This window comes from Marinobacter sp. Arc7-DN-1, from assembly GCF_003441595.1.
GTDB classification, from domain to species: Bacteria; Pseudomonadota; Gammaproteobacteria; order Pseudomonadales; family Oleiphilaceae; genus Marinobacter; species Marinobacter metalliresistant.
In genome coordinates, this window is the sequence record NZ_CP031848.1 from 3675736 (window position 1) to 3733406 (window position 57671).

A 57671-nucleotide genomic window follows, 5' to 3' on the forward strand; every position below is an offset into this window, starting at 1 on the left:
CTGCAGCGGTTTTGGGTGGCAGCTCCGGCCTCTGGCCGTTAAAATGGCTGGTAATTGCGCGTATTTCACCGCTCATCGGCAAAAAGGTTGTACAACCACGAAATGGCACTGGTAACGCTGGGAATCAATCATCGCACGGCCCCTGTTGAATTGCGGGAGCGGGTGGCGTTTACGCCCGAGCGCATGGCGGAGGCGTTTGCGGAACTCCGGGCGACCTCCGGTGCCAGCGAGGCGGCCATCCTTTCCACCTGCAACCGCACCGAACTTTACCTGGCTGGTGATGACGATTGCGCCCCCATGGTACTTCGCTGGCTGGCCGGGTTTCATGATCTGGACGCCGCCGAGCTTGAAGAAGTGCTGTATGTGCATCGTGACGGCGACGCGGTACGGCATATGATGCGTGTGGCGGCCGGCCTTGACTCCATGGTGCTGGGCGAGCCGCAGATTCTCGGGCAGCTCAAGGATGCCTACTCCCTGGCCCGGGAGAACGGCGCCAGTGGTTCCTTCCTCTCCCGGTTGTTCGAGCACACCTTTTCTGTGGCAAAGCGCGTGCGTACCCAGACGGCCATTGGCGAGAACCCCGTTTCTGTGGCCTATGCGGCCGTGAGCATGGCTCACCATATCTTTGCGGACATGTCCCACAACAAGGCGTTGCTGATTGGCGCCGGCAAGACCATTGAGCTGGTGGCCCGCCACCTTGCGGATGCCGGAGTGAAAGATTTCCTGGTGGCCAACCGTACCTTGGAGCGGGCGCAGGCGCTGGCTGAATCCCGTGGCGGCAAGGGGATTGTCCTCTCCGAAATTCCGGACCACCTGGCCGATGTTGACATTATTATTTCTTCCACCGCGAGTCCGCTGCCGATCCTTGGCAAGGGCGCTGTTGAGCGTGCCCTGAAGAAGCGCAAGCACCGTCCCTATTTCATGGTGGATATTGCGGTGCCCCGGGATATCGAACCGGAAGTGGCCTCGCTGGCAGACGTCTATTTGTATACCGTCGATGACCTGCGCCAGGTCATCGAAGAAAACATCCGTTCCCGTGAGGGCGCTGCCCGGGAAGCGGAGAATCTGGTGGCTGCAGGGGTTCAGGATTTTCTGAACCAGCTGAGGGCACTGGATGCGGTGTCTACCCTCAAGCAGTTCCGTCAGCGCGCTGAAATACTGCGCGATGCCGAGACCGAAAAAGCCCTGCGCGCCCTGCGCAACGGAACAGACCCCGAGACCGTGCTGCGCAGCATGGCACGGGGGCTTACCAACAAACTCCTGCATGAACCTTCTGTTCAGGTTCGCAAGGCCACGACAGAAGGTCGGACCGAGGTGACAGAGTGGCTGCGTGAGTTGCACCAGCTGGATGCACTGGACGCGGACGCGACGACTACCCCGGAAAAACTATGAAGCCATCGATCCAGTCCCGCCTCGAGCAGCTTACAGAACGTTTCGAGGAAGTCAGCGCGTTGCTCAGCGATTCCTCCACCATCTCGCAGCAGGACAAATTCCGGGAGCTTTCCCGGGAGTTTGCCGAGATTGAGCCTGTTGTTCATTGCTTCCAGGCCTGGCAAGAGTCGCTCGATGATATCGAGGCTGCCAGAGAGCTGGCGAAAGATGGCGACGCAGACATGCGGGAGATGGCCGAGGAAGAGCTGAAACTCGCGCAGCAGAAAAACCAGGAGCTGGACGAGGAACTCCAGCGCCTGATGTTGCCGAAAGACCCCAATGACGGAAAGAACGTGTTCCTTGAGATCCGCGCTGGCACCGGCGGAGATGAGGCGGCCATTTTTGCCGGGGATCTGTTTAAAATGTATCTGCGCTATGCCGAGCGTCGCCGCTGGCAGGTTGAAGTGCTGAACGAGAGTGAGGGCGAGCACGGCGGGTACAAGGAACTGATTGCCCGGGTCGCCGGCGACGGAGTCTACGGTGCCCTCAAGTTTGAGTCCGGTGCTCACCGGGTGCAGCGGGTGCCGGAAACGGAATCACAGGGCCGTATCCATACCTCGGCCTGCACGGTGGCGGTAATGCCAGAGGCCGATGAGGCCGAGGCCATCCAGATCAACAAAACGGATCTGCGGGTGGACACCTTCCGCTCGTCAGGCGCGGGTGGTCAGCACGTGAACAAGACCGACTCTGCCATCCGGATAACCCACCTGCCCACCGGCATTGTGGTGGAGTGCCAGGAAGAGCGTTCGCAGCACAAAAACCGGGCCAAGGCCATGAGTCTGCTGGCATCCCGGCTGCAGAATGCGGAGACTGAGCGACAGCAAAAGACCATGGCTGAAACCCGCAAAAGCCTTGTTGGCAGCGGGGACCGCTCAGAGCGTATCCGTACCTACAACTTCCCTCAGGGCCGGGTAACGGACCACCGGATTAATCTGACGCTCTACAAACTCGATGAAGTGATTGCCGGTGATCTGGATGCGGTGATTGTGCCGTTGCAGCAGGAGCACCAGGCGGAACTGCTCGCCTCCCTCGCCGATGACCAGTAAACCCTCACTGACCTGTGAAGCACTTATAAATCAGGCTGCTGATCGCATCAACAGTGATTCTCCAAGGCTGGATGCCGAGCTGCTGTTAAGCCACATCACCGGGCTTGGCCGGACCAGCTTCCGGGCCTGGCCGGAGCGCGAAGTCACTGAATCACAAGCTGAGACATTCGAAGCGCTGGTGGCAGAGCGCGTTGCCGGCACGCCGGTGGCCTACCTGCTGGGACACCAGGAGTTCTGGTCGCTGCCACTGAAAGTAAGTGCTTCCACCCTGATTCCCCGGCCGGATACCGAATGCCTGGTGGAGACCGCCCTGGGTTTACCGTTACCGGAACAGGCCCGGGTTCTGGATCTTGGTACCGGTACGGGCGCCATTGCATTGGCTCTGGCCAGTGAACACCCGGGCTGGCGGATAACGGCGTGCGATGAGGTGGACGAGGCGGTGGAGCTGGCACGGGAAAATAGCAGATTGCTGGCTTTGCCGGTTTCGGTGGTTAACAGTTCCTGGTTCTCGCAGCTGGAGCCCGCCCGTTTTGACCTGATTGTCTCCAATCCACCCTATATACCGGGCAGCGACCCTCATCTGGGTGAAGGCGATGTGCGTTTCGAGCCGGCCTCGGCTCTGGTTTCTGGTACTGATGGTCTGGATGATCTCCGGTTGATTGTGACACAGTCGCCGGACTGGCTGGTTGAAGGTGGCTGGTTGTTGGTGGAGCATGGTTTTGATCAGGCCGGGCCGGTGGCGGCGCTGTTCCGTGATCGGGGCTTCGCCGAGGTGCGAGGCCTGCAGGACTATGGCCGCCGGGACCGGATGACCCTGGGGAAATGGCGTTCGGCTGCCGGGGCGAACGGCTCCGCTTCCAACAACGGAGATGCAGATGCTCAGTGACGACGAACTATTGCGCTACAGCCGGCAAATCCTGATGCCGCGGTTCGATATTGCCGGCCAGGAAAGGCTGAAATCCGCCCGGGTGCTGGTGGTCGGCGCAGGCGGCCTGGGGTGCCCGGTTGGCCTCTACCTGGGCGCAGCCGGTGTGGGGCAGCTCAGCCTGGTGGATGATGACAACATCGAGCTGGCCAATCTCCAGCGCCAGATCGGTTTTGAGCAGAACCAGCTGGGCGAATCCAAGGCGGAAAGCCTGGCTGGCCGTATTCGCCGGATCAATCCGCTGGTGTCGGTGACTGCCCTGAATCAGCGCCTGGAGGGCGAGGAGCTGGCCAGGCAGGTTGAGGAAACGAGCCTGGTGGTGGACTGCAGCGATAACTTCAGCACCCGTTTTGCTCTCAATCGGGCCTGTGTGGCGGCGAAGGTGCCTCTGATTTCGGGTGCGGCCATTCGCGGTGAAGGGCAGCTTTCGGTGTTTGACAGCCGTCAGCAGAGCAGTCCCTGTTATCACTGCCTGTATCCGGAGCAGGGCAATGAGGATCTGACCTGTTCGGAGGCAGGGGTGATTGCGCCATTGGTGGGGATGATCGGTTCAGCCCAGGCCATGGAAGCCATCAAGGTGATATCTGGTGTGGGTACGCCTCTGGTTGGCCGGCTGTTGATTCTGGATGCCTGGGAGATGCAGTGGCGGGAAATGAAGCTGGTTCGGGATCCTTCCTGCCCTGTTTGCTCGGAGTAGCTCTGTGAGTTGAGCTGGCAGTCCAACTCTCGGGCTGCAGGGTCGGGGACGGCCTTCCCAAAACACGCTCCTTGCGGCACGTCCCTGTGACGCTTGGGCTCCGCCATCCATGGCTCCGCACAGTTTTGGGAAGGCCGTCCCCGACCCTGCGTCATAGCTCTGCACTCTGCGGCGGTCCGCCTCGTTGTTTTTTTAGTTCTTCAGTGCCTGAAACCTGGCGATTGCTTCTTTCCTGCTTTCTTTCAGATCAACGATCTGCCTCGGATACCCTTTCGGAATAACACCACTTTTCGCGCCCGGATCATGAATCCGTTTGTTGTCCAGTTTGGCCAGTTCAGGAATCCATTGGCGGATGAATTCGCCGTTGGGGTCGAAGCGTTCGCTTTGGGTGACCGGGTTGAAGATGCGGAAGTAGGGCGCGGCGTCGGTGCCGGTGGAGGCGCTCCATTGCCAGCCGCCGTTGTTGGAGGCCAGGAATCCGTCTGCCAGCCGGGACATGAAGTAGGCCTCGCCCAGGCGCCAGTCGATGAACAGGTTTTTGGTGAGGTACATGGCGGTGATCATGCGCAGGCGGTTGTGCATCCAGCCGGTGTGGTTGAGCTGGCGCATGGCGGCGTCGACGATAGGCACGCCGGTGTTGCCGGTTTTCCAGGCGTCGAAGTTGCCGCCGGGGTGATTCCAGGCCAGGGCTTCGGTTTCCGGTTTGAAGGCGCGGTGCATGCTGATCCGGGGGTAGTGGTACAGGATGTTGATGTAGAAATCCCGCCAGGCGATTTCGTTGATCCAGGTAACCAGGCCTTCCTGGTTGCCGCCCATGCCCTGGGCCTGTTTTGCGGCCAGCAGGCATTGGCGGCCCGAAAGCACGCCGTTTGCCAGGTAAGGGGAGAGCTGGCTGGTTCCTTCGATGGCGGGGAAGTCCCGTTCGGCTTTGTAGTTGCCGCCGCGTTCCTGCAGAAACCGTTCGAGCTGGTCGTGGGCGGCGTCTTCGCCGGTTGGCACCAGTGGCTTCGGCGCGTTCCGGAACGCTTCCGGAATGGTGTCGATTTTTTCAGGCTGCACTGAATTGCCCCGGGCTTTCGGAGCCGGGAACAAACCTGGGTGGGTTTCGTCGATCCAGCTGCGCCAGCGCCTTGAGAAGGGGGTAAACACCGAGTAGGGCTCGTTTTGCTGGGTGAGGATCTCGCCCACCGGTGCAACGGTCTGGTCACGGTATTTGCACACGCGGATGTTCAGGTCATCAAAGCGGTGCTTGATGGCCTTGTCCCGCTTACGCTCGTTAACGCCGTACTCTTCGTTAAAGTGCAGCGTTTTAATGCCGTGTTCAGCGCAGTGGCTTTCCAGTTTACGGATGCTGTCTTCAAAGCGTTCGGCCTGGATAAAGGCGAGCGGTATGCCCAGTCTGGCCAGTTCCCCGGAGAGGGCATTGGTGTGGGCTATCACAAACTGCACGCGAGCCGGTGACCAGTTGTGTTCCTGCCACTGGCCCGGGGTGAGAATAAAGCAGGCGCGCACGTGTTCGGCGCCCTTGCAGGCCGCCGTGAGAGCCGGGTTGTCGGCAACCCGGAGATCGTTTCTGAACCAGACCAGTTGTGTCATCCGTAGTCCATAGTCGTCTGAGGAATTGGTGTAGGGGTAATTACAGCCCGGTGTTTCAATAAAATCACTGACTTGGATATTCGCCCGGGGTGGCGGATTGGATTATAGTAAAGTCACCTTTGCCTACGATTTCGCCTGCACTTCAGGCTGCAGCGTTTCAGGGAGTTTTGTGCCGGGAATGGAGAATAACACTGAAGGCCGCCGGGACGGCGTCTGGGCCCAGCCATACTCTCTGGCCTCCGGGCAGACCCAGTATCACCAGCTGGGCCACATTCGTTTGTGGGTTACCTTGCTGGACCTGGAATGGCAGATCCGTTCTGAAGCGCTGGAGCTGGATGCCGATCCCGCCAGCTGGACGGAAACCATTGGTCACACCCTGCCGGCAGCTACGGTCCCCGTGCAACGGTTTATCCGGGAGGATGAGTCGTCGACGGTCACGTTTGTGCCGGCCGTCGCCAACCGGCCTACCGTGATACGTCCCTACCAGCCCCTTACGATTCCAGCGGGCGGGCGCTGCACGATTTATGTGGGGACGCCTGTCTGGATGAAGGTTTGTGTGGGTGAAAACCAATCCCTGTTAACGGAAATCCCCCTCGCACTTCCCTCCCTGACCTGGGTGGGGAAGAACACCATGGAGGGAGAGCTCTGTTATTCCTCAACGAGTTTCGCGCGGCTCGTGCTGGAAGCTGTCCCCAAACGACCCTGGCGGGCGGTGACTCCGGTTACCCTGATCAACCGGCGCTCCGAACCTCTATTGCTCGAACGCTTCAGTCTGCCCACCCCGTTGCTTTCGCTGCATCGGAACGAGCGTGGGCAGCTCTGGACGCCCGGGGTAATGGTGGAGGTGGAGACGGATATGAATTCCGCCAGTCTGCATGTCGATGAGTCAGTGTTGGCAGCTGCGGGAACCTGCCGGCCCGTGGCGGACGCCAGGGAAAAACTGACCCGTGGTCGCCTGGTGCGGGCTTTCGATCGGGTGTTTGGTTAAAACGGATCTGACGGAGTTGATGCTTTGCTAGAGGCAATTGAAACAGGCGTTTTGAAAGTGTTCACCGACATCGCCTGGGGCCAGTGGCTCAGTTCCGCCTTTTTGTTGGTGCTCGGGCTCTTTCTCGCCTCGCTGGCCGCCCGAAGCGTTTCCAGATTTATGGCGCAGCGGTCCTCCCGCCACCACACCGTGATGGTGCGGCGGCTGGTGTTTTACGTCATCGTTGTCGTGTTCAGTATCGCGGCGCTGAGGGAAGCCGGTTTCTCTCTGGATGTAGTGCTGGGCGCCGCCGGTATACTCACCGTGGCCATCGGTTTTGCGTCACAGACCTCTGCGTCCAACATGATCAGCGGTCTGTTTCTGCTGGTTGAGAAGCCCTTTGAAATTGGTGACTTTATTGAAGTGGATGCCACCTTGGGTGAAGTCATTGGTATCGATATGCTCAGCGTGAAACTGCGCACCCCGGACAACCTGTATGTGCGTATTCCCAACGAAACCCTGATCAAGACCCGGGTGGTCAACCGTTCCCGGTTCCCGATCCGTCGGCTCGACCTGACCGTCGGGATTGCCTACGCTGAAGATGTGGAGCGAGTGGAGGCACTGCTTTTGGCGCTGGCTGAGAAAGACCCGCACTGCCTTGAGGAGCCCAAGCCTTTTACGCTCGTGACGGCGTTTGGTCCGTCTTCCGTGGATCTGCAGTTTTCCTTCTGGGTTCCAAAGGAAAAGGTGCTCGAAGGCCGGGGTGGCATGATGGTGGCGATCAAGAAAGCGCTGGACCGTGAAGGCATTGAAATTCCGTTCCCCCATACCAGCGTTTATGCGGGTAGCCATTCGGAGCCCTTCCGTGTTCAGCTGTTGGGGCCGGAAAAAAACACAGAAAAGGATCTCCTGGATGCCGAGAAAGACCGCTGAAGTCATCAAAACCGTTGCCGCGACACCCGCCGAGAATAAGATCAGCCTCGGCTGGCGAGAGTGGGTGGCTTTACCGGACCTGGATATCGGCCGTATCAAGGCGAAGATTGATACCGGTGCCCGAACGTCCTGCCTTCATACATTCCGCACCGAGCCATACACCGAAAACGGTGAGCGGCGGGTGCGCTTCTGGGTGCACCCAGTACAGAACGATCTGCACCATGTTGTGGCGTGCGATGCCAGAGTCCTGGATGAACGAAATGTCTCTGATTCGGGAGGGCACAAGGAGATGCGCCTGGTGATTGAAACCACGCTGGTTGTCGGTAGTCAGAGCTGGCCTATTGAAATGACATTGACCAACCGTGATTCCATGCGGTTCCGGATGCTGCTGGGCCGGACCGCCATGGCCGGGCGCTCAGAGATCTATCCCGAAGCTTCCTATCTTGCCGGTGAGCCGGCCCCTAAGGACTGAAAAATGAAAATTGCAGTATTGTCGCGAAACCGCCACCTCTACTCGACCCGCCGCCTGGTTGAGGAAGGCATTAACCGTGGCCATGAAGTAAAGGTTATTGACTGCCTTCACTGCTCCATGAATATCACCTCAGCCAAGCCGCAGATCCACTACCACGAAGAAGTGCTCGAGGATTTCGATGTGGTGGTCCCCCGGATCGGTGCATCGGTTACCTTCTACGGCACGGCGGTATTGCGCCAGTTCGAGATGATGGGGGTATTTCCGGTCAACGAATCTGTTGCCATCACCCGTTCCCGGGATAAGTTGCGCTCGCTGCAGTTACTGGCCCGCAAAGGTGTCGGGATGCCGGTGACCGGTTTTGCCAACAAACCCGACAACGTACCGGAGCTCCTGAAAATGGTGGGGGGCGCGCCGGTGGTCATCAAGCTGCTGCAGGGAACCCAGGGCATTGGCGTGGTTCTGGCAGAAACCCGGAAGGCGGCGGAAAGCGTTATCGAAGCCTTTATGGGGCTGAAGGCCGACATTCTGGTGCAGGAGTTCATCAAGGAAGCCGGTGGTGCCGATATCCGGTGTTTTGTGATTGGTGACAAGGTAATAGCCGCCATGAAGCGACAGGGCGCGGAGGGGGAGTTCCGGTCCAACCTGCATCGGGGAGGCAGTGCCTCTCTGGTGCGGATAACGCCGGAAGAACGCCGGACAGCCATTACCGCGGCGAAGTCCATGGGCCTGAATGTGGCCGGTGTCGATCTGCTGCGTTCCAGTCGTGGTCCATTGGTGATGGAAGTGAATTCATCCCCCGGCCTTGAAGGCATTGAGAATGCCACAGGCAAAAATGTGGCGGGTATGATCATCAGTTGGACCGAGAAGAACCAGCAACCCTGGAAAACCCGGACCAAGGGGAGAGGCTAGAACATGGCCCGTGCGCCTTTTGAAATTGCCGGTACCCAGATCAAGGCCGGCACCCGGCAGACCGTTGAAGTGCCGGTGGCCAAACTCTACACCCACACGCCGCTGCATATTCCGGTGGAAGTGGTACATGGTCGCCGGGGTGGGCCCGTTCTGATGGTGTGTGGTGCCATTCACGGGGACGAAATCAACGGTGTGGAGATTGTCCGCCGCGTGCTGACCAATTCCGCCCTGCGGCATCTGCGAGGCACCCTGGTGGCGGTGCCCATCGTCAATATTTTCGGGTTCGTGCAACGCACCCGTTACCTGCCGGACAGGAGAGACCTGAACCGGTGTTTCCCCGGCAGTGAAACCGGTTCCCTGGGTGGTCGTATTGCGTATTTGCTGCGCACGCAGATCATGGAAAAGGTTACTCACATCATTGACCTCCATACCGGTGCCATCCATCGGTTCAACCTGCCGCAGATCCGGGCGGAACTGAAAAACCCGGAGACCACCCGCATGGCGGAGGCCTTTGGCGCACCGATCATTATCAACGCCGGCTTGCGGGACGGCAGCCTCCGTGCCTACGCCGATTCCCAGGATATTCCGGTGGTCACCTTCGAAGGTGGTGAAGCCCTGCGGTTCGACGATGTGGTGATTTCAAGCGGCGTAAAAGGTGTGATCCGGGTGATGCGGGAACTGGAAATGATTCCCGCCAAGAAGGGCCCGAAGGCGCCGAGAAAGCGCTCGGAAACCGCGGCCAACTCTCAATGGGTGCGAACGGACACAGACGGTATCATGCGCCCGGTGGCAAGCCTGGGCCAGAAGGTACGCAAAGGCCAGAAACTGGCCATGGTGGCGGACCCGTTCGGAGAGTCCGAAACCGCCGTGCTCTCGCCCTGTTCCGGCATCGTTATCTGCGTCAATAACCTGCCGCTGGTGAACGAAGGCGAGGCCATCTACCACATTGCCCGGTTCGATGAACTCAGTGAGGCGGAAAAGGCCATGGATTATTTCCGCAGTAGCTACGAGGGAGATGTGGGCGACGATGTGATTCCCGTTCATCCCTGGGACGACCGACAGAGATAATCACGAGGTTCGCTATGATCTGGGATCAGACCTTCATTGAACTGGCACCGCTACCTCGCGGGTTTCACCTGGTAACCAATGAGATCATTGCCCAGGCGCCGGAGCTCACCAACTGTGAAGTTGGGCTGCTGCATCTGTTTATCCAGCACACCTCCGCGTCCCTGGCGGTGAACGAGAACGCCGATCCGGATGTACGGGGCGACCTGGAGCGCCACTTCAACGTGATGGTGCCGGAGAATGCGCCATACTATGAGCATGTGATGGAGGGGCCGGACGATATGCCGGCCCACATCAAGAGCATCCTCATCGGCCCGTCCCTGATGCTGCCTGTAAACCATGGCCGCCTTGCCCTGGGTACCTGGCAGGGGGTTTACCTGTGCGAGCACCGGGACCGGGCCGGAAGCCGGCGCATTGTGGCAACGCTTCAGGGGCGCTGGTAATCGTTACTTAATTGTAGATAGGTGAGGGTACGGAAGGGTAAGCCCGATAAACATGGAGAAACACTTTTTCGGTAAGCACTGAAATCTCTTCATCTTCGTAGTCATCGACAGGAAGTCCGGTTCTATCATCGTAGAGAAAATCAAAAATTTGTTGTTTGACGGCATCGCGGGTCGATTCTTTTTGCCGCCAGTTGGCAATCTTTAATCTTTCTGATTTCAGGGTATCGAGTAACGACGCCGCTACTTTCTTGATTCTGGAAATATCCTTCTTTGGCAGATCCGGCTTGCTCAACAGATCAAACAGAGCCAAAGACTCCTCATCCAAACCCTCGCGTACGGCCCGCTTTTCTTCCTCTGACAGTTCTCTGTCCAGTTTCAATAGAGCTTCGAAGGTATTTTCGATGACAACCTGGTCTTTCTCCTGGTTGTACTCTTTCACTAGCTCTTCGTAATGCCGCTGATAATTCGTCCGCAGGGGATTTTGCATCATCAGTCGCGCCAGCTTCTTCTCAACAGCATGTTTTAAAGATTGCACTGTTGTATTTTTCTGGGTGGAGCGGGCGAATTCTTGGCGCAAACGCTCAAAGTCGATCTGACTGATATCATATAACCGCTTCTCTTCGTTATCGGACTTGGTCACGTCCTCCCGGGTGCCAATATGGGCATCAACTATCCCATAAAGGTCTTTCATTACCTCTGAAATATCGGCTTTTTCCTTGTCAGCCTGCAGGCTCTTATAAAGAACGTTGATGGCATCACGGGTATCCCGGTAGGTGTTGATGCCGGGCACGTTAATGCAGGCTTTGAACTTGTTGAACACTTGCCGGGCCAACACTTCGAACCGTTTGCGGGTTTCGTCGTTCTGGTTGATGACTTCCTTGGCCTCGGCGATGGTGGCGTTCTTCCCGAATCCCGTTTCTGTCACAATCCGGTCAAGCTCAAAGCCCCGCTGGCGGAAGAACTCGACGACAAAACTGATGGATTCGTTCAGGCTCTCCAGAAGTTCCGCATTAGGTTTTGCCGGTTCCTGCTCGTCCTGCTTGCCATCATGGCCTTCATCTCCAGTGCCGGCGAAGGTGGCCAGTGCGTTACGCAGGTTTTTCAGGATGCCGCAGTAATCAACAATCAAGCCGTTATTCTTGCCCTCGGCAACGCGGTTTGCGCGGGCAATGGCTTGCATCAGGGTGTGGGCTTTTAATGGCTTGTCCAGATACAACGTTGCTAGAGTAGGCACGTCAAAGCCTGTCAGCCACATGGCGCAGACAATGGCCACGCGGAACGGGTGCTCCGGTGACTTGAATGCCTCCTCCATACCAAGCCGCGAGCCGTCATCCAGGGCAAAGCCGGTTTTCATCAACTGACGATGGGGTTTGATGTCGAGCCCCCATTTCTCGAACTTGGCAACTTCTCCCTGTTCCTCGGAGACCACAACCGCAATCAGAGTTTCTTTCATCCATGCCAACTGGCGTTCGCGCCAGGCCAGATCCTGTTCGTCCGTTGCTTCTTTCAATGACTTTTCTTTGGCTCGGATTTCTTCCTGCCAGTAGAAAACAATGAGTTTGTGCATCCGCACGCAGGTTATCTTGTCGATGCACACGAACATGGCTTTGCCGGTTTCCCAGCCATTGGCGTAATGCGTTACAAAATCCCTGGCAATCTGATCAAGCCGGCTGCTGGCGGTGATGATGTGGTAGTCCCGTTTGAGCTCCCGTTCCAGGCGCTGCTGAACGTCCAGATCGTCAATCTCGAGCTCATCCAGTTTTTCTGCAATCTTCTCATTCAGGCCTTTCGGGTCTGCCACGCTGTGCCGGTTGCCGTCGTCGTCCGTGAACAGCAATTCCTCACCCCGGGCATCGTAATACAGAGGCACTGTAGCTTTATCTTCCACCGCCCGCTGGAAATCATAGGTGGAGATATAGTCACCAAAGACTTTCTTGGTGATCTCGTCGTCCTTGAACAACGGTGTGCCGGTGAAACCGATGAAGCTGGCATTGGGAAGGGCGTTCCGCATATTCAGGGACAGGATGCCGTACTGGGTCCGGTGTGCTTCATCGGTCACCACGATAATGTCATCGCGGCCGGAGTAGGGGTTCTCCGGGTCCACCTTCTGGTTAAACTTCTGGATCAACGTGAACATGAAGGCTTTTTGTTGCCCGATCAGCGCTTTCAGGTCCTTCCCGTTTTCGGCTCGGCAGGGGTCTCTGTCGTTGTCGACCAAACCACACCCAGCAAAGGTTTTGTAGATCTGAGTGTCGAGATCTTCCCGGTCGGTCAGCACCACGAAGGTGTAGTTGCCGCCGAGTTTCCGGTGAACCATCTGGGCGAAGAACACAATGGAGTAGGACTTGCCGGACCCCTGCGTGTGCCAGAACACACCCAGTTTTCCCGAACGTTCCTGCCGGTGTTTTACCGCTTCGATGGCTCGGGTTACCCCAAGGTACTGATGGTTCCGGGCGACAATCTTTACCAGCCGGCCTGAACTTTGGTCGAACAGGGTAAAGTTCTCGAAAATGTCCATCAGATTGTGTCGGGTGCAGGTGCCCTTCAGCAGGGTTTCCATATCAACGACACCGGCATCATCTTCTTTCAGGCGCTTCCAGTCGTTGAAGTGCTCGAATTTGCTTGAAACCGAGCCAACCCTTGCATCAATGCCGTTGCCCAGAACGATAAAAGCGTTGTGGTAAAACAGATGGGGCACCGTGTCTTTGTAATCGGCCAGATTTTGCTCATAGGCCGCACGGATGTCTTTGTGGACGTTTTTTACTTCCATGAATAGCAGGGGAATGCCGTTCACAAACCCGACCAGGTCCGCCCTGCGGCGGTAAATATCACCCTTTACCCAGAACTCGCGCACCAGCAGAAAGTGGTTGTTGGTGTAGTCGTTGAAGTCGAACAGTCTCAGCCGTTTCTTTACCCGTTCACCTTTGTCGTTCAGAAAGCTCACCTCAACGCCGTTCTTTTGCAGGGCGTATTTCTCCCGGTTTACCGCCAGAATGTTGGCTGTTGCCGGGATCTCGGTCACGATTCGCAGGGCTTCCTGATAGGCCACCTGCGGCAATCCGGGGTTAAGTTCGACCAGCTTTTCCCCCAGATAGCGGGTTAGCACCACCTCACGTTCAGAGGTACGGCCAAGGTCGCCTTCCTTACCCAGGCGCTCATGCATGCCCATGACGGATTCATTCCACTGGAGTTCATTCAACAGATAATCGGCTGTCACTTCCTGAACCAGGGTTTCTTCAGTCATGGCCATAACAACGGCATCCTTAACTACTCGGCCTTAATGAATTGATAGCGTACCGGGCGACTCAGCTTATTGACCTGACCCTCATCAACCGCCCGCTTCAGCCACTCATTGACCTGGGTCTTGTGCAGCCCCGTGTTTTCCGTAAGGGTTTCCGCTGTAACCGGTTCTTCGGCCAGGCGGCCCAGTTCCCTCAGGAAAAGCTGGTAGAAGTCTGCAGGCTCCACGCTTACAGAAGATTCTTCTTTGTCGGTTGAAAAATCCGCAGCCTCTTCTCTGGCGGCAAACAAAGGCGGTTGTTGCTGGTCAGCAAACAGATCAGTACCTTCTTTGACCTGTTGACCATTAACGCTGCTGCTCTCCCACAGGTCTCTGACGGAAAGCTTGTCCAGGTTGCGTTCACACCAATACCCGCCCTGATTTACCAGGTCCGCATTGGCGGCGGCAGGGTCATCAGTTGGTTTTACCCAGAGCGGCACCCAACCGTGTTTCAGGTTTTCCTGAGCGCCGTTGAGGGTGCCGCCTTTTTTACCGGAGTGAACCACTAGAGAACTGTCGGCCAGGCAATAAATGTATTTGTTTCTTGCCATGGCGTTGCCGGCGCTGAAACCTGCTTCCGGATAGAATGGGGAAACCAGAACAAGATTGCCGTCCATCAAGCCTTTACGCCATTTTGCGCTGGTGGCTGCCTTCAGCAGGCTGTCTGCCATGACACCAATCACCGGGCCGCTCTGGTCGATAGCCCCAAGCATTGCGGTTTCATCCACGCCGCGAGCACCGCCAGACACAATGGCGATACCCTCTGAGGCAGCCTTGGCACCGACCCGCTGGGTAAACTGTAGATCCTCTTCATTGGCACTGCGGGAACCGACAACCGCAAGGCCGCCGCTATTGAGAAGCGCTTTGTTACCACAGCCGAACAGCACTGGAGGTGAGTCGGTTTTGAGCCTTTGTTTCAGACGCACGGGGTATTCTTTGTCTGAGCGGGTAACCACCCAAAGGCCAGCTCGTTGCCACTTCTCGACCGCCAACGCCAGGCTGTGCCCGCGGTTGAGCAAACTGACAATCCGGTCATGGGTGATTTTGGCATCATGCCAGCTCTTCAACAGGGCTAGCGGGTCGGACTTAAGCAAATCGGCGGGGGTGCTGTTGTGGTCTCTCAGCCAGAGCGCAAACCGACCCCACTCCTTGTTGGTCAGCGGCCGCGCCTGTTCCGACGCCGCTTTGGAGAAGTAGCTGGTCAGCAATAAGGTGGCCTGTGCGGTATGGGATAGATTCATGAGTCTTTTACCGAAGAAGAAGCCAGTGCGACCGGATAAACAACGCCGCTGCCCGATTGTTGTAGCAAAGCTGCGATGACGGTGAGCGTCCAGCCTGAATCAACAATATCATCTACAAGAAGAACCGGCGTATTTGGTATGCCTTCGGCTATCGCAAAGGCGCCATCCAGGTTACGGCACTGATGAAAGCGATTCTGTTGCCCCTTTTGGGGTTGGTTATCCTTGATCTTGGCGACCGAATCCACGAACGGCAAGTTCAGCTTTGTGGCCAGGCGGCGGGCGAAATCCGGCACCAGCTCCGGATGATTGCGCGAGGGTACACAACAAACCCATTCCGGAGCAGGATTGGGCTGCCAGCGCTGGAGGATCACTTCTGCCAGAGCATCCACCAGCTCATCGCTGAATCGCCCGGCGTGTTTCTGGTCCGCAACCATGCGGCCCCAGCCGGCGTCACCCCAGCGGGACAGCACGCGGCCTTCCTGAGCTCTCAGTTCCTGAGGCAGGTTGCCTTTGAAACCATATTCCGCAAAGGCATTGGCCGCGACCTGGGCTTTGGGCGCAATGACCATTTCGGCGTGTTTCAGGAACGTTGCCGCCTGATGTGCGAGTGCCGGGTCAATCGGCTGGTTGATCACCGGTGCCCCAAGGCAGGAGGCGCACTTTCCACAAGGCGTGGTGTCGTTGTCATCCAGTGCGTGGCGCAGAAAGGCCATCTTGCAGCCGGTTTCTTCCAGGTAGTCCTGTACCTCGGTCCATTCCTGTTCCCGCTGATGGGTCAGATGGTCGATCCGGGCCTGATTCATGGCAAAGGGCACCGCGGTTCTGCGCCATTGGCTGCCCATTTTGACGACCGGTGCCGGGTTCTCAACACTCAGTAACTTGAGCACTTTCTCGATCTGCCCGTGGCGCAGGTTGGTCTGTTCCTCGATACTACGAATCGATAGTCCGTCGCTTTGTGCCAACACCTGCAGAATTTCATGCACATGAGCCTGGGAAGGGAAGGCGGAATCCCGGAAGAACTCGTGAATATCGCCATCCTCGGTACCGGACATCAGCACCCCAAAGGCACGGTCTATGCCTCGGCCGGCACGCCCTACCTGCTGGTAGTAAGCCACAATCGAACCCGGGGCCTGATAGTGAATCACGAAACCGAGGTCCGGCTTGTCGTAACCCATTCCCAATGCGGTCGTGGCAACCATAACCTTGAGGTTATTGTTCAGCAGCTGTGTTTCCAGGTGCTGGCGATAGCTGTTGCTGTTTTCGAACCCTTCCGCCTCAATACTGCCATGATAGGCCTTTGCATCTATGCCCTGGGCATTCAGCCATTGGGCGACCTGCTCGGCATCCCGCACGGTCAGCGTGTAAACGATGCCGGTTTCGGCCAAAATCGGGATCACCTGGGCCAGCCACGCCAGGCGTGAAGCCTGGTCTGGCAGAACCAGCGTTTGCAGCGCGAGGCTTTCCCGGGTCAGCGGCCCCCGTTGAATCTTTATATCGCCCAGTTGGGTCTGAATGTCGGCAACCACGCGATTGTTGGCCGTTGCCGTGGTACCCAGAACCGGTGTATTGGCCGGCAACTGTTTGAGAATGCTCACAATGCGCCGGTAATCCGGACGGAAGTCGTGGCCCCAGTCAGAAATACAATGGGCCTCGTCAATCACCATCAAAGCAATCCGATCCGCAATAGGTTCCAGTACGGTCTCGATAAAACGATCATTGGCCAGGCGCTCGGGCGATATCAGCAGGCAGTCTATTTCGTTGTTCAGCATTCGCCGGGTAACCGCCTGCCAGTCGTCCGTGTTGGTTGAGTTCATGGTCTCGGCCACAATGCCGAGGTTGCGGGCCGATTCGATCTGGTTGCGCATCAGGGCCAGCAGGGGCGAGACAATGATGGTTGGCCCCAGGCCTCGGTCCCGGAAGATCTTGGTGCTAATAAAGTACACCGAACTTTTGCCCCAGCCGGTGCGCTGGACCACCAGCAGTTTCTGCCGTTGATTGACCAGGGCATCGATGGCTTCCCACTGGCCCTCGCGGAATGTCGCGTTGGGGGTGGCGAGGGTAGTTTGTAGTAGGTTTTCGGCATTGGCTTTGTCAGTCTGAGTGTTCATCATCGGTCCTTGATGGGATTATACGGTGAGCTCTCCACTCATCAGTTTGGGGAGGAGCAGGTCTCGGGCGTTGGCGAGCTTTGTGTTCTGGATGCTTAGATTATCGATTTGCTGGAAAATAGCTTTCGCTTGTTCAGTGAACTCGGTCAGAATCCCGTGAACCGGGATCAGCAATGGGATGTTCTTGAAAGTATCAACAACGATAGAGTCAAAAACCGAACCACTTGCATTTGACTTGAAGTGAGCGATAGAAGATTTCAGCGAGCAATACAGAAATTGCTGTGAAACAGGATTTTTAGCCAAAAGCGCGTAGCAAGATTGATTCATGGCCATCGGTCTCTGAGCAAATGCTAGTTTGCCAACGGTTCCCCTGGCTGTAATGAAAATTGTGTATTTCTGATAGAGTCGGCTATTGCACTTTGACAGGCCTAATTCGGTGATGGTTTTTTCCGTTTCATTGGCAAATATCCCTGTTGCATCTTTGGGAGTAAAAAAAGGGATTTCGCCATCCCAGAATTCCGGTACTTTTGTTTTTGGCGTGCCTCCGCTCAAAATCTCCATCACTTGATCGGCAGTTGTTCGAACCCACCCCTCAGGAACACCATCACTAATTTTGCCTTGCTCATGGCCGGGGAATCGCAGGTGTACGAACCACTCCTGATACAGAAGGCGGGCGGATTCTTCCAGCAGTTGGATGCGGCGGCGGTTGTTTTCGATCAGGTAGTCGTATGTGGCGATGAAATCGGCAATCCTTGTCTGTTCATGCACATCTTCTGGCACCAAAAACTTGAGTGCCAACAATTTTGTCTGGCTCAGATTATCCTGAGCAGCTCCTTGAGTGAATTGTCGGTATTTCAGCTTTAGCGCGGCGTCGAACAGGTACTTTATGAATCTGGCATCGGCTTTTTCGGGATCGGGGACAAACCCGATAATGCTATCTGGAAAACACGCATCAATCCCCAGAATTGAAGTGTCGGCGATGTTGGCGGCGATGGTTATGCAAAGGATGCCTGCTGGCCACAATTTACTTTGGGCAAGACCCTCCTCACTGTAGGTTTGCGTGTACTCAGTCAGGTAGAGGCCGGCATGTTTAACATCGCCAGTCTGGACAAAAGGGTATGGTCCCCCATAAAGATGTGCTGCATCCCTGGGCCTGTGCCTCGAACGTCCTCTGGATACCAGCCCGAGTTCATCCAGTGACCTTTCAGACCAGTTCATACCCCCAACTCCTCAAAGTTCCTGGCAATCTTTTCAGCCAGTTCCACCGCCTCGGCATTGAGCCCCTTCAACTCGATATGAATATCCTTGAGGGCTTCTTCGAAGTCGAAGTCTTCGCCTACTTCTTCCGGTGCCACGCCCACATAACGTCCGGGTGTCAGGCTCCAGTCGGCGGCTTCAATCTCGCTGATGTCCACCAGTCTGACCAGCCCTTCCACGTCCCTCAATTGGCCTTCCGGGAAGTGGCTGAGCAGCCAGTGGGCCTGTTTGTAGAAGTAGCGCACCTGTTTTAATTGCTCGACAGCCACTTTGCGGGCTTCGTCGGCAGCTTTCCTCAGGTTTTTGCGGCCACGACCATTGAGGAGGGTGCTGTCCCAGAGTTCGCTTTCTTTGGCGCCGTTGGCTTCAGCCAGTTCGATCACACGGGTGGCCAGCTTGTAGGCCAGGTCCACCTCTTTGATCAGGTCCCGGCTCTGGTTGGCCAGTTCTTTCAGGCAGGCATCCTGTTCGGTGAATTCCAGCAGGCTGCTGGCATCGTCGTAGGCGTACTGGTTCCACCACTTTTGCAGGTTGTTCGTCCCGATCTCGAATGCGGACCAGCCACTTTCTACGGAGCCTTTGGTGTTGAGGAAGTCGACGTAGTGTTCAATGTCTATTCCATCCTGCTCCAACTTGTCCATGAAGGGCAGGAAGGCTTTGGACACCCGGTTAAGCTGGTTGAGGAAATCCGGCAATGGCTGGCAGGATGGCTTCTCCAGATACTCACAGGCCCGGGCTTCCAGGAGAGAGCGGTCGATGTAATGTCTGACCAGTTCGATAAACCTTTCGTTCTGCCCGCGGTAGAGCCAGACAATCGCCGTCAGGTTCTGTTGTTGCTCGGGGCTGAAGTCATAGATCTTGCGGGTGACTTTGCGGTAGACGCTGCGGGCATCCAGCATCAGCACCTTGTCTTTCAGGTGTTCTGGTTTGTTCTTGTTCAGAAACCAGAGCTGGCAGGGTACAGAGCGGGTGTAAAAGAAGTTGCCCCGGATATCCACCATGATGTCCACGTGGCCGGTTCGCACAAGTTGTTCACGTACTTTGGCTTCATCCCGTCCGGCGCTGGAGGCTTGGCTGGACATCACAAACCCGGCTTTGCCGGTGTCGTTCAGGTAGCTGTAGAAATACTGAATCCACAGGTAGTTGGCGTTGCTCACTTTTTTGTTCTTGTTTACGCCGGGCAGGCCGAAAGGCAGCCGGCGACGATCGCCTTTGATCTTGTCGGCATCCACTTCGTCGACGTTGAACGGCGGGTTGGCCATTAAATAGTCTACGGTGCCGAACAGGCCATCGTGTGGATCGTTGTAGTAGGTGATGGCTGTTTCGCCCCCTTCTACGTTGCCTTCCAGCCCGTGTACGGCCATGTTCATTTTGGCCAGTCTGGTGGTTACCCGGTTCTTTTCGTGGCCGTAGAAGGTGAGTTCGTGTGGATCCTGGGCGTGGCGCTCCATAAAGTGTGCGCTTTGTACGAACATGCCGCCGGAGCCGCAGGCCGGGTCGAACACCTTTCCGTGGTCCGGCTCCAGTATGTTGACGATCAGTTGAACCAGCGACACCGGGGTGAAGAACTCGCCGCCGTCGTGGGCACCCTGGTCGGCAAACTGGGTAAGAAAGTATTCGTAAATCCGCCCGAAGATATCGCCGGTGGCCCGTTGCAGTTCTTCCGGGTTCAGGTGCCGGAGCAGGGTACCGAGCACTTCGTTCGGGATGGTGTTGTATTCCTGCTTGGGCAACTGGTTGCGCAGGTTGCTGTAATCCGCCTCGATGGATTCCATGGCCTGGATGATGGCTTCGGCCCGGTTGTCAGCATCGGTCAGCGCTACCAGGTGATCGAACTGTGCTTCTGGCTTCAGGTAGATGGCACTTTTCTGGGAGAAGTCTTCTTTGGTCAATGCCCGGGTTATACCACCCCGGGTGGGCAGCGTTTTGACAATCTCGTTCTTTACGGAGAGATAACGGCTGTAGGCATGGCGCAGAAAAATAAGGCCCATAACGGGAAGGAAGTATTCGTTACTGGCCAGCTCCGAGTTGCTGCGCAGCGTGTCTGCGGCCTTCCACAGGCGTTTTTCAATTGCGTCTATGTTTTCCAGTTGTGCCATGGGGCTATTGATCCAGATCCCTGATAGTGCGATGAAAAAAAGTTGTGTCGGTTTCCGCTTGCTTCGACCTAAGCGGCAGCGAGAGCGCATTTTAATGTTGCCGGGCTCAATATATAGAAGCGAGTGTTGATATCAAACTAACGAACTCTACTTTTTGTCTGGCCAAAGTTGTAGGTATTCACCCATTGCCTTATTTGAATGGGTGGAGATCCACCCATTCTCTTACCTTGGATGTTCAGATGATTGCAGGAATGCACTGTTTTATAAGGTAGTTTCATACCTGGTCTGGTCCTTGCCTTCAGATGTGCCAACGCCGCCCGGTTGAGGCGACGTCGAGAACCCAAACAAACAAACAAACAAAATGAAACGGGGAGCATTCTTTATGAAAACCCAAATCGTTATGGCGGCAGCGTTCGCGTCTACCCTGGTCGTGGCCAATCCGGTTGCTGCTCAGGATCGTGAAGGCTGGCCGGACAACTTTACCGTGGGTACGGCAAGTCAGGGCGGAACCTATTTCGCCTATGGTTCCGGTTGGGCCAACTTTGTGGCTGAGAACCTTGGGATTTCCGGCGGCGCCGAGATTACTGGCGGCCCGATGCAGAACATGGCGCTGGTGCACACCGGTGATCTGCAGTTTGGTCTGACCACCATGGGTCCGGCCCGGGAATCCATGGAAGGCAACAGCCCTCTGGCTCCGGGTTTACAGATGGACAACGTCTGCGCCATCTTCCCGATGTACCAGACCCCGTTCTCTGTTACCGCCCTGTCCAGCTCGGGCATTACCTCCATTTCTGATATTCCTGATGGCGCCACGATCGGCTTTGGCCCTGCCGGCTCCACTTCGGATACCTATTTCCCGCGCATGATGGAAACCCTGGGTGTGAATTTCGAGCGCCGTAATGGCAGCTGGTCTGATCTGGGTGGGCAGCTCCAGGATGGTCTGATTGACGTGGTGGCTTTTGCCGCGGGTATCCCCATCCCGGCTGTCAGCCAACTGGAAGTTCAGACCGACGTGAACATCATCGGCATGACCGACGCGGAAGCCAAGAAGATCACCGATAACTTCCCGGTCTCCGAGTTTGTCATTCCGGCGAGCACTTACCAATCCCTGGAAAAAGACTCTCGTGTGGTATCCATGTGGAACTTTGCCATCGCCAACTGCGACGTTCCGGAAAGCCTGGTGTATGAAATTACCAAGCTGACCATGGAGAACAACGACAAGATGGTTTCCATCCACAAGGCGGCAAAGACGTCCATCCCGAAAAACTATACCAAGAACACCGTTCTGCCCTGGCATCCGGGTGCGGCTCGCTGGTTCAACGAAAACGGTTACGAGATTCCTGAAAGCCAGATCAAGTAACTATCGTTATGTGTCAGGGGGCCGATGCTGGCCCCCGTCGGCCGGCCGGCTTAATGCTGGCCCAGTTTTTCCTGTAGGCAGGGTTTATCATGACCACCGAACACTCCCCCAAGGATCCGACCCCGGCGCTGCCGGACGACGACCATATTCTTGCCCACGATGTTGACGAGGAGCCGGTTGAGGCCAATCGTCGCCTGTTTGAAGGCTGGTTGCTGAAATTTGTTACCGTGCTGACGATCAGCTATTCGTCATTCCATCTCTATTCCCTGAACATTGCCCCGATGGAAACCTGGAGTTACCGCATCGTTCACGTGGCGGGTGCGCTGGTACTCGGCTTTATACTGTATGCCGGTGCCCGGTTTCTATCCCGTGAAGAGGGTGGCGCGCGCCATAAGTGGACCACCTGGTTTGGTGGCGTTGCCCTGTTGCCTGCCCTTTATGCGCTTTACCAGACGTTTTCCTTCAGCCAGATGGTAGCCAACGGCACCATACGGATTCCGCCCGAGCTGGAAACCTGGCATTTTGGCTGGCCTCTGCTGGCGGCCACCGCTCTTGGTATTGTTCTGGGCTGGTTCCATCAGCGTGAGCGCTCGCGGTTCAGCATGCCCGATCTGGTGCTGATTGTGTGCTCGATTGCCGTCGCTGCCTATCTACTGGTGGTTTACAACACAAGCATGCGTATGACCACTGGCACCTCGTTTGCGCCGGTGGGCATTTCCTTCGCCGCCGTTGCCGGCACCGCCCTGATCATGGAACTGACCCGCCGGGTCGCCGGGCTGGCGCTGGTGGTAATTAGTCTGGTGTTCCTGGTTTATGTTTTTGCCGGTCCTTATCTGCCTGGCTTCCTGGGTTTTCCGGGGTTGTCCGTGCAGCGCTTTTTCAGTCAGGTGTATACCGATGCCGGAATTTTGGGGCCCACCACGGCGGTGTCCTCCACCTACATCATTCTGTTCATCATCTTTGCCGCTTTCCTTCAGGCGTCGAAGGTCGGCGATTACTTCGTTAACTTCGCCTTCGCGGCAGCCGGCCGCTCCCGCGGCGGCCCCGCGAAGGTGGCCATCTTTGCCTCTGGTCTGATGGGTATGATCAATGGCACCAGTGCCGGTAACGTGGTTTCCACCGGTTCGCTGACCATCCCGCTGATGAAAAAGGTGGGTTACTCCAAGAAATCCGCTGGCGCGGTTGAGGCTGCGGCATCTACAGGTGGACAGATAATGCCGCCGATTATGGGGGCGGGCGCCTTCATCATGGCGGAAATCACCGGTATTCCTTATACCGAAATCGCTGTTGCGGCGATCATTCCTGCGGTGCTGTATTTTGCATCGGTCTACTTCATGGTGGATTTCGAGGCGGCGAAACTGGGCATGCGTGGCATGCGTGAGGACGAGCTGCCGAAGCTTCGCAAGCTGATCAGGCAGGTGTACCTGTTCATTCCCATCATTATTCTGATCTATGCCCTCTTTGAGGGCTATTCGGTGATTCGTGCCGGCACCCTGGCGACCGTCTCGGCGGCGGTGGTGAGCTGGTTCTCCCCGAACAAGATGGGGCTCCGTGCCATCCTTCGGGCCCTGGATATTGCCTCGATGATGTCCATCCAGATCATCGTGGTCTGTGCGGCTGCCGGTATCATTGTGGGTGTGATTTCTCTCACCGGTGTCGGAGCTCGGTTCTCGGTATTGTTGCTGGATGTGGCCGAAGCCAGCCAACTGCTGGCACTGATATTTGCCATGTTCATTTCCATCCTGCTGGGCATGGGAATGCCCACGACAGCGGCCTATGCGGTGGCTGCGTCGGTGGTGGCGCCGGGCCTGGTTCAACTGGGTATTGAGCCGCTGACAGCACACTTCTTTGTGTTCTACTTTGCCGTGGTCTCTGCCATTACCCCGCCGGTTGCGCTGGCCTCCTACGCGGCGGCCGGTATTTCCGGAGCCAACGCCATGGAAACGTCGGTGGCTTCGTTCCGGATTGGCATTGCGGCGTTTATCGTCCCGTTCATGTTCTTCTACAACAGTGCACTGTTGATGGATGGGGACTGGCTTGTTATCGCCCGCGCCCTGGTGACCGCAACCTTTGGTGTGTACCTGTTGTCTGGTGGCGTACTGGGCTGGTTCGGCAAGGTCAGTGCTGCCTGGGTGGTCCGTATCATGCTGATTGCCGCGGCGCTGCTGATGATCGAAGGCGGCCTGTGGACGGATATGGCGGGTGTCGCCCTGGCGGTAATCTCGTTCCTGGTTCAGCGCCAGCGCAGGCAACGTCTGGCGCCTTTGGCAGTCTGAGCCGGTGCAGGGCAGGGTAATCGTGCCGGCGCACGGTTGTCCTGCCTGGTTCCGGGCGCTACGCTAGCGGTTTTCTCGGGAACCGGGTTTATGTCCTACCGGATTGGCGTTTTCCTTATTTTTGGCCTGACCCTTCTGGTGTCCTGGACACTCGGAGGCTGGGCTGGCTATCGGCAGGTGGAACAGGAAAGCCTTGAGGAATCGTTTCGTTACCGTCAGCTTGTCGCCAACGAACTGAACCGGTATCTCCCCATCCCTGAGCTCATGGCCGAGCATCCCCTGCTCGAGAAAGCCCTGAGAACTCCGGACGACCCGGGGGTCATTCTGCAAGCCAACGAAGAGATGCAGCGGATGGCCACGATCGTGGGCAGCTCTGATGTCTATCTGATGGATGTGAACGGCCTGACCATTGCTGCCAACAACTATCAGCAGGAAGACAGCTTCGTGGGTAGCAACTACGCTTTTCGCCCATACTTTTCAGAGGCTTTGGCAACCCGGGATTCGGCCATCTATTTTGCTTTGGGGCTGATGTCCAATGTGCGTGGCCTGTATTTTTCGCACCCCGTTCTGGATAGCCAGGGCTCGGTGCTGGGCGTTATTGCCGTCAAGGTCCTTGTTCACGAGCTGGAGTCCCAGTGGCACCGCCCTGCGTCGCTGAGTGAGGCGGAAATGGTGGTGCTGGACCGGGACGGCATCAGCTTCCTGGCCAGTAAGCCACGATGGCTTTACCGGGACTTCGAACCCTATACCGGCACAACGCCGGCGGCTGAATCCTACCAACGCTATCCGGACCGGGACCTGACGCCCATCAACATGAAGCGGCTCGGGCGTCCCTGGGGTGTGTCTGACCGGTCTGAAAAAATCCATCTGGTTGGGAGTGATGCTGGCGGGGATTATCTGAGTGTCCGTACCGATCTGCCCAGGCTGGACTGGACACTGCAGGTAATGGTGAGCACCCGCTCCGTTATCTGGACCCGGCTGGCATTTCTTGTTGGCGGTGCGGCCTTGTTTTTCGGAGGCTTGCTGACCTGGCTCTATCTCCGGGAGCGTTATCGCCGGGAGGCTGAACTGGCCTTGAGGGGAGAGCAGCTGGAGAGGAGGGTGGCCGAACGAACCGCCGATCTGGAGAGCTCTAACTGCAAGCTACTGGAAGAAATCCGCGAGCGTGAGCGTACCCAGAACGAACTCCGGGAAACCCAGCAGGAACTGATCCAGGCCGCCAAGCTGGCCGTTCTGGGGCAGATGTCGGCGGGCCTGAACCATGAAATGAACCAGCCACTGACTGCGATACAGACTTACGCCAGAAACAGCCGCCGTTTCCTTGAGAAAGGCGCGGAAGACATGGTCGACGCCAACCTGTCGGAGATTATCGCGCTGTGTGACAAGATGGCGGAGCTGACGCGGCAGTTCAAGGTGTTTGCCCGCAAATCCGAAGGGCCGCCGGCGGTGGTAGACTTGCGACAGTCTGTTGATGCGTCCCTCAAGATCATCCTGGCTCAGAAATCCAGTGCCGATATCGACATCCGGTGGAACCGGCCGGACCACCCGGTGATGTGCCACGGTGACCTGATTCGCATTGAGCAAGTGATGGTGAACCTGATGGCCAATGCGGTGCAGGCGGTGGAGGAATCGCGGCATCCGCAGGTGGGGATTGATATTGAGGAAGCCGAAGATTGCTGGAAATGCCTGGTTCGGGATAACGGTCCCGGCCTTAAGGGCAATACCGAGCAGATCTTTGAACCGTTTTTCACCACCAAATCGGTGAAACAGGGGCTGGGCCTGGGGTTGTCAATTTCACGCCAGATTGTCGACGCCCTCGGTGGCACCCTTACAGGACGGAACCGTATGGACGGCCCGGGTGCCGAATTTGTGTTAACCCTTAGGAAGCGGGAGGCGACGGAATGACAGAACCCTCGGTAATCTTTGTGGACGATGACCCCCATATCCGTCAGGCCATTGCCCAGACTCTGACACTGGAAGACCTGCCGGTCAGCTGTTATGAAGGTGCGCCGTCCGCGCTCGGGCAGATCGATGCCGACTATGACGGCGTTGTCTTGTGTGATTACAACATGCCGGAGATGAACGGCCTGGAGATGCTGGCGCGGATCCGGACTGTGGATGAGACTATCCCGGTGATCATCCTGACCGGCCAGGGGGACATCAGTACCGCCGTAACGGCCATGCAGCAGGGTGCCTATGATTTTATCGAAAAACCCTTTGATCACGACGAGCTGATTGAGCTCCTGCGGCACGCTCTGGAAAAACGCCATCTGGCCCTTGAGAACCGGCGACTGAAGGCGCAGTTACGCCATCTGGCGAGGCCGGGACCCCGGATTCTGGGGGATTCGCCGTCAATGCGGAAAGTGATGGCAACCATCGACCCAATCCTGGATATCTCCGCCAATATCCTGCTGCACGGCGAAACCGGCTCCGGCAAGGATGCGCTGGCCCGGTATATTCACGAGAACAGTGCCCGCAGCGCCCACAACTTTGTCGCCATCAATTGTGGCGCGGTTCCGGAAAACCTGATCGAGAGCGAGCTGTTCGGCCACGAGGCCGGTGCCTTTACCGGCGCCGACAAACGCCGCATCGGTAAAATCGAGCATGCCCACAAGGGCACCCTGTTCCTGGATGAGGTGGAGAGCATGCCCATGCCGCTGCAGGTGAAACTGTTGCGTGTACTGGAAGAACAGCGGGTGGAGCGCCTGGGCAGCAATCAGGTACAGGAGGTGGATGTGCGTATCATCGCGGCCACCAAGGCGGACCTGAAGACGCTCAGTGAGGAAGGTGACTTCCGGTCCGATCTTTATTATCGCCTGAATGTTGTGAAGGTGGATATTCCGCCCTTGCGGGAGCGCAAGGACGATATTCCGACATTGTTTCACCACTTCGTACTGATCGCCGCCGCCCGGTATGACCGGGAGAGTATTCCTCTGGATGCCGGCCAGGCGGCTCGCCTGATGCAGCACACATGGCCCGGCAACGTCCGGGAACTGAGGAATCTGGCGGAACGCTATGTATTGCTGGGGGCGGCCGCACTGGATGAGAACGAGCCCGCGGCTACCGCCAATGTGTCAGGCCGGCAGACCCTCGCCGAGATGATGGACGGGTTCGAGCGTTCGGCTATTATCAGTGCCCTGAATGCCTGCCACGGCAGTATCAAGGACACCATGGTGCAGCTCGGTATCGCCCGGAAAACCCTGTACGACAAAATGCGTAAACACGGCCTGGATAAGGCGCAGTTCAAGGACTGAGCTACAAAATTTTACCGTTGTCGTTACAGGGTAGAAACAAAATACGCAGTATCATCAATGACATTGCCGGTCTTTTTTTCGTAGTGTTGCCAACCTTTGTTCTGGGCCGGATGTTCCGGCGGATCGTTTGCCTGTAAGAGAAAACTACCTGTCATGAAAAACCTGACTATCCAGACCCGGGTGCTGTTACTGGCTCTTGTGCCGGTTATCCTGCTCACCGCGTTTCTTACCAGCTACAACCTGAACCAGGCCAGCGATATTGGCGAAGAAGCCGTTGCCGGTTTCTCCACGGACATGGAAGCAAGCAAGCGCCAGGAGCTGAAGAATTACCTGGAGTTGGCCAGGACGTCCATCGCGCATTTGTACAATCAGCCAGGTTCGGCCGATGATCCGGAAGTACGCGAGCAGGCCTGGGACATCCTGCGCCAGCTCCGTTTCGACGATTCCGGAAGCGCCGGCTATTTCTTTGCCTACGACACCCGCGGCGTTAACGTGATGCATGGTGTCAATCAGTCTCTGGAGGGCAGGAACCTATGGGATTTCCAGGATCCCAATGGCACCTACCTGATTCGTGAGCTGGTAAAGGTTGCCCGTAGCGGTGGCGGTTACGTTCCCTACGGCTGGAAAAACAGTGACACCGGTGAGGTGGCGCCCAAGCTGGGCTACGCGGAAATGCTTCCGAAGTGGGGAATCATGATCGGGACCGGGTTCTGGATCGACGGTCTGGAGAGTCAGGTGGCCGCGATGGACGCCCAGGTGGGGGATTCCCTTGCCGACGCCGTGATCGGTTCGGTTACCACGTCCCTGATTGCCCTGGCGGTCATAGTGCTTCTGGCCCTGATTGTGGTGCGCAGCATTATCCGGCCGCTGAAATCCGCCGTATCGGCGATGAACGATATTGCCAGCGGTGATGGTGACCTGACCCGTCGACTCGATGTCTCCGGCAAGGACGAGCTCGGCCAGCTGGCAACGGCATTCAACAGCTTCGCTGACCAGGTGCATGGGCTGGTTGAGCGCGTGCTGTCATCAACCCGGACACTGAACGAAGCCACGGCTGATCTTACCCAGGTCATGAGCGAAGCCGAGCGGGGCGTTGATCGCCAGAAATCCGAGAGTGACCAGGTGGCAACGGCCATGAACGAAATGACCGCCGCCGCCCAGGAGGTGGCGAATAATGCCAGTGAGGCGTCCGAGGCTGCTGATCGTGCCAACGGGCAGGTCTGTGATGCCCAGGGCCTGGTGCATCAGGCCATTGGCGTTATTGGCGGGCTTTCGGAACAGGTGGAAGAAGGTGTTCAGGTGATTGAACAACTGGGTGCCGATTCCCGCCGGATTGACAGCGTGCTGGAGGTCATCCGCGAAATCGCCGACCAGACCAACCTGTTGGCACTGAATGCCGCCATCGAGGCGGCCCGGGCCGGTGATGCCGGTCGTGGCTTTGCGGTTGTAGCGGATGAAGTGCGCACCCTGGCCCGTCGTACTCAGCAGAGCACCCAGGAAATTCAGGACATGATCGAACGTCTCCAGTCCGGCGCGGGCAATGCCGTGAAACTGATCGGTTCAATCAGCGAACGTAGTGAAGCAACCGTTGAGGAAACCCGTCAGGTCAACGAAGCCCTGCAGCGCATCGGCCAGGCGGTGGCCACCATCACGGATATGAATACCCAGATTGCCAGTGCAGCCGAAGAGCAGACCAGTGTTTCTGAAGCCATCAATCAGAATGTCCACGAGATTGTTGCGATCACCGAGCAGACCTCTCAGGGCACCCGGCGAGCGGGCGATGCTACCCAGCGCCTGAGGAACCTGGCTTCCGACATGTCGGATCAGGTGAGCCGTTATCGGGTATGAGCCCTGTCGGCTGAACAGGGGGTCAGAACCACAGTTCTGACCCCTTTTTTATGAGTCGCTATCGGGTGGGACGCCGGCCGGCTGAACACGGGGTCAGAACTTTGGTTCTGACCCCTTTTTTCATAAACCCGGATCAGAGGTTGGATTCGGCAAATTCCGCCAGTACCGAACGGGGAACGCCCTGCAGGTGAATGTGGCCGCCGTGGCGGAAATCCTTGAAGCGTTCCGTCATGTAGGTGAGGCCAGAGCTCAGGGCGCTGAGGTAGGGTGTGTCGATCTGTGCCAGGTTGCCAAGGCAGATTACCTTTGAGCCGTTGCCGGCGCGGGTAATGATGGTCTTGATCTGGTGCGGCGTCAGGTTCTGGGATTCGTCGATGATGATCAGACTGTGCTGGAAGCTCCGGCCGCGGATGTAGTTCATCGACTTGAAGTGCAGGGGCACCTTACTGAGGATGTAATCTACGCTGGCGGTCATGTTCTCGTCGTCTTCGTGCAGCGCTTCCAGATTGTCGACGATGGCGCCCAGCCAGGGCTCCATTTTCTCGGCCTCGGTGCCGGGCAGGAAGCCGATATCCTCGTCCAGCCCCTGGGTGGAGCGGGTGGCAATAATCCGTTTGTACAGTTTGCTGGCCACGGTCATCTCGATGCAGGCGGCCAGGGCCAGGATGGTTTTACCGGAACCGGCGGAGCCGGTGAGATTCACCAGATGGATATCGGGGTCCAGGAGCAGGTTCAGGGCCATGGCCTGGTAGATATCCCGAGGCACCAGACCCCAGACCTCCTCGTTCAGAAGATCATGCTGATGCAGGTCCTTAATGATGACCTGGGTGTCCGTGAGGTCTACCACCTTGCCGACAAAGCCCAGTTCATCCACCACAAACTCGTTGATCTTCAGCTTGGCCAGTTCCCCTTCCCGCTTCAGGATATGTTCCGTCGTGCCTTCCCGCTGGACGGTTTCCACCTTTTCGATGGTGTCCCAGAACGAGTTGGGAAACTCCCGGTACCCTTTGGGCAGCAGGTCAATGTCGTCCAGAAGCTGGTCGTTGTGGTAGTCCTGGGCTTCGACCCCGAAACCCCGCGCCTTGAGGCGCATATTGATGTCCTTGGACACCAGGATGATGTCCCGGGATTTGTGCCGGTCCTGCAGTGCCGCCAGGGTATTGATGATCTTGTTGTCGTTGAGGTGCTCCGGGAGGGAGTGGTTGCCCGTGTGCTCTGTGCTCATCAGGATCGACAGGCTGCCCAAGGGCTCGGCCTTTTTGCCCCGCACGATGGGAACGCCTTTCTCGATCTCCTTCGGGCTGGCATCGCCCAGCAGTTTGTCGATGTTACGGATGGCCTGGCGGCAGTCGGCGGCCACGGCCTGTTTGCCGGATTTGAGGCTGTCGAGTTCTTCAAGGACCGTCATCGGGAGGATGACATCGTGTTCTTCAAAGTTCAGGAGGGCGTTCGGGTCGTGAATCAGGACGTTGGTGTCGAGGACGTACATCTTCCGGCGAGCTTGCGGTGCTCTGGGCATAGGTGGCGCTACCTCTCTGGTGGCTCAGTCGTTACGGGCGCAGCGTTGCGTGAGTTCCTCATCCGAGATCACTTTCAGCATATCGTAAGTGGTTATGATGCCGGTAATTTTCGCATCCCTGGTGACAAAGATCCGGTGCAGGTGTTCACGCATCATGATATTCGCAATGTCGCGCACCGGCGTCGTCTCGTCAACCGATAAAACGATAGGGGTCATGATATCCCGGACTTCCACCGGCACCTTGCCCATTTCTTCAAAGAGAACCATGCGCAGGCGCCGCGCTTCCTGATGCTCCTCGGGCGTCAGGTGCCGGTCAGCGTCGGAGCGCGTGGCATTCCAGCGGAACTCGGTGATGTCCTTCAGGGTGGCAATGCCCACGATCTCGCCATCGCCGTCCGTCACGGGGCTGCCGGTTATTTCGTTGTCGGTGAGAAAGCGGGCAAGCCGGTCCATGGTCCAGGATTGCGGAACGGCTTTGATGCTGGGTGTCATTATCTCAAAAGCGAGAACGGTCATTGAACGGGGCCTGCCTTGTGAAGTCCTTTCCCAAAGCTTAGCGTGTGATGCCTGTTGCGTCATCCCTTCAGGGCTCTGACCGGCTCACTCCGGCAAGCTTGCCGTTTTCGTCGTAGACCAGCCGATAGCTCTGGTACCTATCCAGGTTGGCGACCCGCTCCAGTTCCTCCATGGACCGCAGGGGGATATCCACCAGCAGAGCATTCACCAGCCAGCCGGGCAGCGAACCGTTGGGGTCGGTATGCTGAACCCAGACCATCCGGGTCTTGTCGCCCTCCGGAGTAAACCGGTACAGGGTGTCAGAGCGGTCAACCCTGACCCGGCTGCTGCTCTCCGCGCGCTGGTTCGGGGTGGCGTTCAGATCCATGACAATTTCACCGGAGGTCTCATCACCCCGGGTCCGGATGTGCAGCACATAGTCCCGGTCGGTGACGGGCCAGGGCATATCATTTACTGAATAGGCATACCGGTCGTGGAAGTCGCCCTTGCCAAAGCCATAGGATTCGGTGCAGTTGTGAACCCACTCAACGCAGGAGCCGGGGTTGATCATCACCGCCATCAGGTTTTCGATAGGGGCATCAAGTACGCCAACGGCCTTGAAGGCCTTGAAGCTGGAGTCTGGCTGATCAATGGTATAGATACGGATGTGGTCTGCTTCCTTGCGTAGCGTCCATGCCTCGTCATCCTCGGCCGGCAGTTCTGCCCGGGCAGTGGCGGCCGCCAGGGCCGATACCAGTAATGCACAGACAAGCCCGCTGATGACAGAGGCCCAGCCCGTAATGCGATGGGCTCTGGTCTTTCTCATAAGGTACACTTCCTTGACGATGGTGGGCCGAGTCTAGCATGAGGTTCCGACCGGCACGGCGACGGAAACAGTGGATTGTGAACCAGGTAACTACCTGTCGGTCACGTCCTACACATTGGCCTGATCTGGCGCGACTATGACAATAAAAAAACTGATCAATGGTAAGGGGCAGGTTGTTCCCGGTGTTCTGGATGAGCCGGTAGACGAGATCAACTACCTGGATTACGACCTGCGCACGGTGATGGACCGTCCCCGATCCCGCCTGGCCCGGCGCTGGCGGTTTAACCAGTTCCAGTTTGTCAGCGCGATGGGTCCCGGGTGGGTGTTTGGCCTGGCGGTGGTGGATCTGAGGCTGCTTGGAAACGGCTTTTTCTATCTCTACGACTTCGAGACCGGCCAGATGATGGAGCAGACGTTTCTGCAGCCCCTGGCCCGTGAAACCCGCATCGAGCCCTTTCCTGAGCATGGTATGGCCTCTTTTGGCAAGGGCGACGTTGCCATGCGTATTCTCCCGTTTGCGGGAGGTCGCAATGTTTCGGTGTCTGCCCCCGGGGGAATCCGCATCGAACTGACCCTGAAGGAGGACCAGGACCCTCTCCGTCTGGTTTGCCCGGCGGGCTACAACGGCTGGGTGTTTACCCGCAAATCCGCAGGTTTACCGGTGGAGGGGGAAGTGCGCTGGGATCACAGGATCTGGCGTTGTGATAGGGATACCCGGGGGTCGATTGACTGGAGCTGCGGTTTTATGCGCCGGGAAACCGCCTGGAACTGGGCTTGCCTGGCCGGCCGTTTACAGGATGGCCGGTCCGTTGGTCTGAATCTGGCCGCTGGCGTGAATGAAACCGGTATGACAGAAAATGCGCTCTGGCTGGATGGCAAGTGCCACAAACTGGGCGCCGCGCAATTCCGTTTCGACCGTTACCAGCCGGGCAGTGACTGGCGCGTGGCCACGGAGGATGGCAGTGTAGATCTGCACTTCGCTCCGGCCGGTGTGCGTAAGGAGAAGCTGAATGCCCTGGTGCTGGCATCCAACTTTCGCCAGTACGTTGGCACGTTTAATGGAACGGTGACCGATGAGGCGGGCACCCGAATTCCCGTGAGGGGCTTACGGGGACTGATGGAGGATCATTTTGCCCGGTGGTAGGAAAAACCTGCCCTGTGCAGGGCAGGTGTTCGGGGTTATCGTTCGGGAAGTGTGACGTTCAGCTCCAGGACTGAACAGCTTTCATTGCGGTCGACTTCCACCTGTACCATGTCGTCACTGATCTGAACGTACTTGCGGATGACCGCGAGCAGTTCCTGTTGCAGTTGGGGCAGGTAATCCGGCTGGTCACGCTGGCCGCGTTCATGGGCGACGATGATCTGGAGCCGTTCTTTGGCCACACTGGCCGTGTTATTGCTTTTTTTGCCTTTGAAGTAATCCAGGAAACTCATCCCTTAGCCTCCCTTGAACATCCGTGAGAAGAAACCCTTTTTCTGGGCGGTCATGAAACGGTGCTCCCGGTCCTCACCCAGCAGGCGTGCTACCGCATCTTCATAGGCCTGGCCCGCGTCGCTGTCCTCTTCCAGAATAACCGGCACGCCCTGGTTGGACGCGTTCAGTACAATCTGGCTCTCCGGGATAACACCCAGTAGCGGGATGGCGAGAATTTCCTCGACATCGGCCACCGACAGCATCTCGCCCCTTTCTACCCGGGAGGGGTTGTAGCGGGTGAGCAGCAGGTGTTCTTTCACCGGGTCCTGACTCATTTCGGCCCGTCGGGATTTGCTCTGCAGAATGCCCAGAATGCGATCCGAATCCCGGACCGAAGACACTTCCGGGTTGGTGACCACCACGGCCTCGTCGGCATAGTACAGGGCCATCATGGCGCCGTGCTCGATGCCGGCCGGAGAATCACAGACGATGTAGTCAAACGTCTCGGACAGCTCGTTAATGATTTTTTCGACGCCTTCCTTGGTCAGGGCTTCTTTTTCCCGGGTCTGGGACGCCGGGAGGATATATAGCGTGTTGACCCGTTTATCCCGGATCAGTGCCTGATTGAGGGACGCCTCGCCCTGAATGACGTTGACAAAATCGTACACGACGCGGCGCTCGCAGTTCATGATCAGGTCAAGGTTGCGCAGGCCCACGTCGAAATCAATAACGACGGTTTTGTGGCCTCGTCTGGCAAGGCCGGTGCTGATTGAGGCGCTGGTGGTGGTTTTGCCAACGCCGCCCTTTCCTGAGGTAACGACAATGATTCTAGCCAAGGTTCTGTTCCTGTTTCGCGGTGGATTCGTCGTGTCTGCCGAATTATCCGGTCAAGTTATTGTATTCAGCTCCAATATCAGGCCTTGTCCAGTGGCGTCACCACCAGCAGGTCGTCCCTGAGCTGGATCTGCACAGCGCTTTTCCAGCCATTGTCCTGGAGATCTTCAGAGATTTTATAGTGTCCCGCAATGGACACAAGCTCTGCCTCCAGGGATTGACAGAATATCCGCGCGGACTCCGCCCCGTGGATGCCTGCCAGTGCCCGGCCCCTCAAGGGGCCGTAGACATGAATATTGCCTGCCGCAAGCACTTCGGCCCCGGCCTGGACCGGCGCCAGAATCACCAGGTCGCCTTCCGGGGCGTGGATTTGCTGGCCGGAGCGAACGGGCTGGCTGATGATGCGGGCAGGGGGCGGATCACCAGCGCCGGCCGAAGGCGCCTGAGCAGCCGCTGTCTCCGCTTCCGGAGCGGCGGGCTGATCGGTTTCGTGGCTCCGGTCCCGCTGGCCGCTGCCGGGCAGGAGTGCCAGGGCCGCTCCACGGGCCAGGCGGCGCTGGTCTTCATTACCGCCCCGGACGCCGATAACGTGGATGTGGTTGCGCCGGCAGGTGCCAATAATCTTGAAGAAGTCGAGTTCACTGTCCAGCCCCTGGTACTTTTCCAGGCTGATGATCAGCGGAATATCCTTGAAGAACCCGGGTGCCTGGCTGATCTTGTCCCGCAGGACCTCTTCGAACTCGCCGTCGTCAAAGTAGTAGAGCTCCAGGGCTGTCATGGACACGCTGGCGCTTTTTAGCTGAAAACCCTGTTTTACCCCGGAGGTGGCGGTATCGCTCATGAAGGAGTCTCTTCCCTGGTCATGTTATCGGTTGGGTTCGGGCGCTGCCGAAGTGGCACGCCTTCGAATCGGATGCCGGACCATCCGGTGCTGATAAACTGGCGGATGTTGCCGTGGCCCTCGCCGGCCGGGTCGTCCAGAACCTGTTGATAGTGCTGGGCAAACAGTTTGAGTGTGTCAACTTCACTCAGGTTGCAGTACTGGCCAAGGGCAAAGATCCGGCAGGAGCCGGCGTTTTCGCCTTCCGCGTTGACCAGAGGGCCGTTCCGGAACCCACAGGGCTGATACTCAAAGTGCTGTTCAATCAGGGCCAGGGAATCTTCGAAGTTGGCATGGCCAGCGTCCAGGGATGCCAGATGGATCCTCACGGCATCTTTTATGGTCATTATTTGTGTTCCTGCTTGGGGCCTTTTTGGTAGAGGGCTTTCCAGTCCTCGTAGGGCATGCCATAGATTTCTTCCCGGGCTTGCGGATCGGAAATCTCGAACCCCCGCTCATCCGCCTCCGCCCGATACCACTTGGACAGGCAGTTTCGACAGAAACCCGCCAGGTTCATCATGTCGATATTCTGCACACCGGTGTTCTCACGCAGGTGGCTGACCAGTCGGCGAAAGGCGGCTGCTTCAATTTCGGTGCGTTCTGCTTCAGGAATCGGGTTGCTCATGGTGGCCTCGCAATGGTTGGTGCGTCGGTTGATAGGGTTCCTGACATTCTCTGCATGTTAGCTTAAGATACAAGGCTGTATAAATGTACAGAAAGTCGACGCGAGCCCTGATTATGCCACAACGCAAGATCATCCATGTGGATTGTGACTGCTTCTATGCGGCGGTGGAGATGCGGGACGATCCCAGCCTCCGGGATGTGCCGCTGGCAGTAGGTGGCGATGGGGGCCGGGGCGTGGTGACCACCTGCAACTACAGGGCACGTGCCTTCGGGGTTCGCTCGGCGATGCCGGGTAGCGAGGCGCGGCGGCTTTGCCCCGGGCTGGTGACGGTGCCGCCGGATATGGGCCGGTACCGGGCGGTATCACAGCAGGTGATGGCTATCCTGCGGGAGCTGACGGACCTGGTGGAGCCTCTTTCGCTGGATGAAGCGTTCCTCGATGTCTCCGATGTATCCGATTACAAGGGCAGCGCCACACTGATGGCCCGCCATCTTCGGGAGCGGGTTTTCCGGGACGTCGGTATCACCATTTCCGCCGGCGTCGCCCCCAACAAGTTTCTTGCCAAGATTGCCAGTGACTGGGAAAAGCCCGACGGACTGTTTGTTATCCGCCCGGACGATGTCGAGGGCTTCGTGCAGGGGCTGCCGGTTGAGAAGCTGTTCGGGGTGGGGCAGGTAACTGCCTCGAAACTGCACGCGCTCGGTATTCAGACCTGCGGTGATATGCAGGCACTCGGGGCGGATGTGTTAATCGAGCGGTTCGGTAAACAGGGTTACCGTCTCCATGAAATGGCCCATGGCCGGGATGAGCGGGCAGTGGTGGTGTCGCGGATTGCCAAGTCGGTCAGCGTGGAGCGAACCTTTTCCCAGGATTTGCCGGATATGGCGGCCTGCGAGACTGTTATGGCCTCTCTGGTAGCCGACCTCAATCTGCGGCTATCCCGCAAGGCGCGTCGGAAACCGATCCACAAACTCTTCATCAAGATCCGCTACAGTGATTTCTCAACCCACACTCTGGAGCGGGTCCGGGAGCAGGTCCGGGAGCCCGCCCTGGAAGATTACCTGCCGCTGCTTGCGGAGCTGGTCACCAATCGGGAAAGGCCGGTGCGGCTGCTGGGGCTGGGCGTGCGTTTTCGCAATGATGACGCCCCTGTTACGCAGTTGCGCCTGTTCGACTAGCGCTCAGGCAGATCCTGTGAAAAGCCTGGCGAAGTCCGGGTACAGCCAGATCATCGCAGCATAACCCATCAGGCCGCCAATGAGCGCGCCTGCGGCGACGTCGCTGGGGTAGTGTAGCCCGAGAACCACCCGAGAGGCGGCAACGCTGACGGTAAATGGAAGAACCAGAAGCGCGAGCGCCGGTTCGGCCACGGTCAGCATAACCTGAAAGCAGGCGGCGTGGAGGGTGTGGCCGGAGGGGAAGCTGTAGCGGTCCAGTGGTGGTGTGCCGCAGTTGATGGCCGGAAAGGAGATAAAGGGGCGTTCCCGAATAAGCCAGCGCTTCAACAGCTTGTAGCTGATAGTGCAGCTGAGCCCGGTCAGCGCCATGAGCAGGGCCAGGCCGAGTCCGGATTCCGGATGGATAAAGGGGAAGGACAGAATCAGGGTGTACCAGAACCAGCCGTCCCCGAGCCGGCTGACCAGGCGGAAGTAGCCCAGGGCTGCCGGGAAATGAACGACACGGTTGATGGACTGGCAGAAAGCGACTTCCCGCTGGTCTGCCAGTTCAAAGAAGCGAGACGCTTTGCTTGTTAATGGCATGATATCCGGCCTTTGCGGTTTGGTTGAAAACCAGTTGTTCAAACTGTTCGATCTGCGAATTCCAGCTCTGGTCCAGGGCATCCAGTCGGGCCTGGGCCCGGACCCGGTTCAGCAGTGTCGGTTGGTCGGCCAGGCGGAGCGCGCTGTCAACATAGGCTTCGTCCTGATCCAGGGGCACCTTCATGCCGTTTTCTTCGTGCCGGATATGCTCGGCCGCCGCGGCATCATCGAAAGCAACCACGCCAAGGCCACTGGCCATGGCTTCGAGAACAACGTTGCCGAAGGTGTCGGTCTTGCTCGGGAACAGGAACAGGTCTCCGGAGGCAAAATGCCGGGCGAGGTCATCACCGCGTCGGGCGCCGCAAAAAACGTAATCCGGATGGCGCTCGGCCAGTTGCCGCCGCAGGGGGCCGTCCCCCACCAATACAAATTTTACCTGGGGGTGAAGCCCCCGGATGCGCTCGAAACAGGCAACCGCCATACGAAGGTTTTTCTCCGGTGCCAGCCGGCCCACATAAAGGATGGCCCGGTCGTTGGCCTGCACCCCCCAGGACTCTCGCAGGGCATTGTCCCGCCTGTGAGGGGTGAAACGATGACAGTCAACTCCCCGGCTCCACAGCCCCGTTGCCGGAATGCCCATGGCACCGGTTTTCTGCTGCATTCTCCGGGTTGGCACCAGGGTGATGGCGGTGCGGTTGTGGAACCACCGACCATAAAGGCAAAGCAACCGCTCAAGCACGCCGACACCGTAGTAACGGCTGTAACTATGGAAGTTGGTATGGAAGCCGGAGCTTACCGGAACGCCCAGCTGCCGTGCCGCAGATGTGGCGGCCACACCCAGCGGGCCCTGGGTTGCCACATAAACGGCGTCGGGGCGGTCAGCCGTCCAGAGCCTTTTCAGCCGGCTGCCGCGCACGAGTCCGAAGCGCAGGTCCGCATAACCGGGCAGGGGAAATCCGGTAACCACATGTTCGCGGGTAAACAGCGCCTCGCCAGCGCCGGCGGAATGGCCGTTGCGCTCATGCTGCTGTCGCGGCCGTATAACGGTTACCCGGTGTCCACGCTGCATCAGCCCCTGGCATAAATGTCTGAGCGTATTTGCCACACCATTGATTTCCGGCGGAAAGGTCTCCGAAACAATGGTAATGTGTTGTTGGCGCCGGCTGGCCTTCATGGTCTCGGTCACGGTGTTTCCTGTGCTTCCTCGGGCATGCCTCTACTATGAAAACCTGGCATGACAGTGATGCGACACTCCCGTGACATTCCCTTTACCTGTTAAACGCACCGATCCGGAGACGATATGCAAACACGAAAGCTTGGAAAAACAGATATCGACGTTACCCTGATCTGTCTGGGCACCATGACCTGGGGCGAGCAGAACACCGAGCAGGAGGCATTCGAACAGCTGGATTACGCCGTGACCGAAGGCATTAATTTCATTGATGCGGCGGAGATGTATCCGGTGCCCCCCAGGGCCGGGACCCAGGGGCTTACCGAGACCTATCTGGGAAACTGGCTGGCCAGAAGAGGCAGGCGCGATGATCTGGTGATTGCGTCCAAGGTGGCAGGGCCCGGCAATGGCCTGACCTACCTCCGTAATGGTCCGCGCCTGACCCGTAACCACATCATTGAAGCCTGCGACGCCAGCCTGAAGCGTCTGCAAACGGATTACATTGATCTGTACCAGGTGCACTGGCCGGACCGCAGCACCAACTTCTTTGGCAGGCTCGGTTATGAGCACAACCCTGATGAGCAATTCACACCAATCGAAGAGACTCTTGAGGCGCTGGATGAGCTGGTGAAGGCGGGCAAGATCCGGCATGTCGGCCTTTCCAATGAGACGCCCTGGGGCACCATGGAATACCTGCGCCTGGCCCGAGAGCGAGGGTGGCCCAGGGTGGCCAGCATCCAGAATCCCTACAACCTTCTGAACCGTTCGTTTGAGGTTGGTATGGCCGAAATTGCCCACCGGGAACAGGCAGGTTTGCTGGCCTATTCGCCGCTGGCGTTTGGCATGTTGTCCGGCAAGTATCTGGGGGGCAAGTGGCCGGAAAAAGCGCGGATGACCCTGTATGAGCGATTCAGCCGGTACACCAGTGACCGTGGTATGGAAGCCACCCGGGCCTATGTCGAGCTTGCGCGGCAGCACGGGCTGTCGCCGGTTCAGATGGCGCTCGCATACGTTAGCAGCCGCAGTTTCGTCACCAGTAACATCATTGGTGCGACGTCCATGGAGCAGCTGCGTGAGAACATTGGTTCCACCCGGATCACCCTGAGCTCCGAGCTGCAGGAGGCGATTGAGGCGATTCACCAGGAATTCACCTACCCCTGCCCCTGAGGTTCTTCTGTCAGACGGGCTGCAGCCCTGTTCACCCGCCAGGCCGGGCGGGGTTGCAGTTACAGTCTGAAATGTTGGGGATTATTTTTTGACGAAAATGCGCTGATCCGGTGACAAAAAGACGGCGTGTTTGTGTGCAAATTCACATCTTTCTGGCGCTGAATCATTAGACTTTAGCCATAGGTATCCGTAGACTCCCGTTTCGGAAAAGGTCTCAGTCAGTGTCATGATTATTCGCATCTTTGTCGCATTACTCGCTCTCAATCTCGTCGCTTTCGTGGTTCGCGCCGAAGCTTCCGGGCGTGTGTTTGAAGGAGTCGAAAACGCGCCGACGACCGAAGAAATTTACGAGCTGCAGGAGCGGATGTCCGGCAATTTTGATAACGACAGCTCCGAGGCTTTCGCCGAAATCGGTTCACGGCTGCTGAGCCTCACACTGACCCGTTCCAGGAATACCGGTAAGCAGTATGCCTCCGATCCGGCCCAGGCGGATCATGGCATTACTCTGTTGAACGAGGGCGCCCGCCTGAACCTGAAGTGGAACTTCTGATAATTCCCCTTTCTTCCTGCTGAGCCTGTTTCGGTTGGCTCGTCCGGTCTGGTCCCATCTCTGCCGTTGTTGCATGCAAATCCCCGAATCATGACTTGGCGCATTGTGTATGCCTGGAGCTCGTGTGATTATCCCCGTTGACATCCTGACTAGCCCCTAAGGAGCTTGGTAATGGCAGTGGATAAAGTGCGGGTTTCGAACGATGTGAATGCCAGTGTTGATGAAGTGATTCGCCGGGTTGGCAAGAATATTACGCTGGGATTGCCTCTGGGGCTTGGAAAGCCGGTCCGGTTTGTTAATGCGCTCTACCAGCGGGCCAAGGATGACCCGGAAATCCGGTTGCATATTGTCACGGCGCTGTCGCTGCTGGCGCCCAAAGGCGGTTCATCACTGGAGCAGCGCTTCATGGGCCCGTTTGTCGAGCGCCTGTATGGAGGTATACCGGAACTGGCCTATGCCCGGGACGTATCGTCAAATCGCCTGCCACAGAACGTCCAGGTCTCGGAGTTCTTCTTCAAGGCCGGAAGTTACCTCAATAACCGCTCCCAGCAGCGCCATTACGTTTGCACCAACTACACGCATGCCGTCCGAGACCTGATGGCGGTGGGGGTCAATGTAGTTGCACAGATGGTGGCTCCGGGCGAGGCTCACGGCCAACCCGGGCAGGTCAGTCTGAGTTCTAATCCGGACCTGACACTGGACCTGATTCCTCTGCTTCGGGAGCGGGAAGCCGCGGGCACACCGGTTGCCGTGGTGGCTGAGATGAACCAGAACCTGCCCTGGTTCGGGCACCATGCCGCCATTGAGGCAGACAAATTTGATGTTGTGCTTGACCAGCCGTCCAGCGACTATCCGCTTTTCTCCGCACCGCCGATGTCTGTCAGTCCGGAAGATCATTTGATTGGCTTTTATGCCAGCGCTCTGCTGAAGGACGGAGGCACCCTCCAGGTTGGCATTGGGTCACTGGGTGCCGCCCTGGTCCACAGCGCCATACTCCGGCACGGTCACAACGATGCCTGGCGGAAAGTGTTTGATCACCTCCGGGTTGATCAGCGCTTCCCGGTGGTCAGCGAGGAGGGCGGAACCGGGCCTTTCGAGCAGGGGCTTTATGGCTGTAGTGAGATGATGGTCGATGGCTTTTTGTACCTGATGCAGGAAGGCATCCTCACCCGTGAAGTTTATGATCACGCCGGCCTCCAGTCGCTGATCAACCGTGGCGACATTACCGGCGAGGTGTCCCTGGCCACGCTGGATGTGCTGCGCCGGGAGAAGCTGATCGACAGTCCGCTGCGGGCCCGGGATGTGCACTGGCTGGTCCGGCACGGGATTTTCAGGGAGACCGTGGAATTCAAGGGTGGGCGGCTGCGTGCTGGCGATCAGTCCGTTGAGGGCGATCTGGACAACCCGGAAGCCCGGGAAGCCATTGAAACGCTGATCCTCGGCGACCGCCTCACGGGGGGCATTGCCATGCACGGTGGCTTCTACGTCGGCCCCGAGAGGTTCTACCAGTGTCTCAGAGAGCTGACCGACGAGCAGCGTGAGAAGGTCTGCATGACCAGCGTGAACTTCATCAACCACCTCTACGATCACCGGTTTGGCGACCAGAAACTGAAAGCGGCGCAACGGGTCCATGGCCGCTTCATTAATTCGGCGATGATGTACACCCTCAACGGCGCCGGGGTTTCGGACGGTCTGGACGACGGCCGGGTTGTCAGTGGCGTGGGTGGCCAGTACAACTTCGTTGCCATGGCCCACGAATTGCCCGGTGCCCGATCCATCCTGACGTTGCGCAGTACGCGCTCATCCCATGGCAAGGTGCTCTCCAATATCGTGTTCAACTATGGTCACTGCACCATCCCCCGCCATCTGCGGGATATTGTGATCACCGAATACGGTATTGCCGACCTGAGGGGGCAGTCGGACGAGCAGGTGTTCCTGCGGCTGATCCGTATTGCCGATTCACGATTCCAGCAGGAGCTTCTGAATAAAGCCCAGAAGGCTGGCAAGGTGGACGCTGCCTTCAAATTGCCTTCGGACTGGTGCAACAACACCCCGGAAAGCATCCGTCGCGCGGTGTTGGTGACCGGCGACAGTGGCCTTTTCCCTCCGTTCCCGTTTGGCAGGGATTTTACCGATGAAGAACTGGCGTTGGGGAAAGCCCTTAAGGGGTTGAAGGCCGCAACCGCCACTCGCCGTGGTAAACTGGCGACTCTGTTGCAGGCCCTCCGGGCCCGGGACGACGAAGGCCGTTATCGGGCCCTGCTTGAGCGCATGGGTCTGTCGGCCCCTTCGGGGTTGCGGGACAAGCTCGACCAGCGCCTGGTTATTCATGGCCTGCAGCAGCTCGAGTCACCACCGGATACAGGAAACCCGAAAACCTGATGACAGCTTCACAAGCAAGACCCGACGTTTTTACCGTTCACTATGTACTGAAGAACAAGATCGGCGAGCTGGTTGATACTTCTGAGGGCAGCGAGCCTTTGCATTTTGTCTACGGCAGCCCCGGGATTATTGAGGGTATCCAGCAGGCCGTGAAGGACCGCAACGTGGGCGACTGCCTTGAGGTGACAGTGCCGCCGGCGATGGCCTATGGCGAACATAAGCCGGAGCTGGTGCGCAAGGTGCCACGCTCACTGTTTGAAGGCATTGAAAACCTGCAGGTTGGCATGAAGTTTCAGACCAACACCGGGGACGAAGCGCAAATCGTGCAGGTAGTTGGTATCGATGGCAATCTGGTCAGGGTTGATGCCAACCACCCGCTGGCGGGCTTTACCCTGTACTTTGATCTGGAGATTGTCGGCCGCCGTGAAGCGACGGAAGACGAGGTAGCTCAGGGCCACCCGCTGTTCTGACGGGGCGGTCTTTGTCTTGGTCCAGCTCGCCAGCTCCGGTCTCAATCGCTGGACTTACGGGCGAATAAAACACCCCATGACCCGGGTCTCTTTTGTTTCCATTTCCCGACAAGCCTATGAAGCCGGTGTGACACATCGGTGACCAGCAGGTGATGTGTCTGTGACATCGCAGGGCAAACTGACTGCGCCGGAGCTGTGTCACGGGCTGTAACGAAACAGCGGTTCCATGTATATTTCTGAATAGCATGTATAATTGCTGTTACAGCAGGTTGCCTGTATTGTCAGGTACACAGAATGACCTGAAACCGGAATAACAAAACCAGAGACGGATGGCGTGGAACAGACAAACGAAAGTTGGCGAATTCTGATTGTCGAGGACGACGAGCGGTTGGCTGAGTTAACCCGTGAGTATCTTGAAAGCAACGGGTTGACCGTCTCCCTGGAAACTCACGGTGGCCCCGCGGTGGAGCGGATCCGCAACGAGCAGCCCGACCTGGTGGTGCTGGATCTGATGTTGCCGGGGGAAGATGGCCTGTCCATCTGTCGCCGGGTGCGTCCATTCTATTCCGGCCCTATCATCATGCTGACAGCCCGCACGGATGATCTGGATCAGGTTCTTGGTCTGGAGATGGGCGCGGACGATTACATTGGCAAGCCGGTCAAACCCAGGGTTTTGCTCGCCCGTATCCGCGCCATGCTGAGACGGGTAACCGAGGCGGGGCAGGGTTCAGCTGATGAATCGAGCGGCGAAGAGCCGGTGCGCCTTCAGTTCAATGACCTGGTTGTCGATCGCTCCATGCGTGAAGCCTGGTTGAACGACGAGAGTATCGATCTGACCAGCGCCGAATTTGACCTGCTCTGGCTGCTGGCCAGTAATGCGGGCCGGGTCCTGAGTCGGGAAGAAATCTTTACGGCGCTGCGCGGTATCGAGTACGACGGCCAGGATCGCTCCATTGATGTTCGGGTGTCGCGGATTCGCCCCAAAATCGGTGATGATCCTATCCATCCACGGCGCATCAAGACCGTTCGCAGTAAAGGCTACCTGTTCGTAAAGGAAGCCTGACGATTCAGTCGCTGGAACCGGCGTGCAAACGGCCTGCACACCGGTGTTCCATGCCAGGGTTGGTATCATGCCCCTGAAGTTCTTCCTCAAGCTCTATGCCCGCCTTGCCGGCCTCACTGCGCTGGTTGTTCTTTTGTGTGCTCTTCTGTTTGCCGGTATCAATTCGGTCCGCTCCCAGTTCTGGCATGAGCGCTTTCCTGAACCTGTGATACGGTGGCTGGCAGCCGCGCCTGCGCCGGCGCAGCAATATCATTGGCTGAGATCGACGGTTGATTTCCGTGTGGGTGCCGCCTCCGAATTTGTCCTTTCCCAGGTGGCCCTCGAGAGGCTGGGTTACGGCCAGGTGGTCGGAATTGAGAGTGGTGCCGGGTACCGGGTACTCATCGCGGGTCTGTCCGGACAGGTTTTGCAACTGCGCCTGACCAACCCTTACCACGATGTGGCTGAAACCACCGGGCTGATCTTCCGCTGGCATCTTGGCTCAGCGCCGCCCGAGAATCGTCCCGATGTTGCTGCCCAAATGGCACGGGCCCTCAATGTCGAGGTTCGTCCTTTGGATGACTCAGCCCTGCTGCCGGGTTCGGATGTTCTGGGCCAGGTTGCCGACCGTGGCCTGGCCGTCTACACAGAGGGCTCTGATGGCTCTGGCAGAGTCATTATTCAACTCTCGGACGGTGAGCTGTTCCGGATTGATATGCCGGCTCCCTTCAGCGCCTGGTCCTGGCCCGTTGTTCTCCTGCTGGTTATGGTGCTGGGTGGCGTGCTTGCGGTGGCCCTGTTCCTGGCGCTCCGGGAAGTGGATAACAATCTCAGAACCGTCGAGTCGGTGGCTGTTCGCATAGCCCGCGGCGAAATGGGGGCAAGGGTTCAGGCGGGCGAAGGGACCCTGGTTTCCCGGTTGGCAGCTTCCTTTAACGGCATGGCCGAACATATCCAGCGGCTGGTGCAGGTGCAGCGGGAAATGATTCACGCGGTGTCCCACGAATTGCGCACCCCGGTGGCCCGGATCCGGTTTGGTGTACAGATGATCGAGGATTGTCAGGATCAGGCCTCGCTCCAGAAACAGCTGGACGGTATTGACGGCGATATACAGGAACTGGACGAACTGATCGACGAGATTCTCACCTACGCCAGGCTGGAGCAGGGCGGCCCGGTTTTCTCCCTTCAGGAAACCTCGGTAACCGACATCGTCCGCCAGGTGGTTGCGGAGCAGCAACTGGTGCGATCGGAGCTGAGTATTCAAGACAATATTGATGAGATGTCCGAACGCTGGGCACTGTCGGATGTCGAGCCTCGTTACCTGCACCGGGCTATTCAGAATCTGGTTGGTAACGCTGGTCGCTATGCGGCTGGCAAGGTCGTCGTAAACTGTCATTTTGACGAGGATAACTGCCGGATTGACGTGGAGGATGATGGCCCCGGAATTCCGGAGGAGGACTGGGAAAAAGTGTTTACGGCCTTTGCCCGGCTGGACGACAGCCGCACCCGTACTTCCGGCGGCTACGGTCTCGGTTTGTCCATCGTCCGGCGGATTCTGTATTGGCATGGCGGCCAGGCTTTCGTCAGCAGAAGCGACACCCTCGGCGGCGCGAAGTTCAGCCTGGTCTGGCCCAGAAAGAAAGCACTGGATTCGATTGTGTGAACCAGCCCTCACTGACTCACCTGATGTAACAAAGCTGCTACACAAGCGCTACTGAAGTTTCCTGCTTCGGCGTCAATAATTGAAAACGTAAGGGATGACTTTTGAGGTTGTAGTTCTTACGAACTTCCTTGTTTCATTCGTCATTTGAGGGCTGGTTTTCCGGCCCTTTTTTTTGTCTGCCGCCAAATTCCGGATTGTTCACTCTTTCCCGGGGCCTCTGCTGTTAGAATCGGAAAAAACAACAGGAGGCCGTCCATGACCCGTTATCTGCTCGCCATTGATCAGGGCACCACCAGCTCCCGCTCGATCGTTTTCGACCAGACGGGCAACAGCGTTGCTACTGCTCAACAGGAGTTCCACCAGTATTTCCCAAAGGACGGCTGGGTTGAGCATGATGCCCTGGAAATCTGGGACAGTACTCTGGCAGTGTGCCGCGGTGCCCTGGGGAAGGCCGGCATTGAGGCCGGCGACCTGGCAGGCATTGGCATCACCAATCAGCGTGAGACCACGGTGATCTGGGAGCGGGCCACCGGCACGCCCATACACCATGCCATTGTCTGGCAGGATCGTCGCACTGCCTCCTGGTGTACCAAGCTCAAGTCTGACGGCCACGAAGACAGCGTCACCGAGAGGACGGGGCTGCTTATCGATCCCTATTTCTCGGCCACGAAGATCGCCTGGATACTGGACAATGTGGAGGGTGCCCGTGAGCGGGCAGAATCCGGTGAGCTGGCATTCGGCACGGTGGACAGCTGGTTGCTCTGGAATCTGACTGGCGGCAAGTCACATTGCACCGATGCCACCAATGCCTCGCGCACAGCGCTTTTCAATATTCACGAGCAGGGCTGGGACGACGAACTTCTGGCCCTGTTCCGTGTGCCCCGCGCCCTGTTACCGGACGTGCTGGACAGTGCCGCGGATTATGGCACTTCGGAATCACATTGGCTGGGAAGCCCGGTCATGATTGCAGGCATTGCCGGCGATCAACACGCCGCTCTGGTGGGGCAGGCCTGTTTCAAGCCGGGCATGGCCAAGAGTACCTACGGCACCGGATGCTTTCTGATGCTCAATACCGGGGACCAGGCCGTTCGTTCCGAGAACCGTTTGCTAACGACCATGGCCTATCGCCTCAACGGGAAGCCCTGCTACGCCGTGGAGGGCAGCATTTTCGTCGCCGGTGCGGCCATGCAATGGCTGAGGGACGGGCTGAAGCTGATTGCCCACGCCAATGAGTCCTCGGCCCACGCGGAGGCGGTGGGTGTCGATAATCCGGTGTATCTTGTCCCGGCGTTTACTGGTCTGGGTGCGCCGCACTGGGATCCTCATGCCCGCGGGGCGATCATGGGGCTGACCCGGGACACGGGGATTGGCGAGATAGTCACGGCGGGCCTGCAATCGGTGTGTTACCAGACCAAAGACCTGGTGCGCGCTATCCAGAATGATGGTGCCCGGCTTGAGTCCCTGCGGGTGGATGGCGGCATGGTGGTGAATGACTGGGTGATGCAGTTCCTGGCGGATATCCTGAATGTCACCGTTGACCGGCCAAGGGTTACGGAAACAACGGCGCTCGGGGCCGCCTACCTCGCCGGCCTGCAGACAGGTGTGTTCGAGAGTCTCGAGCAGATATCCGGGCTTTGGGCCTGTGAGCGCCAGTTCCACCCCGGCATGCGGCCAGCCCTGCGTGAATCCCTCTATGCCGGCTGGATTGATGCCGTGGAACGGGTCTGTAACAACTGAGCGTGGTTCAGCCGGTGCGCTCAAAAGCGATCAGGTGATCCGCCTCCACGCGCACCGGCACATGCTCGCCCAGATGAAAGTCCAGATGGCTTCGGAACAGGGCCTCGAACTCAGTGTCTTCGGAACAGCGGAAGCGGTAAAGCGTTGAGGTGCCTGCGAAGGTTTTCTCGATAACCTTCGGTCGAAGATCCGAGTCCGGATCGTGGACAATGTCATCCGGTCGGATCAGTACGTCTACAAGGGTTCCCGAGGACCACCTGTAGGCCCGGTTGCCGTGAATGATGCCCAGTTCCGATTCAATGGTATCTGGCCCCAGGGCCTTGCCGGGGATGAATCCGCCCTGGCCGACGAAGCTGGCCACAAAGCGGTTTGCCGGCTCATGATAGAGATTGTACGGCACGTCCCACTGCTGGATCATGCCGTCCCGCAGCACCGCCACCTGATCGCACATGGCGAAGGCTTCCTGTTGATCGTGGGTCACCAGGATGGCACTGATCCCCAGGGTTTTGAGAATTTCGCGAACATCCAGGCTCAGGCGCCGGCGCAAGTCCGCATCCAGATTGGAAAACGGCTCGTCCAGCAGGATCAGGGTCGGCTCGGGTGCCAGTGCCCGGGCCAGGGCAACCCGTTGCTGCTGGCCGCCGGAAAGTTCATGGGGGTAGCTATCGGCCAGGTCCTGGAGGTGAACGACATTGAGCAGCTCCATGACCTTCTGCCGCTTTTCCGCCTTGCCCAGATTGCGCAGGCCAAAGCCAACGTTATCGGCGATTGTCAGGTGCGGAAACAGGGCGTAGTCCTGAAACACCATGCCGATCCGACGTTTCTCGGGCGGCAGGGTGCGACCGGGCAGGCTTATGGCCTGAGACTGGAGGCAGATTTCACCACCGGTCAATGGCAGGAAGCCGGCCAGGGCCCGCAGGATGGTACTTTTACCGCAGCCGCTGGGGCCCAGAAGGCAGCCGATGTCGCCGTGGCTCAAGGCGAAGCTGACATCCTTGACCACGGAATCCCCGCCGTAGCCACAAGACAGGTTGTTGACCTCAAGCAGCCAGTCTGCAGGAGATTGCGCGGTCGTGCTCATGGGGTCAGTCCAGGTGGTTCAGAATGAGAAACTCAAGCAGGGCTTTCTGGGCGTGCAGGCGGTTTTCAGCCTCGTCCCACACGACCGAAGCGGGATGTTCCATCATGTCTGCGGAAATCTCTTCGCCCCGGTGTGCCGGCAGGCAGTGCATGAACAAGGCGTCTTTATTCGCCACGGCCAGGAGCTCCGGATTGATCTGGTAGCCACTGAACGCCTTCTCGCGGGCTTTCTGTTCGTCTTCCTGACCCATGGATGCCCAGACATCCGTTACCAACAGGTTGGCATTGCGCGCTGCTTCTGCCGGTTCGCGAAACAGGGTTACGCGATCGCTGTGTGCCCTGATCAGGGATTCGGCGGGCTCGTAGCCTTCGGGGCAGGCAACATTCAGGTGGAAATCAAACCGGGCCGCCGCGTTGATGTAGGAGTGGCACATGTTGTTGCCATCGCCGATCCAGGCCACGGTGGCGCCGCGAATGCTGCCACGGTGTTCCCGATAGGTCTGCATATCGGCCAGCAGCTGGCAGGGGTGGAACTCATCCGTCAGGGCATTGATAACCGGAACCCGGGAAGCAGCGGCAAAACGCTCGACCGTGCCATGGGCAAAGGTGCGTATCATCACCGCATCCACCATGCTCGAAATAACGATGGCAGAGTCTTCAATGGGTTCGCCCCGGCCTAGCTGGGTGTCCCGTGGCGACAGGAACATCGCGGAGCCACCGAGCTGGGCCATGCCGGCTTCAAAGGAAACCCGGGTCCGCGTTGATGACTTCTCGAAGATCATTGCAAGCACACGATTTTTAAGGGAGTCGCGAACCTTGCCCTGCCGCCATTCATTGCGCAGTGCAGTGGCATGATCAACCAGGTTTTCCAGTTCACTGGTTGTCATGTCATTCAGTGTCAGAAAATGTCTTGCCGCCATGAAATGGCCCTTATCTCAACGAATCCCGCGGCGGGCGGGATTGCCTGAACGTTGCCTGAAAAAACGGGGCATCAAGTCTAGCCCTTCAGGGCAGCTATGACAACGCTGCAACCGGGCGGGAACCCATGGCCTTGTCTGAGGTCATATCACGGTGTTTGGTGAGCGGTTGCGCACCCGTGTACAATAGCGGCAATCAAATTGCCGTGTGGCAAGACTGTTCCAACAGAGGTGAATGTTCATGGATATCAATGAAACCATCAAGAGCCAGCTCGACGAAAACCCGGTCATCCTATACATGAAGGGCAGCCCCCAGGCGCCCCAGTGTGGTTTTTCCGCTAAAACCGTGCAGGCTCTGATGGCCTGTGGCGAGCGTTTTGCCTTCGTGAATATCCTGGACAATCAGGAGCTCCGTGAGGCCCTCAAGGTATACTCCAACTGGCCGACCTATCCACAGCTCTACATCAATGGCGAGCTCGTTGGCGGTTGTGACATCATTCTCGAAATGTCCGAGAGCGGTGAATTGGCCAAGATGGTCAAAGAGGCTGCGAAGCAGGCAGAAGCCTGACAGCGGTCTTGAGTCAGAGCCGTTTCGGGGTGAACACCAGTTCAACCTCGAAACGATTCTGGCTGTTTTCCCCCTCGGGTGGCCTGGGGTAGGGGCTTGCCGCCAGGGCAGCCCGGTAGGCGGCCTCATCGATACCCTCAATTCCCGTCGATTTCAGTACTCTTGCCCGGGTCAGGGCACCATTACCAAGCAGTTGTAACTCCACTTCCATTGCCACAGTCCGGGACAGTTCCCTCATTGCCGGAACCCTGGCTTGTTCAAGCTCGCGCGCCAGATGTGTCGCCAGGATTACCACGTATGGATCCTGCTCGACCGGGGATTTGGTAATGCGGGTTACCGTTGCCTCGGTGGCTTGCACTTCTGGCTGCGCAATCTCCCCGGCGCGGGCGCTGTTACTGGCTGTTGATTTGCGGGTATTCTCCGGTGTTTCGGGCTTTAGTGCAGGCGGCTCGGAGGCACTCTGTCTGGGGGCATCCGAAGGGGCGGGCTTTTGCCGGGTTATTATCGGTTCGACAGGCTCCGCCGTAAAACGTGGAATGGGAGGTATTGGCCGGCTGGTTGCATCGGATTGCGGGCCGGGTCGGGAAGTCTCATCAGTACCCGGAGGAATCAGTTCAAATTTCAGGCTTTCGCGATGGGCTTCCTGTTGCTCTCTGACCGGCGAAGGAATACCAGAGAGCAACAGGGTATGAATCAGTAGCGCCAGGGATAGTGCAAGGGCGATCCGGTATCTTGCCGGAAGGGTACGGGCACTGCCTTCTTCGACCATTAATGTCAGGCCGTTTTACTCCGTAAGGTGCCGACAACAGCGTCCAGAGCCCGGTCGATCAACGCGCCCTGTTCCAGCAGGGTCAGGCGGCCACGGCGCATTTCATGGGCCAGCTGGATCCGCGTTTTCTCGATGACCTTCAGCCCCATCCGGTTCACAAAGACAAAGCAGTCGGCTTCCTCGATAATGGCGGAAAGCTTGCAGCGGAAATTGGCGCCATTGACCAGGCGAAACTCAACCCAGTTACCGATTTCAATACTGTCAATCTGGGCGACGTACTCGGAAACTGCAGCTTCTTCCAGTTCCTGCTGTCTCTCGACCGCGGTCTGGTGAACGGTAGCGATTTCCTCTTCTTCAATCTCTTGCGGGGAGTCCTGCCGTGCCTCTATGGCCGCATTGGTCCGGAACGCTTCGGCCAGTTCATGTTTCAGGTGGCTCATCATTTCGTCCAGCCTGGACGAATTGTAGGAAACCTCCTCCAGGCCTGATCTCAGAGCTTTTAACAGGCCTGGCACGACCCGAACCCATTGGTCCCTCTCGTCATCTTCCTGATGTGGGTGCAGGCACCAGATCAGGTCATCGACCACCTTCACCGTCGCATTCCAGCGATGCTCAACGTCGTCCCGAAGGTAGGCGAGAAACATTACCCGGCTCCAGCCATTCATCAGAATGTCGTGGATCGATTCTGGCAGTTTGTAGCGTGACACTTTTTCTTTCAGTAAGTTATCGACGGTTTGCTGTGCTGTCTGGGATTTGATTCGGCCCCTTTCCGATTCCCGGGTCCGCTGCTCAACCAGTGAGGCTTTGCGGTTCTCCCGTTCCAGGAATTGCTCAAACTCCTGGTTCAGTGTCTCGAACAGCGCTATATCGCCATCAAATTCGTTGAGAATCCTCTGAACGATGTTGTGGATCTGGCCGTACAGCTTATCCTTGGTTTTCTCGTCGCTGCTGCTCCACCCGATGCCTGCCCGGGCGAGGGAGTTCAGCAAACGTCTGGCCGGGTGTGTGGCCTGGCTGAAGAAGCTCTTGTCCCGAATGACCACTTTCAGTATCGGAATCTGAAGGCGGCTGATCAAAACCTGGACCGGAGCAGACAGGTTGTAATCATCAAGAATAAACTCGAACAACATGGACACCAGATTGATGAGATCTTCGTCGACCTCGTTCAGTGCCGGTTTTCGGCCATCCCCCGCATCTGCCTTGGCAAGCAGCTGTTGCATCAACTGTCTCAGATCGATACTGATGGGTTCCCCGTTACTCAGGTCGCCCTGGTCGTGCCTGACACCTGCAAGAGGCAGCGAATTCAGTAAACTGGCCAGCTCCGAATCGCCGACTACGCGAACGTTGGGGTCGGATGATCGGGGCGGAATCCCGGCATTGGCCCTTTGATGTGCCAGCATCTCCCTGATCTGGTCGAAAACAGCGCTGCTGTTACCAGACTCTCCGGCCATTGTGTGAGTTGCGGAGTCTGCCGCCTCGGATGCCTCCTTGCTGGCGCCTTGTGCCTTTGAAGCACCATGTTGCTGTCCCGCTTTGCCGTGATAACGGAAATTCGGGATGACGCCGGCCTGAATCAGAATGCGGTTGGCTTCGTCCAGCAGCATCCCGAGGTTGGAGACAACGTAGCGGTCAAATTGCTTGAGCAGAATCAGGCGTTCCCGGATCTGGATTTCCAGTGCCTGTATCGCCTCGGTAAAGGCGCTGCAAAGATGTTCTGGCGCCATCGGGTTAACCGGTGATTCGTCGGTGGCTTCCGGATAAACCTGACTGAAGCGGGTCTGGAGTTGGAGCAGCGGGCCCTGAAAATGGGCTTTCGCTTTGGTAATCATAGCGTTGAGCGCAACCTGCTCTTCCAGGTCGTCATTTCCGACCAGAGACAGGGTGTCGGCACTGGCCTGCTTGCTCAGGTTTTCTTCCTGGAGGGGGCCGGTATGGGGCGGGTTCTCGAAATACTGGGCGACCATGTTCTGGAAGTGTCGCTCCACCCCCTTCCGCTTGATGCGGATTTCACGCATAGCCTCGAAATACCGGTTCTGCTCATTATTGCTGCGTGCGTTATTGGCCAGTTCGAACAGTGAATCGTCGACGGCGTCGAAAGCACCCTGCAGCAAATCACCCAGCCCGGCGACAACAGTGTCCCGGATGCGGGTGACCTCCACGGGAACTGGTTTGCCACTCCCTGCTTCCCGATGCTCACGGAGGTAATGTATGCCGGACTGCTTGTTCATGGCAGACTCCTGTTTACGCCTCAACCGGATACATGACCGAGCTCAAGATCCTTGTCTTCTCGTTATTGGCTAAATCTACCGCATTTTCGCTAAAGTTAACATGACTAAACACTAACGTGGGACCGAATTCAAAAAACATAGGGTGCCCTTCAGGACACCCTCATGCATGTTACTGACTTACCAGGGATATTGGGGTCAGTTCACATAAACAGGACCTATACCCATACTCCAGATGACCACGCTGATGGCCAGCAGGGCGACAAACATCACCAGTCCGACTGTGAGCACGGCGGATGCAAACATGAAGCCTCGCTCTTCCGGGATTTTCATCAGTATGGGGAGTCCTTTGTAGAGCAGATAGACTGCATAGCCAGCAGCTACGAGCCCGGCCAGCATATTGACCCAGATGTTGGGATACGCAGCGATGACGCCGATCAGGAAAATCGGCGTCGCCGTGTAGGCTGCCAGAGCGACGCCCCTCGGTATCCGCTCAACCGCATCGTAGGTGGCGGCAAAAAAATCGATGAACTTGCCCAGCACAAATATGCCCGCGAGCATGGCGACATAGAACAGCACCGATAACTGTAGCGCGCTGGCGGTGGAGAGTCTGGTTATCTGGCCGTCGCCAATTTGCCAGCCAACCTGGGTGGTTCCATAAAAACCTGCTACGGCGGGGATCAGGGCCAGTAACAAAATATGGCCGGCATAGAGTCTTGTAACAGACTCGGATTCTTTGCGTATCGCTTCCCATTCCTGGTCCGGATGGGTAAACAGGCCAAAACTGTGAGCCAGGCTCATGGACGAATTCCTTGTGGTTGTTTTATTGTCGCACGCACCTTCAGTCTTGGTGCGGGATTGATAATGGTCAAGCTGGCGATTAAATTTTGATCTTTCAAGAAGGATCGCGGCTATAACTGAAGAGTCTATAGCGGCGGGGAAAGGGGAGAGGGGAAAAAAGGGGGAAAGGAGAGAGGGGAAAGGAGAAAGTTTGGTCGGTTCAGGTCAGCGAAAGCGAGCGCTTTTTGCGTTTTTTAGGGTGCACAATAGCCGCTTTCACGACGTTGTCCTTAATCTGCAGCACTTCCACCCGGTGCCCGTCCACTTTCAGGCAGACGTTGGTGTCCGGAATGTTTTCCAGGGTTTCGGTAATCAGGCCGTTGAGGGTTTTTGGTCCGTCCGTGGGCAGCTTCCAGCCCAGGGTCTTGTTGATGGTGCGCACTGCAGATGCGCCGTCAATGATAAACGTGCCATCGTCCTGGGGAATGATATCGGGGCTGGTTGCTGCGTAGTCCGTTGTAAAGTCGCCGACAATCTCTTCCAGTATGTCCTCTAGCGTTGCAAGGCCAAGGACGTCACCATACTCGTCGACCACCACGCCAAACCGGCGCCGGCCTTTCTGGAAGTTGATCAGTTGGGTGTTCAGAGGTGTGCTTTCCGGAATGAAATAGGGCTCCTGGCACAATTGCATGATCATCGCCTTGTTGATTTCTTCCTGCTGGAGCAGCTTGGAGACACTCCGGAGGTGGAGTATTCCCTGAATGTTATTGATGTCACCCTTGAATACCGGCAGCCGGGTATGCTGACTGCTGCGTAACTGGCGCAGGATTGTGTCGGTGTCGTCCTCCAGGTCGACGCCAACCACTTCATTGCGGGGCACCATGATGTCGTTCACTGTCACTTTTTCCAGATCAAGAATGCTGACCAGCATGTCTTTGTGCTTGGCGGGAATCAGCGCACCGGCCTCATTGACGAGGGTCCTGAGTTCCTCCCGGCTGAGATGGTCATTGGCAGCATCTGCCGCAGAAACTCCAAGCAGTTTCAATATGCCACCGGTAAACAGGTTAACGGCCCAGACAATGGGGTAGAGGATCTTTAATAGCGGCCCGAGTATGTAGCTGGCGGGAAACGCGATTTTCTCCGGAAACAGCGCGGCCAGGGTTTTGGGGGTCACTTCTGCAAAAATCAGGATCACGATGGTGAGCAGGATCGTGGCTATCGCAATGCCGGCGTCGCCCCAGACGCGTATCGCAATAACCGTGGCAATCGAAGATGCAAAGATATTGACGAAATTGTTGCCAATGAGGATCACGCCGATCAGCTGGTCCGTGCGTTGCAGCAAGCCCTGGGCACGTTTGGCGCCTTTATGGCCGGTCTTGGCCATATGTTTGAGGCGATACCGGTTGAGGGACATCATCCCCGTTTCTGAGCTGGAAAAGAATCCGGAGAGCAGGATCAGTCCGACAAGGAGAATAAACAGCGCGGTAAGCGATGTTTCGTTCAAAAGAGGTGTCCTTATATTACCGACAAGTAGCGAAAATAGGGTGTGGGGGAGCTCTGTGTCAAGAGATTGCCGGGCGCATCAGGCCTCAACCGCCTCTCTGGAAAATGAGTTCCAGCACAAACTTGCTGCCATAGAATGCCAGCATCAGCAGCGCGGAGCCCGCCAGTGTCCACCGGCTTGCCGTGATGCCGCGCCAGCCTTTGGTGTAGCGCCCGATCAGAAGCGCCACGAAGACCAGCAGGGAAAGTATCGAGAACAGGGTTTTGTGGGCGAGATTCTGGGCGAAGAGGTCCTCTATGAAGAGCGCGCCGGTCACAATCGCCAGAATAAGCATTACCACGCCGGCCCAGACCATCTCGAACAGCAGCGACTCCATGGTTTGCAGCGGTGGCAGGTTGCGTACCAGCAGGCTGTTATAGTTGTGCTTCAGTTGGCGATTCTGGAAATAGAGGAGCACAGCCTGGATAGCCGCCAGTGTAAAGAGGCTGTAGGCTGTCACTGACAATGCGATATGGGACAGCATGCCATAGCTCTGGTCTGACACCAGTATGGACGGTCCATGGGTGATCAGCGCCAGGATAATCGTGAGTCCGGCCAGCGGGTACACGCCCAGAAACAGGCTTTGAACCGGCTTTTTCAGGTTCAGCCCAAGCAAAAGGAAGACGATAAGCCAGGAAATCAGCACCGAGCTTTTGAAAAAGCTGAAGTCGAAGCCGTCGTCATGGTGAACGGTCTGGGCTATCAGAAGGCCGTGACTGGTCAGGGCGAGTACGCCAATCAGAGTGGTAATGGCGAGGTTGCTTTGAACCCGGCCCCTGAAATGCAGGGCTTGCAGCGCAGTACCTACGCTGTACAGAAAAAGAGAGGTGACCGCGAGAATCAGCGTTCCCATGACTTCCTTATTAACCACTGTTCTGACTGGGGATCGGCATTGGTTTCAGCCGATTTGACCGGGCTGGTCGTTTCAGGGCGATAGTCTGGTTATAATGTCGCGATTATGCAACTGGAATCAAGGAGCCGACGCTGGCTCTGTGGTTCATGCACTCAATTTATCCGGGGTACGGAAGAGCAACATGTTTGAGAACCTCCAAGACCGACTTTCCGGCAGTCTGCGCAAGATTTCCGGCCAGGCGCGCCTCACCGATGACAATATTAAGGACACCCTCAGAGAGGTGCGGATGGCACTGCTGGAGGCCGACGTTGCCCTTCCGGTAGTGAAGGATTTTGTCGAAGGTGTCCGCGCGCGTGCTATCGGACAGGAGGTGCAGCGCAGCCTTACGCCGGGCCAGGTATTTGTAAAGGTCGTTCAGCAGGAGCTTGAACGGGTGATGGGTGAGGGTAACGAATCCCTCAACCTGAATGTTCAGCCGCCGGCCGTGATTATGATGGCCGGCCTGCAGGGTGCTGGTAAGACGACCACTGTTGCCAAGCTTTCCCGCTTCCTCAAGGAACGCCAGAAGAAATCCGTGATGGTTGTCAGTGCCGACGTTTACCGTCCGGCAGCGATCCGGCAACTGGAAACCCTGGCGGGCGAGGTCGGCGTCGAGTTTTTTCCGAGCACCGCTGACCAGGATCCCGTGGATATTGCTGAAGGTGCGATTGCTGCCGCACGGAAGAAGCATATTGATGTGGTGATTCTTGATACCGCCGGTCGCCTCCATGTCGATGAGCAGATGATGGGTGAGATCGGCAGGCTGCACAAAGCCGTCAATCCGGTAGAAACCCTGTTTGTGGTTGACGCCATGACCGGTCAGGATGCGGCCAACACCGCCAAGGCATTCAACGACGCTTTGCCGCTGACAGGCGTGGTGCTGACCAAAACCGATGGCGACGCCAGGGGGGGGGCGGCTCTGTCCGTCCGTCACATCACGGGCAAACCGATCAAATTCCTGGGTGTGGGCGAGAAGTCCGATGCGCTGGAGCCGTTTTACCCGGACCGGGTGGCCTCCCGGATTCTGGGTATGGGCGATGTGCTCTCCCTTATAGAGGAAGCGGAGCGCAAGCTGGACCAGAAAAAGGCCCAGAAGCTCACCAGGAAGATCAAGAAGGGCAAGAGCTTTGATCTTGAAGACTTCCGCGACCAGTT

Annotated in this window: 49 protein-coding genes (1 of these 49 running past the window's edge); 26 read left to right on the forward strand and 23 right to left on the reverse strand. The window is 57.5% G+C overall.

The features are described 5' to 3' along the window. Positions 1–102: 102 nt before the first annotated feature. Genes hemA through D0851_RS17325 form a run of 4 tightly spaced genes read left to right on the forward strand, consistent with a single transcriptional unit; the run spans position 103 to position 4099 of the window. Positions 103–1392, forward strand: coding sequence for a glutamyl-tRNA reductase (gene hemA, locus D0851_RS17310; protein ID WP_117619740.1), 1290 nt, complete (start codon positions 103–105; stop codon positions 1390–1392). Beyond that, entirely contained in the window at positions 1389–2477 is a 1089-nt protein-coding gene (prfA, locus tag D0851_RS17315) for a peptide chain release factor 1 (RefSeq protein ID WP_117619741.1), read from the forward strand. Before hemA ends, prfA begins: the two co-directional genes overlap by 4 nt. Continuing rightward, positions 2467–3363 carry a peptide chain release factor N(5)-glutamine methyltransferase gene (prmC, locus tag D0851_RS17320; RefSeq protein ID WP_117619742.1) on the forward strand — a complete coding sequence of 299 codons (897 nt, stop codon included), beginning with the start codon at positions 2467–2469 and terminating at the stop codon, positions 3361–3363. Before prfA ends, prmC begins: the two co-directional genes overlap by 11 nt. Further along, the gene (locus tag D0851_RS17325; RefSeq protein ID WP_117619743.1) at positions 3353–4099 is read left to right on the forward strand and encodes a molybdopterin-synthase adenylyltransferase MoeB; all 747 of its coding nucleotides are present in this window, start codon (positions 3353–3355) and stop codon (positions 4097–4099) included. Before prmC ends, D0851_RS17325 begins: the two co-directional genes overlap by 11 nt. A gap of 192 nt (positions 4100–4291) precedes the next feature. On the opposite strand, the gene phrB is transcribed toward D0851_RS17325, so the two are convergent. Beyond that, positions 4292–5695, reverse strand: coding sequence for a deoxyribodipyrimidine photo-lyase (gene phrB, locus D0851_RS17330; RefSeq protein ID WP_117619744.1), 1404 nt, complete (start codon positions 5693–5695; stop codon positions 4292–4294). A 178-nt stretch (positions 5696–5873) separates the two neighbouring features. On the opposite strand from phrB, the gene D0851_RS17335 reads away from it, so the two are divergent. Genes D0851_RS17335 through D0851_RS17360 form a run of 6 tightly spaced genes read left to right on the forward strand, consistent with a single transcriptional unit; the run spans position 5874 to position 10484 of the window. Beyond that, positions 5874–6683 (forward strand): hypothetical protein, encoded by an 810-nt coding sequence (locus D0851_RS17335; protein WP_117619745.1) that lies wholly within the window; start codon positions 5874–5876, stop codon positions 6681–6683. 24 nt (positions 6684–6707) lie between these two features. After that, positions 6708–7595 (forward strand): mechanosensitive ion channel family protein, encoded by an 888-nt coding sequence (locus tag D0851_RS17340; protein ID WP_205422229.1) that lies wholly within the window; start codon positions 6708–6710, stop codon positions 7593–7595. Further along, positions 7576–8067 (forward strand): ATP-dependent zinc protease, encoded by a 492-nt coding sequence (locus D0851_RS17345; protein ID WP_117619746.1) that lies wholly within the window; start codon positions 7576–7578, stop codon positions 8065–8067. Before D0851_RS17340 ends, D0851_RS17345 begins: the two co-directional genes overlap by 20 nt. Before the next feature lie 3 nt (positions 8068–8070). Beyond that, positions 8071–8976, forward strand: a complete 906-nt coding sequence (gene rimK / locus D0851_RS17350; RefSeq protein ID WP_117619747.1) for a 30S ribosomal protein S6--L-glutamate ligase — start codon at positions 8071–8073, stop codon at positions 8974–8976. Between the two features lie 3 nt (positions 8977–8979). Next, positions 8980–10044, forward strand: coding sequence for a succinylglutamate desuccinylase/aspartoacylase family protein (locus tag D0851_RS17355; RefSeq protein WP_117619748.1), 1065 nt, complete (start codon positions 8980–8982; stop codon positions 10042–10044). 14 nt (positions 10045–10058) lie between these two features. Next, entirely contained in the window at positions 10059–10484 is a 426-nt protein-coding gene (locus D0851_RS17360) for a secondary thiamine-phosphate synthase enzyme YjbQ (protein WP_117619749.1), read from the forward strand. A 7-nt stretch (positions 10485–10491) separates the two neighbouring features. On the opposite strand, the gene D0851_RS17365 is transcribed toward D0851_RS17360, so the two are convergent. Genes D0851_RS17365 through D0851_RS17385 form a run of 5 tightly spaced genes read right to left on the reverse strand, consistent with a single transcriptional unit; the run spans position 10492 to position 20469 of the window. Next, entirely contained in the window at positions 10492–13734 is a 3243-nt protein-coding gene (locus D0851_RS17365; protein ID WP_117619750.1) for a type I restriction endonuclease subunit R, read from the reverse strand. A gap of 17 nt (positions 13735–13751) precedes the next feature. Beyond that, positions 13752–15005, reverse strand: a complete 1254-nt coding sequence (locus D0851_RS17370) for a DNA-processing protein DprA (protein WP_117619751.1) — start codon at positions 15003–15005, stop codon at positions 13752–13754. Beyond that, on the reverse strand, positions 15002–17113 hold the full coding sequence (locus D0851_RS17375) for a RecQ family ATP-dependent DNA helicase (RefSeq protein WP_117619752.1): 2112 nt from the start codon (positions 17111–17113) through the stop codon (positions 15002–15004). The genes D0851_RS17370 and D0851_RS17375 overlap by 4 nt, the downstream gene beginning before the upstream one ends. Positions 17114–17131: 18 nt before the next feature. Further along, on the reverse strand, positions 17132–18331 hold the full coding sequence (locus D0851_RS17380; RefSeq protein ID WP_117619753.1) for a restriction endonuclease subunit S: 1200 nt from the start codon (positions 18329–18331) through the stop codon (positions 17132–17134). After that, entirely contained in the window at positions 18328–20469 is a 2142-nt protein-coding gene (locus D0851_RS17385; protein ID WP_117619754.1) for an N-6 DNA methylase, read from the reverse strand. The genes D0851_RS17380 and D0851_RS17385 overlap by 4 nt, the downstream gene beginning before the upstream one ends. Positions 20470–20851: 382 nt before the next feature. Between D0851_RS17385 and D0851_RS17390 the strand changes: the two genes are divergently transcribed. The 5 genes from D0851_RS17390 to D0851_RS17410 all read left to right on the forward strand — a co-directional run bounded on the left by D0851_RS17390 (position 20852) and on the right by D0851_RS17410 (position 29207). Continuing rightward, a complete protein-coding gene (locus tag D0851_RS17390; protein WP_117619755.1) occupies positions 20852–21829 on the forward strand; it encodes a TAXI family TRAP transporter solute-binding subunit in 978 nt (325 codons plus the stop codon). 89 nt (positions 21830–21918) lie between these two features. Continuing rightward, positions 21919–24105: a TRAP transporter permease gene (locus tag D0851_RS17395; RefSeq protein WP_117619756.1), complete on the forward strand. Its 2187-nt coding sequence runs from the start codon at positions 21919–21921 to the stop codon at positions 24103–24105. Between the two features lie 90 nt (positions 24106–24195). Continuing rightward, a complete protein-coding gene (locus tag D0851_RS17400) occupies positions 24196–26010 on the forward strand; it encodes a sensor histidine kinase (RefSeq protein ID WP_117619757.1) in 1815 nt (604 codons plus the stop codon). Next, positions 26007–27359, forward strand: coding sequence for a sigma-54-dependent transcriptional regulator (locus D0851_RS17405; RefSeq protein WP_117619758.1), 1353 nt, complete (start codon positions 26007–26009; stop codon positions 27357–27359). Before D0851_RS17400 ends, D0851_RS17405 begins: the two co-directional genes overlap by 4 nt. Before the next feature lie 153 nt (positions 27360–27512). After that, positions 27513–29207 (forward strand): methyl-accepting chemotaxis protein, encoded by a 1695-nt coding sequence (locus D0851_RS17410; protein ID WP_117619759.1) that lies wholly within the window; start codon positions 27513–27515, stop codon positions 29205–29207. Positions 29208–29340: 133 nt separating this feature from the next. Here D0851_RS17410 and D0851_RS17415 read toward each other — a convergent pair whose 3' ends face one another. From D0851_RS17415 to D0851_RS17425, 3 genes are all read right to left on the reverse strand, one after another. Beyond that, on the reverse strand, positions 29341–30726 hold the full coding sequence (locus D0851_RS17415; protein WP_205422231.1) for a PhoH family protein: 1386 nt from the start codon (positions 30724–30726) through the stop codon (positions 29341–29343). A gap of 24 nt (positions 30727–30750) precedes the next feature. Next, the gene (locus D0851_RS17420; RefSeq protein ID WP_117619761.1) at positions 30751–31242 is read right to left on the reverse strand and encodes a CBS domain-containing protein; all 492 of its coding nucleotides are present in this window, start codon (positions 31240–31242) and stop codon (positions 30751–30753) included. Positions 31243–31309: 67 nt separating this feature from the next. Further along, the gene (locus D0851_RS17425; protein ID WP_117619762.1) at positions 31310–32047 is read right to left on the reverse strand and encodes an START domain-containing protein; all 738 of its coding nucleotides are present in this window, start codon (positions 32045–32047) and stop codon (positions 31310–31312) included. 136 nt (positions 32048–32183) lie between these two features. On the opposite strand from D0851_RS17425, the gene D0851_RS17430 reads away from it, so the two are divergent. Then, on the forward strand, positions 32184–33191 hold the full coding sequence (locus tag D0851_RS17430) for a DUF2804 domain-containing protein (protein WP_117619763.1): 1008 nt from the start codon (positions 32184–32186) through the stop codon (positions 33189–33191). A 35-nt stretch (positions 33192–33226) separates the two neighbouring features. Here the strand turns inward: D0851_RS17430 and minE are convergent, their stop codons facing one another. The 5 genes from minE to D0851_RS17455 all read right to left on the reverse strand — a co-directional run bounded on the left by minE (position 33227) and on the right by D0851_RS17455 (position 35800). Continuing rightward, a complete protein-coding gene (gene minE / locus D0851_RS17435; protein WP_117619764.1) occupies positions 33227–33481 on the reverse strand; it encodes a cell division topological specificity factor MinE in 255 nt (84 codons plus the stop codon). A gap of 3 nt (positions 33482–33484) precedes the next feature. Beyond that, positions 33485–34297, reverse strand: a complete 813-nt coding sequence (gene minD / locus D0851_RS17440) for a septum site-determining protein MinD (protein ID WP_117619765.1) — start codon at positions 34295–34297, stop codon at positions 33485–33487. 77 nt (positions 34298–34374) lie between these two features. After that, entirely contained in the window at positions 34375–35136 is a 762-nt protein-coding gene (gene minC, locus D0851_RS17445) for a septum site-determining protein MinC (RefSeq protein WP_117619766.1), read from the reverse strand. Further along, positions 35133–35522 (reverse strand): HopJ type III effector protein, encoded by a 390-nt coding sequence (locus D0851_RS17450; RefSeq protein WP_117619767.1) that lies wholly within the window; start codon positions 35520–35522, stop codon positions 35133–35135. The genes minC and D0851_RS17450 overlap by 4 nt, the downstream gene beginning before the upstream one ends. Beyond that, a complete protein-coding gene (locus D0851_RS17455; RefSeq protein WP_117619768.1) occupies positions 35522–35800 on the reverse strand; it encodes a DUF1244 domain-containing protein in 279 nt (92 codons plus the stop codon). The genes D0851_RS17450 and D0851_RS17455 overlap by 1 nt, the downstream gene beginning before the upstream one ends. Before the next feature lie 113 nt (positions 35801–35913). Here D0851_RS17455 and dinB point away from each other — a divergent pair, with 113 nt between their 5' ends. Beyond that, entirely contained in the window at positions 35914–36978 is a 1065-nt protein-coding gene (gene dinB / locus D0851_RS17460; protein ID WP_117620447.1) for a DNA polymerase IV, read from the forward strand. A 3-nt stretch (positions 36979–36981) separates the two neighbouring features. Here dinB and D0851_RS17465 read toward each other — a convergent pair whose 3' ends face one another. Next, positions 36982–37560 carry a phosphatase PAP2 family protein gene (locus D0851_RS17465; protein ID WP_117619769.1) on the reverse strand — a complete coding sequence of 193 codons (579 nt, stop codon included), beginning with the start codon at positions 37558–37560 and terminating at the stop codon, positions 36982–36984. After that, a complete protein-coding gene (locus tag D0851_RS17470; RefSeq protein WP_117620448.1) occupies positions 37526–38734 on the reverse strand; it encodes a glycosyltransferase family 4 protein in 1209 nt (402 codons plus the stop codon). Before D0851_RS17470 ends, D0851_RS17465 begins: the two co-directional genes overlap by 35 nt. 126 nt (positions 38735–38860) lie before the next feature. Here D0851_RS17470 and D0851_RS17475 point away from each other — a divergent pair, with 126 nt between their 5' ends. From D0851_RS17475 to glpK, 7 genes are all read left to right on the forward strand, one after another. Beyond that, positions 38861–39898, forward strand: a complete 1038-nt coding sequence (locus tag D0851_RS17475) for an NADP(H)-dependent aldo-keto reductase (protein ID WP_117619770.1) — start codon at positions 38861–38863, stop codon at positions 39896–39898. 226 nt (positions 39899–40124) lie between these two features. Next, the gene (locus tag D0851_RS17480) at positions 40125–40448 is read left to right on the forward strand and encodes a hypothetical protein (RefSeq protein ID WP_117619771.1); all 324 of its coding nucleotides are present in this window, start codon (positions 40125–40127) and stop codon (positions 40446–40448) included. Positions 40449–40619: 171 nt separating this feature from the next. Next, positions 40620–42830, forward strand: a complete 2211-nt coding sequence (locus tag D0851_RS17485) for an acetyl-CoA hydrolase/transferase C-terminal domain-containing protein (protein ID WP_117619772.1) — start codon at positions 40620–40622, stop codon at positions 42828–42830. After that, on the forward strand, positions 42830–43300 hold the full coding sequence (locus D0851_RS17490) for an FKBP-type peptidyl-prolyl cis-trans isomerase (protein ID WP_117619773.1): 471 nt from the start codon (positions 42830–42832) through the stop codon (positions 43298–43300). The genes D0851_RS17485 and D0851_RS17490 overlap by 1 nt, the downstream gene beginning before the upstream one ends. Positions 43301–43634: 334 nt before the next feature. Continuing rightward, positions 43635–44363 carry a response regulator gene (locus D0851_RS17495; protein ID WP_117619774.1) on the forward strand — a complete coding sequence of 243 codons (729 nt, stop codon included), beginning with the start codon at positions 43635–43637 and terminating at the stop codon, positions 44361–44363. A 22-nt stretch (positions 44364–44385) separates the two neighbouring features. Continuing rightward, positions 44386–46005, forward strand: coding sequence for an ATP-binding protein (locus tag D0851_RS17500; RefSeq protein ID WP_227539342.1), 1620 nt, complete (start codon positions 44386–44388; stop codon positions 46003–46005). A 255-nt stretch (positions 46006–46260) separates the two neighbouring features. Further along, complete coding sequence (glpK, locus tag D0851_RS17505) at positions 46261–47742, forward strand: glycerol kinase GlpK (protein ID WP_117619775.1); 1482 nt, start codon at positions 46261–46263, stop codon at positions 47740–47742. 7 nt (positions 47743–47749) lie between these two features. Here the strand turns inward: glpK and D0851_RS17510 are convergent, their stop codons facing one another. Then, the gene (locus D0851_RS17510; RefSeq protein ID WP_117619776.1) at positions 47750–48823 is read right to left on the reverse strand and encodes an ABC transporter ATP-binding protein; all 1074 of its coding nucleotides are present in this window, start codon (positions 48821–48823) and stop codon (positions 47750–47752) included. A 4-nt stretch (positions 48824–48827) separates the two neighbouring features. After that, on the reverse strand, positions 48828–49742 hold the full coding sequence (gene argF, locus D0851_RS17515) for an ornithine carbamoyltransferase (RefSeq protein ID WP_117619777.1): 915 nt from the start codon (positions 49740–49742) through the stop codon (positions 48828–48830). A gap of 238 nt (positions 49743–49980) precedes the next feature. Between argF and grxD the strand changes: the two genes are divergently transcribed. Then, positions 49981–50307, forward strand: a complete 327-nt coding sequence (grxD, locus tag D0851_RS17520; protein WP_117620450.1) for a Grx4 family monothiol glutaredoxin — start codon at positions 49981–49983, stop codon at positions 50305–50307. Positions 50308–50320: 13 nt separating this feature from the next. On the opposite strand, the gene D0851_RS17525 is transcribed toward grxD, so the two are convergent. From D0851_RS17525 to D0851_RS17545, 5 genes are all read right to left on the reverse strand, one after another. Beyond that, positions 50321–51076 carry a TonB family protein gene (locus D0851_RS17525; protein ID WP_117619778.1) on the reverse strand — a complete coding sequence of 252 codons (756 nt, stop codon included), beginning with the start codon at positions 51074–51076 and terminating at the stop codon, positions 50321–50323. 5 nt (positions 51077–51081) lie between these two features. Next, positions 51082–53304 carry a DUF1631 domain-containing protein gene (locus D0851_RS17530; protein WP_117619779.1) on the reverse strand — a complete coding sequence of 741 codons (2223 nt, stop codon included), beginning with the start codon at positions 53302–53304 and terminating at the stop codon, positions 51082–51084. A gap of 195 nt (positions 53305–53499) precedes the next feature. Continuing rightward, positions 53500–54102 carry a Yip1 family protein gene (locus D0851_RS17535; RefSeq protein ID WP_117619780.1) on the reverse strand — a complete coding sequence of 201 codons (603 nt, stop codon included), beginning with the start codon at positions 54100–54102 and terminating at the stop codon, positions 53500–53502. 199 nt (positions 54103–54301) lie between these two features. Continuing rightward, positions 54302–55585 carry an HlyC/CorC family transporter gene (locus tag D0851_RS17540; RefSeq protein ID WP_117619781.1) on the reverse strand — a complete coding sequence of 428 codons (1284 nt, stop codon included), beginning with the start codon at positions 55583–55585 and terminating at the stop codon, positions 54302–54304. A gap of 85 nt (positions 55586–55670) precedes the next feature. Further along, on the reverse strand, positions 55671–56477 hold the full coding sequence (locus D0851_RS17545; protein ID WP_117619782.1) for an inner membrane protein YpjD: 807 nt from the start codon (positions 56475–56477) through the stop codon (positions 55671–55673). Between the two features lie 181 nt (positions 56478–56658). Here D0851_RS17545 and ffh point away from each other — a divergent pair, with 181 nt between their 5' ends. Beyond that, positions 56659–57671 carry the 5' portion of a signal recognition particle protein gene (gene ffh / locus D0851_RS17550; RefSeq protein WP_117619783.1) on the forward strand. The gene runs 376 nt beyond the window's last position, so 1013 of the gene's 1389 nt are visible here — the first part of the coding sequence; it begins with the start codon at positions 56659–56661; its stop codon lies beyond the right edge, outside the window.

Excerpts from the sequence above, each read along its gene's own strand:
- hemA (WP_117619740.1), top strand. The coding sequence starts at position 103 with ATGGCACTGGTAACGCTGGGAATCAATCATCGCACGGCCCCTGTTGAA.
- prfA (WP_117619741.1), top strand. The coding sequence starts at position 1,389 with ATGAAGCCATCGATCCAGTCCCGCCTCGAGCAGCTTACAGAACGTTTC.
- prmC (WP_117619742.1), top strand. The coding sequence starts at position 2,467 with ATGACCAGTAAACCCTCACTGACCTGTGAAGCACTTATAAATCAGGCT.
- D0851_RS17325 (WP_117619743.1), top strand. The coding sequence starts at position 3,353 with ATGCTCAGTGACGACGAACTATTGCGCTACAGCCGGCAAATCCTGATG.
- phrB (WP_117619744.1), bottom strand. The coding sequence starts at position 5,695 with ATGACACAACTGGTCTGGTTCAGAAACGATCTCCGGGTTGCCGACAAC.
- D0851_RS17335 (WP_117619745.1), top strand. The coding sequence starts at position 5,874 with ATGGAGAATAACACTGAAGGCCGCCGGGACGGCGTCTGGGCCCAGCCA.
- D0851_RS17345 (WP_117619746.1), top strand. The coding sequence starts at position 7,576 with ATGCCGAGAAAGACCGCTGAAGTCATCAAAACCGTTGCCGCGACACCC.
- rimK (WP_117619747.1), top strand. The coding sequence starts at position 8,071 with ATGAAAATTGCAGTATTGTCGCGAAACCGCCACCTCTACTCGACCCGC.
- D0851_RS17355 (WP_117619748.1), top strand. The coding sequence starts at position 8,980 with ATGGCCCGTGCGCCTTTTGAAATTGCCGGTACCCAGATCAAGGCCGGC.
- D0851_RS17360 (WP_117619749.1), top strand. The coding sequence starts at position 10,059 with ATGATCTGGGATCAGACCTTCATTGAACTGGCACCGCTACCTCGCGGG.
- D0851_RS17365 (WP_117619750.1), bottom strand. The coding sequence starts at position 13,734 with ATGGCCATGACTGAAGAAACCCTGGTTCAGGAAGTGACAGCCGATTAT.
- D0851_RS17370 (WP_117619751.1), bottom strand. The coding sequence starts at position 15,005 with ATGAATCTATCCCATACCGCACAGGCCACCTTATTGCTGACCAGCTAC.
- D0851_RS17375 (WP_117619752.1), bottom strand. The coding sequence starts at position 17,113 with ATGAACACTCAGACTGACAAAGCCAATGCCGAAAACCTACTACAAACT.
- D0851_RS17380 (WP_117619753.1), bottom strand. The coding sequence starts at position 18,331 with ATGAACTGGTCTGAAAGGTCACTGGATGAACTCGGGCTGGTATCCAGA.
- D0851_RS17385 (WP_117619754.1), bottom strand. The coding sequence starts at position 20,469 with ATGGCACAACTGGAAAACATAGACGCAATTGAAAAACGCCTGTGGAAG.
- D0851_RS17390 (WP_117619755.1), top strand. The coding sequence starts at position 20,852 with ATGAAAACCCAAATCGTTATGGCGGCAGCGTTCGCGTCTACCCTGGTC.
- D0851_RS17395 (WP_117619756.1), top strand. The coding sequence starts at position 21,919 with ATGACCACCGAACACTCCCCCAAGGATCCGACCCCGGCGCTGCCGGAC.
- D0851_RS17400 (WP_117619757.1), top strand. The coding sequence starts at position 24,196 with ATGTCCTACCGGATTGGCGTTTTCCTTATTTTTGGCCTGACCCTTCTG.
- D0851_RS17405 (WP_117619758.1), top strand. The coding sequence starts at position 26,007 with ATGACAGAACCCTCGGTAATCTTTGTGGACGATGACCCCCATATCCGT.
- D0851_RS17410 (WP_117619759.1), top strand. The coding sequence starts at position 27,513 with ATGAAAAACCTGACTATCCAGACCCGGGTGCTGTTACTGGCTCTTGTG.
- D0851_RS17415 (WP_205422231.1), bottom strand. The coding sequence starts at position 30,726 with ATGCCCAGAGCACCGCAAGCTCGCCGGAAGATGTACGTCCTCGACACC.
- D0851_RS17420 (WP_117619761.1), bottom strand. The coding sequence starts at position 31,242 with ATGACCGTTCTCGCTTTTGAGATAATGACACCCAGCATCAAAGCCGTT.
- D0851_RS17425 (WP_117619762.1), bottom strand. The coding sequence starts at position 32,047 with ATGAGAAAGACCAGAGCCCATCGCATTACGGGCTGGGCCTCTGTCATC.
- D0851_RS17430 (WP_117619763.1), top strand. The coding sequence starts at position 32,184 with ATGACAATAAAAAAACTGATCAATGGTAAGGGGCAGGTTGTTCCCGGT.
- minE (WP_117619764.1), bottom strand. The coding sequence starts at position 33,481 with ATGAGTTTCCTGGATTACTTCAAAGGCAAAAAAAGCAATAACACGGCC.
- minC (WP_117619766.1), bottom strand. The coding sequence starts at position 35,136 with ATGAGCGATACCGCCACCTCCGGGGTAAAACAGGGTTTTCAGCTAAAA.
- D0851_RS17450 (WP_117619767.1), bottom strand. The coding sequence starts at position 35,522 with ATGACCATAAAAGATGCCGTGAGGATCCATCTGGCATCCCTGGACGCT.
- D0851_RS17455 (WP_117619768.1), bottom strand. The coding sequence starts at position 35,800 with ATGAGCAACCCGATTCCTGAAGCAGAACGCACCGAAATTGAAGCAGCC.
- dinB (WP_117620447.1), top strand. The coding sequence starts at position 35,914 with ATGCCACAACGCAAGATCATCCATGTGGATTGTGACTGCTTCTATGCG.
- D0851_RS17465 (WP_117619769.1), bottom strand. The coding sequence starts at position 37,560 with ATGCCATTAACAAGCAAAGCGTCTCGCTTCTTTGAACTGGCAGACCAG.
- D0851_RS17470 (WP_117620448.1), bottom strand. The coding sequence starts at position 38,734 with ATGAAGGCCAGCCGGCGCCAACAACACATTACCATTGTTTCGGAGACC.
- D0851_RS17475 (WP_117619770.1), top strand. The coding sequence starts at position 38,861 with ATGCAAACACGAAAGCTTGGAAAAACAGATATCGACGTTACCCTGATC.
- D0851_RS17480 (WP_117619771.1), top strand. The coding sequence starts at position 40,125 with ATGATTATTCGCATCTTTGTCGCATTACTCGCTCTCAATCTCGTCGCT.
- D0851_RS17485 (WP_117619772.1), top strand. The coding sequence starts at position 40,620 with ATGGCAGTGGATAAAGTGCGGGTTTCGAACGATGTGAATGCCAGTGTT.
- D0851_RS17490 (WP_117619773.1), top strand. The coding sequence starts at position 42,830 with ATGACAGCTTCACAAGCAAGACCCGACGTTTTTACCGTTCACTATGTA.
- glpK (WP_117619775.1), top strand. The coding sequence starts at position 46,261 with ATGACCCGTTATCTGCTCGCCATTGATCAGGGCACCACCAGCTCCCGC.
- D0851_RS17510 (WP_117619776.1), bottom strand. The coding sequence starts at position 48,823 with ATGAGCACGACCGCGCAATCTCCTGCAGACTGGCTGCTTGAGGTCAAC.
- argF (WP_117619777.1), bottom strand. The coding sequence starts at position 49,742 with ATGGCGGCAAGACATTTTCTGACACTGAATGACATGACAACCAGTGAA.
- grxD (WP_117620450.1), top strand. The coding sequence starts at position 49,981 with ATGGATATCAATGAAACCATCAAGAGCCAGCTCGACGAAAACCCGGTC.
- D0851_RS17525 (WP_117619778.1), bottom strand. The coding sequence starts at position 51,076 with ATGGTCGAAGAAGGCAGTGCCCGTACCCTTCCGGCAAGATACCGGATC.
- D0851_RS17530 (WP_117619779.1), bottom strand. The coding sequence starts at position 53,304 with ATGAACAAGCAGTCCGGCATACATTACCTCCGTGAGCATCGGGAAGCA.
- D0851_RS17535 (WP_117619780.1), bottom strand. The coding sequence starts at position 54,102 with ATGAGCCTGGCTCACAGTTTTGGCCTGTTTACCCATCCGGACCAGGAA.
- D0851_RS17545 (WP_117619782.1), bottom strand. The coding sequence starts at position 56,477 with ATGGGAACGCTGATTCTCGCGGTCACCTCTCTTTTTCTGTACAGCGTA.